The organism is Pseudomonas sp. R9.37, assembly GCF_963878885.1.
In the GTDB taxonomy this organism is placed as follows: Bacteria; Pseudomonadota; Gammaproteobacteria; order Pseudomonadales; family Pseudomonadaceae; genus Aquipseudomonas.
This window is the reverse complement of record NZ_CAWNZA010000005.1, coordinates 1-57,671: the sequence shown is the minus strand read 5'-3', so window position 1 is coordinate 57,671 and position 57,671 is coordinate 1. Positions and strand designations below refer to the sequence as shown.

47 protein-coding genes and 3 pseudogenes (1 of these 50 running past the window's edge) are annotated in these 57,671 nt (G+C 58.6%); 24 read left to right on the top strand and 26 right to left on the bottom strand.

The features are described from left to right. Together AACU78_RS04185 and AACU78_RS04180 are read left to right on the top strand one after the other, a co-directional pair. Nucleotides 1-854 carry the 3' portion of a serine/threonine-protein kinase gene (locus AACU78_RS04185; protein ID WP_106579964.1) on the top strand. 583 nt of this gene lie to the left of the window's left edge, so 854 of the gene's 1,437 nt are visible here — the last part of the coding sequence; the start codon falls outside the window, past its left edge; its stop codon occupies nucleotides 852-854. Beyond that, a complete protein-coding gene (locus tag AACU78_RS04180; RefSeq protein ID WP_106579963.1) occupies nucleotides 851-1,666 on the top strand; it encodes a PP2C family protein-serine/threonine phosphatase in 816 nt (271 codons plus the stop codon). Before AACU78_RS04185 ends, AACU78_RS04180 begins: the two co-directional genes overlap by 4 nt. Before the next feature lie 6 nt (nucleotides 1,667-1,672). Here AACU78_RS04180 and AACU78_RS04175 read toward each other — a convergent pair whose 3' ends face one another. After that, complete coding sequence (locus tag AACU78_RS04175; RefSeq protein WP_106579962.1) at nucleotides 1,673-2,068, bottom strand: carboxymuconolactone decarboxylase family protein; 396 nt, start codon at nucleotides 2,066-2,068, stop codon at nucleotides 1,673-1,675. Nucleotides 2,069-2,261: 193 nt separating this feature from the next. Here AACU78_RS04175 and dkgB point away from each other — a divergent pair, with 193 nt between their 5' ends. Then, nucleotides 2,262-3,080 carry a 2,5-didehydrogluconate reductase DkgB gene (dkgB, locus tag AACU78_RS04170; RefSeq protein ID WP_106579961.1) on the top strand — a complete coding sequence of 273 codons (819 nt, stop codon included), beginning with the start codon at nucleotides 2,262-2,264 and terminating at the stop codon, nucleotides 3,078-3,080. On the opposite strand, the gene AACU78_RS04165 is transcribed toward dkgB, so the two are convergent. From AACU78_RS04165 to AACU78_RS04140, 6 genes and pseudogenes are all read right to left on the bottom strand, one after another. Beyond that, nucleotides 3,077-3,499 carry a chemotaxis protein CheY gene (locus AACU78_RS04165; RefSeq protein ID WP_106579960.1) on the bottom strand — a complete coding sequence of 141 codons (423 nt, stop codon included), beginning with the start codon at nucleotides 3,497-3,499 and terminating at the stop codon, nucleotides 3,077-3,079. The genes dkgB and AACU78_RS04165 overlap by 4 nt on opposite strands. Nucleotides 3,500-3,623: 124 nt before the next feature. Beyond that, the gene (locus tag AACU78_RS04160) at nucleotides 3,624-7,253 is read right to left on the bottom strand and encodes a transporter substrate-binding domain-containing protein (RefSeq protein ID WP_106579959.1); all 3,630 of its coding nucleotides are present in this window, start codon (nucleotides 7,251-7,253) and stop codon (nucleotides 3,624-3,626) included. A gap of 6 nt (nucleotides 7,254-7,259) precedes the next feature. Beyond that, nucleotides 7,260-7,886, bottom strand: a complete 627-nt coding sequence (locus tag AACU78_RS04155; RefSeq protein ID WP_106579958.1) for a response regulator transcription factor — start codon at nucleotides 7,884-7,886, stop codon at nucleotides 7,260-7,262. A 301-nt stretch (nucleotides 7,887-8,187) separates the two neighbouring features. Continuing rightward, a complete protein-coding gene (locus AACU78_RS04150; RefSeq protein WP_106579957.1) occupies nucleotides 8,188-8,904 on the bottom strand; it encodes an MgtC/SapB family protein in 717 nt (238 codons plus the stop codon). An 811-nt stretch (nucleotides 8,905-9,715) separates the two neighbouring features. Beyond that, nucleotides 9,716-10,318 (bottom strand): GNAT family N-acetyltransferase, encoded by a 603-nt coding sequence (locus AACU78_RS04145; protein WP_106579955.1) that lies wholly within the window; start codon nucleotides 10,316-10,318, stop codon nucleotides 9,716-9,718. Nucleotides 10,319-10,330: 12 nt separating this feature from the next. Beyond that, a pseudogene (locus tag AACU78_RS04140) lies at nucleotides 10,331-10,498 on the bottom strand (FKBP-type peptidyl-prolyl cis-trans isomerase); the annotation flags it as partial. Nucleotides 10,499-11,137: 639 nt separating this feature from the next. Here AACU78_RS04140 and AACU78_RS04135 point away from each other — a divergent pair. Further along, nucleotides 11,138-12,220, top strand: a complete 1,083-nt coding sequence (locus tag AACU78_RS04135) for a DUF6575 domain-containing protein (RefSeq protein WP_146151466.1) — start codon at nucleotides 11,138-11,140, stop codon at nucleotides 12,218-12,220. A gap of 142 nt (nucleotides 12,221-12,362) precedes the next feature. After that, nucleotides 12,363-13,043: a hypothetical protein gene (locus AACU78_RS04130; protein WP_146151465.1), complete on the top strand. Its 681-nt coding sequence runs from the start codon at nucleotides 12,363-12,365 to the stop codon at nucleotides 13,041-13,043. Between the two features lie 408 nt (nucleotides 13,044-13,451). On the opposite strand, the gene AACU78_RS04125 is transcribed toward AACU78_RS04130, so the two are convergent. The 12 genes and pseudogenes from AACU78_RS04125 to AACU78_RS04070 all read right to left on the bottom strand — a co-directional run bounded on the left by AACU78_RS04125 (nucleotide 13,452) and on the right by AACU78_RS04070 (nucleotide 29,357). After that, a complete protein-coding gene (locus AACU78_RS04125; protein WP_106579954.1) occupies nucleotides 13,452-14,078 on the bottom strand; it encodes a recombinase family protein in 627 nt (208 codons plus the stop codon). 1,508 nt (nucleotides 14,079-15,586) lie between these two features. Then, entirely contained in the window at nucleotides 15,587-16,063 is a 477-nt protein-coding gene (locus tag AACU78_RS04120; protein WP_106579953.1) for a hypothetical protein, read from the bottom strand. Then, nucleotides 16,053-16,316 (bottom strand): hypothetical protein, encoded by a 264-nt coding sequence (locus tag AACU78_RS04115; protein WP_106579952.1) that lies wholly within the window; start codon nucleotides 16,314-16,316, stop codon nucleotides 16,053-16,055. Before AACU78_RS04115 ends, AACU78_RS04120 begins: the two co-directional genes overlap by 11 nt. Further along, nucleotides 16,316-16,498, bottom strand: a complete 183-nt coding sequence (locus AACU78_RS04110; protein WP_106579951.1) for a hypothetical protein — start codon at nucleotides 16,496-16,498, stop codon at nucleotides 16,316-16,318. Before AACU78_RS04110 ends, AACU78_RS04115 begins: the two co-directional genes overlap by 1 nt. 662 nt (nucleotides 16,499-17,160) lie before the next feature. Continuing rightward, a complete protein-coding gene (locus AACU78_RS04105; RefSeq protein WP_146151464.1) occupies nucleotides 17,161-17,412 on the bottom strand; it encodes a hypothetical protein in 252 nt (83 codons plus the stop codon). A gap of 281 nt (nucleotides 17,413-17,693) precedes the next feature. Further along, entirely contained in the window at nucleotides 17,694-19,427 is a 1,734-nt protein-coding gene (locus AACU78_RS04100) for a recombinase family protein (protein WP_106579950.1), read from the bottom strand. A gap of 60 nt (nucleotides 19,428-19,487) precedes the next feature. Next, a pseudogene (locus tag AACU78_RS04095) lies at nucleotides 19,488-19,679 on the bottom strand (FKBP-type peptidyl-prolyl cis-trans isomerase); the annotation flags it as partial. Nucleotides 19,680-19,798: 119 nt separating this feature from the next. Then, entirely contained in the window at nucleotides 19,799-25,498 is a 5,700-nt protein-coding gene (locus AACU78_RS04090; protein WP_106579949.1) for a membrane-targeted effector domain-containing toxin, read from the bottom strand. A 146-nt stretch (nucleotides 25,499-25,644) separates the two neighbouring features. Continuing rightward, complete coding sequence (locus AACU78_RS04085) at nucleotides 25,645-26,265, bottom strand: transglycosylase SLT domain-containing protein (protein ID WP_106579948.1); 621 nt, start codon at nucleotides 26,263-26,265, stop codon at nucleotides 25,645-25,647. A gap of 135 nt (nucleotides 26,266-26,400) precedes the next feature. After that, nucleotides 26,401-27,285: a PhzF family phenazine biosynthesis protein gene (locus AACU78_RS04080; protein ID WP_106579947.1), complete on the bottom strand. Its 885-nt coding sequence runs from the start codon at nucleotides 27,283-27,285 to the stop codon at nucleotides 26,401-26,403. A 220-nt stretch (nucleotides 27,286-27,505) separates the two neighbouring features. Beyond that, nucleotides 27,506-28,306, bottom strand: a complete 801-nt coding sequence (locus AACU78_RS04075; RefSeq protein ID WP_106579946.1) for an AraC family transcriptional regulator — start codon at nucleotides 28,304-28,306, stop codon at nucleotides 27,506-27,508. Between the two features lie 82 nt (nucleotides 28,307-28,388). Next, complete coding sequence (locus tag AACU78_RS04070) at nucleotides 28,389-29,357, bottom strand: hypothetical protein (protein ID WP_106579945.1); 969 nt, start codon at nucleotides 29,355-29,357, stop codon at nucleotides 28,389-28,391. A gap of 172 nt (nucleotides 29,358-29,529) precedes the next feature. Between AACU78_RS04070 and AACU78_RS04065 the strand changes: the two genes are divergently transcribed. From AACU78_RS04065 to AACU78_RS04055, 3 genes are all read left to right on the top strand, one after another. Then, on the top strand, nucleotides 29,530-31,026 hold the full coding sequence (locus tag AACU78_RS04065; RefSeq protein WP_106579944.1) for a PAS domain S-box protein: 1,497 nt from the start codon (nucleotides 29,530-29,532) through the stop codon (nucleotides 31,024-31,026). Between the two features lie 131 nt (nucleotides 31,027-31,157). Further along, nucleotides 31,158-31,409, top strand: a complete 252-nt coding sequence (locus tag AACU78_RS04060; protein ID WP_106579943.1) for a CsbD family protein — start codon at nucleotides 31,158-31,160, stop codon at nucleotides 31,407-31,409. Nucleotides 31,410-31,423: 14 nt separating this feature from the next. Next, nucleotides 31,424-31,696 carry a DUF1652 domain-containing protein gene (locus AACU78_RS04055; protein ID WP_106579942.1) on the top strand — a complete coding sequence of 91 codons (273 nt, stop codon included), beginning with the start codon at nucleotides 31,424-31,426 and terminating at the stop codon, nucleotides 31,694-31,696. On the opposite strand, the gene AACU78_RS04050 is transcribed toward AACU78_RS04055, so the two are convergent. From AACU78_RS04050 to AACU78_RS04040, 3 genes are all read right to left on the bottom strand, one after another. Beyond that, nucleotides 31,659-32,852 carry an MFS transporter gene (locus AACU78_RS04050; protein ID WP_106579941.1) on the bottom strand — a complete coding sequence of 398 codons (1,194 nt, stop codon included), beginning with the start codon at nucleotides 32,850-32,852 and terminating at the stop codon, nucleotides 31,659-31,661. The genes AACU78_RS04055 and AACU78_RS04050 overlap by 38 nt on opposite strands. A gap of 78 nt (nucleotides 32,853-32,930) precedes the next feature. After that, complete coding sequence (locus AACU78_RS04045) at nucleotides 32,931-33,239, bottom strand: RcnB family protein (protein ID WP_106579940.1); 309 nt, start codon at nucleotides 33,237-33,239, stop codon at nucleotides 32,931-32,933. A 90-nt stretch (nucleotides 33,240-33,329) separates the two neighbouring features. Next, a complete protein-coding gene (locus AACU78_RS04040; protein WP_256587047.1) occupies nucleotides 33,330-33,674 on the bottom strand; it encodes a nuclear transport factor 2 family protein in 345 nt (114 codons plus the stop codon). 61 nt (nucleotides 33,675-33,735) lie between these two features. On the opposite strand from AACU78_RS04040, the gene AACU78_RS04035 reads away from it, so the two are divergent. The 4 genes from AACU78_RS04035 to AACU78_RS04020 all read left to right on the top strand — a co-directional run bounded on the left by AACU78_RS04035 (nucleotide 33,736) and on the right by AACU78_RS04020 (nucleotide 38,784). After that, nucleotides 33,736-34,293: a helix-turn-helix domain-containing protein gene (locus AACU78_RS04035; protein ID WP_106580015.1), complete on the top strand. Its 558-nt coding sequence runs from the start codon at nucleotides 33,736-33,738 to the stop codon at nucleotides 34,291-34,293. A 29-nt stretch (nucleotides 34,294-34,322) separates the two neighbouring features. Next, nucleotides 34,323-35,651 carry a glutamine synthetase family protein gene (locus AACU78_RS04030; protein WP_106579938.1) on the top strand — a complete coding sequence of 443 codons (1,329 nt, stop codon included), beginning with the start codon at nucleotides 34,323-34,325 and terminating at the stop codon, nucleotides 35,649-35,651. A gap of 16 nt (nucleotides 35,652-35,667) precedes the next feature. Continuing rightward, complete coding sequence (locus tag AACU78_RS04025; protein WP_106579937.1) at nucleotides 35,668-36,768, top strand: DNA alkylation repair protein; 1,101 nt, start codon at nucleotides 35,668-35,670, stop codon at nucleotides 36,766-36,768. Between the two features lie 156 nt (nucleotides 36,769-36,924). Beyond that, nucleotides 36,925-38,784 (top strand): DUF3857 domain-containing transglutaminase family protein, encoded by a 1,860-nt coding sequence (locus tag AACU78_RS04020; protein WP_106580014.1) that lies wholly within the window; start codon nucleotides 36,925-36,927, stop codon nucleotides 38,782-38,784. 184 nt (nucleotides 38,785-38,968) lie between these two features. On the opposite strand, the gene AACU78_RS04015 is transcribed toward AACU78_RS04020, so the two are convergent. Beyond that, nucleotides 38,969-39,862, bottom strand: a complete 894-nt coding sequence (locus tag AACU78_RS04015) for a LysR family transcriptional regulator (RefSeq protein ID WP_106579936.1) — start codon at nucleotides 39,860-39,862, stop codon at nucleotides 38,969-38,971. Nucleotides 39,863-40,017: 155 nt separating this feature from the next. On the opposite strand from AACU78_RS04015, the gene AACU78_RS04010 reads away from it, so the two are divergent. From AACU78_RS04010 to AACU78_RS03985, 6 genes and pseudogenes are all read left to right on the top strand, one after another. Further along, a complete protein-coding gene (locus AACU78_RS04010; protein ID WP_106579935.1) occupies nucleotides 40,018-41,664 on the top strand; it encodes a GMC family oxidoreductase in 1,647 nt (548 codons plus the stop codon). 102 nt (nucleotides 41,665-41,766) lie between these two features. Further along, nucleotides 41,767-43,389 (top strand): annotated as a pseudogene (locus tag AACU78_RS04005) (MFS transporter). 225 nt (nucleotides 43,390-43,614) lie between these two features. Further along, complete coding sequence (locus tag AACU78_RS04000; RefSeq protein ID WP_106579934.1) at nucleotides 43,615-45,564, top strand: DNA topoisomerase III; 1,950 nt, start codon at nucleotides 43,615-43,617, stop codon at nucleotides 45,562-45,564. A 132-nt stretch (nucleotides 45,565-45,696) separates the two neighbouring features. Next, a complete protein-coding gene (locus AACU78_RS03995; RefSeq protein WP_106579933.1) occupies nucleotides 45,697-46,137 on the top strand; it encodes a CBS domain-containing protein in 441 nt (146 codons plus the stop codon). An 8-nt stretch (nucleotides 46,138-46,145) separates the two neighbouring features. Continuing rightward, nucleotides 46,146-46,994 (top strand): NAD-dependent protein deacetylase, encoded by an 849-nt coding sequence (locus tag AACU78_RS03990; RefSeq protein ID WP_106579932.1) that lies wholly within the window; start codon nucleotides 46,146-46,148, stop codon nucleotides 46,992-46,994. A 618-nt stretch (nucleotides 46,995-47,612) separates the two neighbouring features. Beyond that, nucleotides 47,613-47,942, top strand: coding sequence for a hypothetical protein (locus AACU78_RS03985; RefSeq protein ID WP_106579931.1), 330 nt, complete (start codon nucleotides 47,613-47,615; stop codon nucleotides 47,940-47,942). Nucleotides 47,943-48,065: 123 nt separating this feature from the next. Here AACU78_RS03985 and AACU78_RS03980 read toward each other — a convergent pair whose 3' ends face one another. Further along, nucleotides 48,066-48,968, bottom strand: coding sequence for a LysR family transcriptional regulator (locus AACU78_RS03980; RefSeq protein WP_106579930.1), 903 nt, complete (start codon nucleotides 48,966-48,968; stop codon nucleotides 48,066-48,068). 188 nt (nucleotides 48,969-49,156) lie between these two features. Between AACU78_RS03980 and AACU78_RS03975 the strand changes: the two genes are divergently transcribed. From AACU78_RS03975 to AACU78_RS03965, 3 genes are read left to right on the top strand one after another with little or no spacing between them, the layout of a single operon-like run. Next, nucleotides 49,157-49,855: a CoA transferase subunit A gene (locus AACU78_RS03975; RefSeq protein ID WP_010211319.1), complete on the top strand. Its 699-nt coding sequence runs from the start codon at nucleotides 49,157-49,159 to the stop codon at nucleotides 49,853-49,855. A 31-nt stretch (nucleotides 49,856-49,886) separates the two neighbouring features. Then, complete coding sequence (locus tag AACU78_RS03970; protein ID WP_017135011.1) at nucleotides 49,887-50,546, top strand: CoA transferase subunit B; 660 nt, start codon at nucleotides 49,887-49,889, stop codon at nucleotides 50,544-50,546. A gap of 11 nt (nucleotides 50,547-50,557) precedes the next feature. Further along, nucleotides 50,558-51,739, top strand: coding sequence for an acetyl-CoA C-acetyltransferase (locus AACU78_RS03965; protein ID WP_106579929.1), 1,182 nt, complete (start codon nucleotides 50,558-50,560; stop codon nucleotides 51,737-51,739). A gap of 192 nt (nucleotides 51,740-51,931) precedes the next feature. Here the strand turns inward: AACU78_RS03965 and AACU78_RS03960 are convergent, their stop codons facing one another. Next, nucleotides 51,932-52,348, bottom strand: coding sequence for a PaaI family thioesterase (locus AACU78_RS03960; protein WP_106579928.1), 417 nt, complete (start codon nucleotides 52,346-52,348; stop codon nucleotides 51,932-51,934). Between the two features lie 156 nt (nucleotides 52,349-52,504). Between AACU78_RS03960 and AACU78_RS03955 the strand changes: the two genes are divergently transcribed. Then, entirely contained in the window at nucleotides 52,505-53,380 is an 876-nt protein-coding gene (locus AACU78_RS03955; RefSeq protein ID WP_106579927.1) for a DUF4349 domain-containing protein, read from the top strand. Nucleotides 53,381-53,482: 102 nt separating this feature from the next. Here the strand turns inward: AACU78_RS03955 and AACU78_RS03950 are convergent, their stop codons facing one another. Then, nucleotides 53,483-54,568: a DUF1615 domain-containing protein gene (locus AACU78_RS03950; protein ID WP_106579926.1), complete on the bottom strand. Its 1,086-nt coding sequence runs from the start codon at nucleotides 54,566-54,568 to the stop codon at nucleotides 53,483-53,485. A 146-nt stretch (nucleotides 54,569-54,714) separates the two neighbouring features. Here AACU78_RS03950 and AACU78_RS03945 point away from each other — a divergent pair, with 146 nt between their 5' ends. After that, on the top strand, nucleotides 54,715-55,329 hold the full coding sequence (locus tag AACU78_RS03945; RefSeq protein WP_106579925.1) for a LysE family translocator: 615 nt from the start codon (nucleotides 54,715-54,717) through the stop codon (nucleotides 55,327-55,329). 184 nt (nucleotides 55,330-55,513) lie between these two features. Then, a partial coding sequence (locus AACU78_RS03940) for an RHS repeat domain-containing protein (protein ID WP_146151463.1) occupies nucleotides 55,514-57,671 on the top strand: 2,158 nt, incomplete at its 3' end.

Below are 57,671 nucleotides of genomic sequence, written 5' to 3'. Positions count from 1 at the left end.
CCGGCATTGTGCTGTACCAATTGCTCACCGGCGAGCGCCCGTTCTCGGGCTCGGCGACCATGGTCATGCAGCAAATTCTCAACCAGACCCCGGTGGCGCCATCGAGCCTGAACCTGGCGCTGGACCCGGCCCTGGACAGCGTGATCGTGCGCGCGCTGGCCAAACGCCCCGCCGCACGCTACTCCTCGGCGCAGGCTTTTCTTGACGACCTGGAAGCCTTGCCGGGCACCACCACCGGCACCTGGATCAACGCCGAGATCGACGACGATCGCACCGTGCTGATGCGGCCGAACCCGCCGCTGAGCAGTGGCGTCAACCACCTGCCCAGCGCCACGGTCGCCATGACGCAAGCCGTGGAGACGCTCACCCCGTGGAAGCTCGCGGTGATGCCTGAACTGGAGTCGCTGCTGTCCCATCAGATCGGGCCACTGGCGCGTTTTCTGGTGCGTAAGAGCCTGAATGGCGCGGACGATTTCGACGCGATTTGCGCGGCGCTGCTGCCGCACATTCCGTCCGAGCGCGGCCGTGAGCAATTCACCCGCGCCAGCCAGTCATTGTTCTTGCGGCTCAACCCACCGACAGCCGTCGAGCCCGTCAGCGAACCCACCGCTGTCGAGTTGCCCGCAACCGTCAACAGCGTCACCGAGGCAATGCCGGACCCTATTGACCCGGCCCTCTCACACATGGCGGAGAAACGCCTGGCCGTGCTGATCGGCCCCATTGCTCGCATCGTGGTCAGCCGCGCCCTGCGCGCCACCTCACTGCGCCAGCCGTTCCTGCAACAGCTGGCCGAGCACATCGAGAGCGAGGCCCAGCGCCTGGCGTTCCTCAACAGCTTCGAGCCCCTTCCATGACCGATTCCCCACTCAGCGCCTGCGGGCCTCATTGTCTGGCCTCTGCGGTTGCTTATGGGGTCAGTGATGTCGGTTCGGTGCGCCAGCGTAATGAAGACAACTTCCTGATTGAGCCGGCCATGGGGCTGCTGGCCGTGGCTGACGGCATGGGCGGTCACGAAGCGGGGGCGTTGGCCAGCGCCGAGGCACTCACCCGTTTGCGCCAGGCGCTCAAGGCTCACAGTGTCGAGGTGGTCAATGACGGCGCCGACCCGGACGCCACCTGGTCGGACCCGGACATGCAAGCCGCCAGCCTGCTGCACAACGCCATTGATCAGGTGAACCACTGCGTCTACCAGCAAAACGTGGCCCGTCACATGAGCGAAGGCAGCGGCATGGGCACCACCCTCACCGGCGTGTGGCGCCCACAGGGTGAAGGGCCGCTGCTGATATTTCACGTGGGCGACAGCCGCCTGTACCGCTACCGCGACGGCGAGTTGAGCCTGCTGACCCGCGATCAGACCTGGTACCAGCAAGCCCTCGAAGCCGGCAAGGTCGACCGGCTGCCCGCGCGTAATCTGTTGCTGCAAGCCGTTGGCCCCGCACCACGGGTGGAGCCGCAAGTGCGTGTGCAACCCGTGCAACCGGGTGATCTGATGATGCTGTGCAGCGACGGCTTGCACGGCTGCGTGCCCCACCAGGAAATGCTTCAGGTCCTCGCCATGGCCCGTCGCGACACGCTGGAAACCGCGTGCCAACGCCTGATCGACCTCACCCGCGAATACGCCGGGCGGGATAACGTGACGGTATTGCTGGCGTGGTTCGACCGCTGAGCGATGTCACGGCCACTTGAATACCTCATCGACCGGCACGCGATAACCGGTGGCCAGGCGGTTGGTTTGATTGGCCATGCCAACCACCGCCTGCAACTCGCCGAACATCGCGTCCGTCATACCGGCCTTGCGCGCGGCGGCCGTGTGGGAGGCGATGCAATAGGGGCAATTGTTGGTCACGCTGACAGCCACGTAGAGCAACTCCTTGGTCAGCGGGTCCAGTGCGCCGGGAGCCATGATTTCCTTGAGGCTTTCCCAGGTGCGGCGCAGGGTCGGCGGGTGGGCGGCCAGGCATTTCCAGAAGTTATTCACCTGGTCAACCTTGCGTGTCTGCATGATGTCGTCATACACCGCGCGCACCTCGGGGCTGGCGTCGGCGTATTCGGTCAAGTGTTGGGTCATGGCATGTTCCGGGCTGACAATGGGTGTTCTGGAATACCGTGCGGCGCCCACCTGTGGCAAGTGAAGCCGCATTTTTTATCGCGGCGACACTCGTGACTTCTGGTAAAGAGTCCTTTTCGGGATCGGCGGTTTTTCCAAAGGAACGTCGGGTGGATACTCGACTCCATTGTTCACCCCCCTTCAGGAGTTACAGATGTCTATCCCTACGCAAAACGTTCCCGCCTTCGGCCTTGGCACCTTCCGCCTGCAAGGCCAAGTGGTAATCGACTCTGTGAGCACGGGCCTGGAACTGGGCTACCGCGTCATCGATACCGCGCAGATCTACGAGAACGAAGCGGATGTCGGCCAAGCCATTGCCGACAGCGGCGTGCCACGTGATGAACTGTTCATCACCAGCAAGATCTGGATCGCCAATTTCGCCGAAGGCCAGTTGATTCCCAGCCTGCGTGAAAGCCTGCGCAAACTGAAGACCGACTACCTGGACCTGACCCTGATCCACTGGCCGTCGCCGGAAGACCAGGTGCCTGTCGCCCAATTCATGGGCCAGTTGCTGGAAGCCAAGCGCCTGGGCCTGACGCGCCAGATCGGTATTTCCAACTTCACCATCGACCTGATGAAGCAGGCGATTGCTGCGGTGGGCGCCGAAAACATCGCCACCAACCAGGTCGAACTGCACCCCTACCTGCAAAACCAGAAGGTGGTGGATTTCGCCACCGCCCACGGTATCCAGATTACGTCGTACATGACCCTGGCCTACGGCGAAGTGCTCAAAGACCCGGTAATCCAGCAGATCGCCGAACACCACCAAGCCACTGCGGCGCAAGTGACCCTCGCGTGGGCCATGCAATTGGGCTATGCGGTGATTCCGTCGTCAACCAAGCGTGCCAATCTGGACAGCAACCTCAAGGCTCTGCAATTGACCTTGAGCGCCGCCGACATGGCGCAGATCGCCGGCCTGGAGCGCGGCCATCGCCTGACCAGCCCTAAAGGCATCGCCCCGAAGTGGGACTAAACCCCCGCCGCCGGCGTGCGGGATAGCTCCCGCAGCCACGGCAATACCCGCAGGCCCCGGTGGGCCTCGGGTGGGTCGATGATGTCCATGAAGTGCTCAAGGTTGACGGTGTCCGGCATGCCGGGCAGCCGGACCAGCAGCGTCGGCGGTACCCCGCCTGGAATATCCAGGTCCTGATGGTCATAGACCAGTACATGGCGCACCTGGGGCTGCGGCTCGCCGGCCTGGGCCGCCAACCCCGCATTAATGATCAGTACGTCGAATGGCTCGGCCGGGATGGCGGTAAGAACCTCAACTTCTTCAAGGGTTTGCACCGGAACAATCCGGTGGTACCCCAGTTGGTTGAGCATTTTTTCGATGTACAGCCGTTGCAGGTGCTGTTCATCGGCAATCAGGATGGTCAGTGCTTTGTTCGGCATGGCAAACCCCTGGGCAGGCTGTGCTCGTCAGTGAGCGTGGCCCATTTTCCAGACATATCCCGAAGACAAAATCAGGTATGTTCCCCCTTGATGTAGGAGTTCTCCCAAATCCACTGAACGGCCATCAACCGCGCTCAGCACCGAGCGTAAAACTGCTCAGCCGCCGATGCAGATCGTCGAGGGCTTCGCCTACCGCTTCAACCGCCATGCCCAACGCGTCGCCCTCCTGGCGTTGACACACCTCCTCGAGCGTTTCGCAGCGGGTTATCAGCGTGTGCGCCCTGACCAGCCGTGCGCCGCCCTTGGCGCGGTGGGCGAGGTCATGCAGTTCGCGAAAATTCAATTGGCGGTGCAGCACCGGCAGCAGCGCGCGGTCTGCCTCAAGGCTTTCGAGCAAGGGTATCAACAGTTCATGGAGCGCCGCGTCATCGTCCCCCGTCAGCGTGATCAGGGCGCTCAAATCAAATGCCTGCTCAACGTCTGATACCCCTGGGCTGGTCGCAAGCGCAGCCAGTGCCGAGCGCAAGTCCTCAAGACCTGCGGGTTTGAACAAGCATGTATCCATGCCTGCCTGTCGGCAGCGCTCGGTTTCCTCCGGTTGCGCGTTAGCGGTAAAGCCCAGCAGCAAGCACGGCACCAAGCCTTGCGCACGCTCCTGTGCGCGGATATCACGCGCCAAGGTGTAGCCATTCTTGAGGGGCATGTTGCAATCGGTGATCACCACATCCGGGTGCTCGGCTTGCCAGCATTCAAGCCCTTGCACACCGTCTTCGGCCAGGGTGATGCGATGCCCCAGAAAGCGCAATTGGCGCGCCAGCAGCAAGCGATTGGCCGGGTAGTCGTCGACCACCAAAATGCTCAGTACGCGGCCCGGTCGGGCCACTGGCGCCGGCCCGGCACGCTCGACTGGCGCTGCGGTGGCCCTGGCCAACGTCAACGTCATGTCCACGCGCGTGCCCTGCCCGGGCACACTGCTCAACTGCAGCGTGCCGCCCAGCATTTCACACAGGCTGCGGCTGATCACCAGCCCAAGCCCCGAGCCGCTGCGCGCTGATTGTTCGGTGTTGCTGCCCTGGAAAAACGGGTTGAACAGACGCTGCTGGTCTTCACTGCTGATGCCAATGCCGGTGTCTTCCACCCATAACACGAGGTCCAGATGGCCAGTGTCAGACCCCGATGCACTGCGCCCGCCCAGACGTACCTGGCCCTGGGCCGTGAACTTGATCGCATTGCTCAGCAGGTTGGACACCACCTGCTTGAACCGCAAGGAGTCGATCAGCACCGGATAATCAATCAGCGGGTCGAGTTCCACCTGCAACGCCAGGCCTTTGGTTCGCGCCAGCCCCTCGAACACCCGCGCCACCGAGGTGAGCAATTCATGCAGATTGGCCGGCGCCAGGGTCAGGGACAAGTGACCGGATTCGATCCGGGAAATATCCAGAATATCGCCAATCAGCTCCAGCATGCCGCGCGACGCAACCGAGGCGACCTCCAGGGCATCGCGGTCGACGCGCCCCTGTTCGGCGTTGGCGAGCGCCAGTTCAATCATGCCGATCACCGCGTTCATCGGTGTGCGAATCTCATGGCTCATGGTTGCCAGAAACGTGGTCTTGGCGCGGTTGGCGGCATCGGCGTCTTCCTTGGCCTCCTGCAACTGGCCCAACAGCCGTTGGCGTTCGCTCACATCCACCCAGCCGGCAATCATGCCCACCACGTTTTCGTCCCCATCACGGTACGGCAGCATCCAGTGGTAAATGGTCAGCACCTTGCCACTCGGCAACGTGAGTAGCCGGTCATTGATCTGCGGCTCGCCGCGCACCATCAACCGCAGGTAATCCTCATGGAAGGACCGCGACTGCGCAGAGTTGCCGCTGTCGGCTTCTATCACGGTCTTGCCGATCACCGCCTCGGCCTTGAAGCCGAACACGTCCAGGTAAGCGCTGTTGCACGCCATCAGCCGGCCCTGGCGGTCGCGCACATAAATGGGATAGGGCGTGCCGTCGATCAATACGCCCATAAAACGCATCTGGTCGCTCAACGCCCGTTCCGCCTGCGCGCGCTTGCGGATCAGGCTGCGCAGGTAAATCGCCCAGCCGGAGGTGATCAGCAGCAACAACGCCGCCAGGCCAAAGCCTTGAATGATCGCGCTGCGGTGACGCAACCAATGGTCTTCAATGATCACATCCGTGCGCCATTGGCTGACCAGCTCATCCATCTCCTGCGGAGGGATACTCAGCAACGCTTTGTCGAGTATCGAGTACAGCTCCAGCTGGCCGCGATTGACGCCGAACGTCATGCGTGCCGGCTCGGCGCCGACGGTACTGGTCACGCGCAAGCGGTCGCGGTACTGCTGGGCGATCAGGTAACGCGCATTGATCAATGAGTTGACTGCCCCTTCGGCAGCGCCGCTGGCCACCAGCGCCATGGCTTCGGTGGGGTTTCGCGCCGCCACAAAGTTAATCCCCGGGTAATCGCGGTTGATGACGTCGCGCACGGCATTGCCACTGCTGATCGCGAGACGCTTGCCGACCATGTCCTCCAGGGTCATCGTGCCAGGGTCGTCATTGCGGGTGACCAGCACCACCGGGTTGGTCAGGTAGGGTCGGGTAAAGCGCACCTGATCAGAGCCTTCGATACTGGGCGTCACCACCGCCATCATGTCGGCGCGGCCTGTACTGACCGCGTCAATCTGCTGAGGCATCGAGCCGCCGGACACGACATCGAACTTCAAGCCGGTACGCAGGCTGATCCGCGACAGTACATCGGCACTCAACCCCTCCAGTCGCCCTTGTGCGGTGAAGGACGCCAACGGCAGCATCTGCTCGGACGCCACTACCCTGACCCGCGGGTGTTTCTCCAGCCAACGCTGCTCACTGGTGCTCAAGTGCAACCGCTCGGCACCGAGCAGGCCCAGGTTGTCACCGTTCCAGCGACGCAATATTTCCATCTGTTCGTTCGCCGGGATTGCCCTCAGCGCAGTGTTGACGATGCGCAGCAAGCGCGTGTTGTCCCGGAGCACGGCAAAGGCGAAGGAATTGGATTCCAGCGTGGAAAAATCCGCCATTTGCACATTGTTCAAGTGGTTGCGGTTGATCTGGTAATTGGCAGAGATGGCGTCGCCCAGGTAGACATCGGCGCGACCGAACGCGACGGCGCCAATGGCTTCGAAAATAGACGGAAACAGCTCCACGTGGGCCTTGGGGTAAAAAGCCTCAACCACGTCGGGCGGCATGTAGTGATAGAGCATGGCGATGCGCTTGCCTGCGAGGCCGACACTCAGGGATTGGCTGTCGCCGGTGCGGGTAACCAGCACCGGCTGGTCATTGGCGTAAGAACGCGAAAGCACCAGTTGCGGGTCGCCCGCCTCAAAACCATTGGACGTCCCAAGCAGGTCAATGGCGCCTTGCTTGAGGGCTTCGAGCACCTCGTCGCGGGTGTCGTAGCGCCGCACTTCAACGCTGATATTCAGCGCCTGGGCGAGCAACCCGGCATAGTCCGCCGTGATGCCTTCGATTTCGTCGTTGTTGTTGGTCAGTTCGAAGGGCCCGTAGTCGGGCGCGGAAACGCCCATCAGCAACACACGCCGCCCCCGCAACCACTGCCAGTCGGCTTCGCCCAGCGTTACGGAGTGGCCATTGAGGCTGGAGTGCCCCAGCAGGCGCAGGTTTTGCGGCTGATCAAGGGCACTGGCCATCATCGGCAGCACGCCCATCAACAGCGCAATGATGAACCGTCGCATCGGCGCAAGGATCATGTCGAATCAGATCAGATGATTACGCTGTGCAAACTTGGCCATGTGGACCACAGACGACATGCGCAGCTTCTCCTTGAGTCGCGTTTTATAGGTGCTGATGGTCTTGTGGCTGAGTAACATCTGATTGGCAATTTCGTTATTGCCCAAGCCCAGGGCCAGCATCTGCAACACCGCCAACTCGCGATCTGACAGGGCTTGCACCAGTTCCTGTTCCGTGGACTGCAGATCGTCACGGCGCACTGAACTGCTCGGCAAGCTGGGGAAGCAACTGTAGTTTGACATCACCGCTTTGATAGCCTTTTGCAGCTCATCGAGCTCACCGGTCTTGGCCACGAATCCCATGGCCCCGGCACGCATGCAACGCGCCGAAAAAAACTCCGGAAGGTACGAAGTCAGTACCAGAATCTTGCACGGCAGCCCCAACGCCTTGACCCGGCTGATCACCTCAAGCCCCCCCAGCTTCGGGATGGCCAAATCAAGAATGATCAACGCCGGACGCCCCTCTCTGGCCTTCTGCACAGCGTCCGCACCGTTGCCCGCTTCATCGATTTCGGTGAACCCTTCCAGCGTCAGCAGGTGCCGGACGGTTTTACGGATAAACGGATGATCATCAACTATTAGCGCTTTAGTCATAAAACTCCCCTGAGAGGATAAGTACCCTTACACATGACACGGGACACAGGTACCTGTGAGAAATGACAGTGCCGACCAGCGGTGCTGCACCTACTCAGGACAATAACCAGGCTGTTCCTGGTCCCTTCGATTGAAACCGGCCGAACACGTACAGCCAAACCGATGCCGCCGGCTAGCTGCAAGCGCGCAACCTTAGCAACGAAATGACGTTTCATCGGAAGGGATAGTCCCAAGCGTATGTAGGACTTTTCCTCACGAAACATGACCAAGCCAGCGCCTGGTCATGCGTGAGGCGCGCCGGTCAATCAGTGGTACTCGGGCTCCAGAAGGCCTGCACCACCAGGGTCGATGCGGAAATACGCGCTACCAGCGCATCCAGTTCGTCGCCGTCTACCGAGGTGGCGACTAGGGTGGCCTCGATCTCCACTTCCTCACTGCCAAATGGCCGAACGTCAACGTCGCTCGCCGGGTAGTTGCAGCGCGCCAGCTCGGCTTCGAGCAACACCATCACCGCCTGTTGCTGGCTGCGCCGCGCGATGACATAGAGGATGTTGGTCACCTCTGCCGACACCACGTCCAGAGGCTGACGGTTGATGTTGTTGACGATCGGGCGCAGCAGCGTGTTGGCCGCCAACACAAACAGCGTGCCCAGCAGCGCTTCGAGGATCAGGTCGGCGCCCGCACAAGCGCCCACGGCTGCCGAGGCCCAGAGGGTGGCGGCAGTGTTGAGACCGCGCACGTTGCCTTCTTCGCGCATGATCACGCCAGCGCCCAGAAAGCCGATGCCCGAGACCACATACGCGACCACCCGAACCGCGCCTTCCGCGCCGCCCAGCCGGTTGGCCATGTCGACAAAAATCGCCGCGCCCACGGCCACCAGCACATTGGTGCGCAAACCTGCCGTGCGTTGGCGGTACTGACGCTCGAAGCCGATCAAGCCACCGAGGATAAACGCCGCGCTGAGGCTGACGACCGTATCGACCAAGGAATTGAGGTTGATGTTGTTGATTGCTTGCATAGGAAATCCTCCCTGTTTATTGCCAGCCAAACTTACAGATATAGAAACCCTTCCCCGCCTGGGTCAGCGACTGTGCAGAAACGGGATGTTCGAGATGCGGATCATGCGCACGATCAGCGTCCGGGTCGGCAGCCGGTTGAATGGGTGCCACGCGGGCACTCGCCACACCAGCTGCCTGCTTGTGCTCGACCTCATTGACACCGTACTGCACGCGCAAGGCAGTGGCATTACGGGTGCTGACACCCTCGCACGAGCGACAGGCCCGGTCCGCAGCAAGCCGGCGAAGAACGCCCTGAGCCGTATGAGATGCATGGTGTAACTCCTGCGCGAGGAAACCTTCGTGCAGGTACGACCGTCTGCGCCGCGCCGGTTTGACCGGCACAGTCAGCTTGGCCCGCCCACCGTAAAAGGCAGGCGCGTCCGTAGCAGCCTGAATGCTTTCAGGTGCTGGTCAGCGTCGATGAGAGGGATGCAGGCAGGTGCCAGGACTGGCCGCTGCCGGAATGCCGCTTCTCGCTTTTTTCAGGCGAGACAACGGCACAGGAAGAATGCGCGTTATCTTGCCAAGGATGTGCCGGTTACTGAAACCGGCCGACAACTGTCACTCGAACAAGTACCCACTGAGGGTCTCCGCTATTGATGAAAACGCGCGGAGTTTACGCCGCGTTTTCGCGTGAGTAAACCGTAGGAAAGTTTACCGATGACGAACAGGCCGCTTCTTCAGGGTGAGTTCAGGAACCATTCTTCAAGCGTCACCCCGATCAAAGATGAGAGTGAAGTGGCCCCTGCGCACCAGGCTTAGGTACACCGGTTATGACGGCGTACCCGGCCGATCGCGCCCGACCTTCTCCAGGTATTCATCCATCCGGCCACCCGCCACTGCCTTGACCTGAATCGATACCGTATTCACCTGTCGCCCCATCGTGATGCCCTCGCGGGTGCGCACCGGCACATACCCAAGCTTGGGCCAGAACCGCTCGGCCCTGGTGTTGCCGACCACCACCGTCAGCCGCAGCCATTGGGCGCCTTTGCTCGCCGCCCAGGATTCGAGATCGGCATGCAACTGTCGCGCAAGCCCGGTGCCGTGCAAACGCGTATGCACCAGCAGCAATCCGATATGCCAGACCCCGGCAGCGAGCAAGTCCGCGGCAATGTTCACCACGGCGACCAACTGATCCTGCGCATCGCGGTAACCCAGCCAGTACATCCGGCTGCAGCGCCACCCTGCCGGCAAATAACCCTGCAGTTCTTCGCGCGCTTCAGTCGGCGTGGCCGGCTCGCCATTGACCGCGATGAAATAGGCCGGCGCCTGTTCGAAAAAATGCTGCAGCTCAGCCGCATCGCTGCCCAGCAATTCAACCACCCGGATGCCCGCGACGCAGCAGCCCGGCAGCGCCTCAACATCAACGTCCATGTTCACTTTCCCTCAGTCATCGCGCGTCAGCACTTCCAGCAACTCGATTTCAAAACGCAGATTGCTGTTGGGTTTGATGTGCGCGCCCATCGAACGCTCGCCATACGCCAGGTGCGCCGGTACATACAATGTGCGTACACCGCCAACGCGCATGCCCATCAAGCCTTGGTCACAACCTTTTCGTATATAACACTACCACCACCTCACAAAATCAAGTATCACAAACGATACTCATTCGCCTTGTAACGGCAATAAAGTCCCCAGAGGTGTGGCTCTTTCATCGCGACTCGTCAGAAAATACAGTGTTTGAGCGAGCTTTCTAACGTGAGGCATTTGTGAAATGATGGCTCGATGATATTTAACGCAGATTTGGCGCGTAAAAGGGACTTTTATGTCATATACGTATGGTGCTCAGCTAACTGAGTTATGTATGAAGGGCTTCCAGTGCCCCCCCCAAGGGTCTGTTCTTATTCAAAGGGATGCTTGGAGGTGGGTCGCCGACCCGGTGAGCGCACAGTGCTTCGCTCCTGTAGGTGTTCGCAATCCGCCAAGACTGCTCAAGGCAACCGATCCAGCTGAAAAATGCTCATGCTGGGGTTTATCCATGTATTGCTCTTACGACCAGAGCGTTAGCGCATTTCAGAGTGTACAAAGGAGCTTTCCTAAAGCCCGCAAAATCTTCGGAGGGTACGCCGCGAACGTACTGATAACTCCGGCTGACGGTGCATGTACCTCGGCTGATCGCTACGGTCATTTTGACTTGCATCCATTTTCGGCAAGTGCTTTGCAGAGCAGCATATCGGCCTTGAGAGCTATACCATGAGTTTTCCTCGAATCGCTGGCCCAAAGGTGGAACCAAAAGTTCTTTCCAAACATTCTTGGAATGCCGACCTTATCGAGTTTGAAGGGCCATTACTGAGCTTGTACAAAGGTGAGTTTGGTAACGACTTACTGTATGCATGGTTGGACTGTACTGAAACCCGAAATAGGTGGTGTGTAATACCCATTGGACGAAAATCGCTTAGAGATTATCTTGAGCAAGAAAAAACTCTTCTTACGGTGTATCAGGAGTCCGAATGGCTAATTATTTTCCACACCGGATCAGCCCCTAACAGAAGAAACTCGATACAGCAAACCACTTGGCAAAACTTGCCTCAAGAATATTTACCCGACCAAGATTCATATCTTGCTCCAGCAATCGCAACTCAAGCAGCCGCAAAATTAGCCGAAGAAGTCAGTGAAGAATATTTTCTGGGACTTGATGGAGATATGTACCTCGACGACATATCAGTCATCCCGAAAGTTTACCAGCAACTGTATTCATTTCACTACGGATTAGAACACTTGGATCGCAGTGCTGTGCGGGGAGCTTTAAGTCGCTTAGCTGGCAGTTGGACTGGTGGTTTTAGTGCAGTACATCTGTTTACTGGACTCAACGCTGTGACTCCGTCGATTCATCGCGCACAAGTTACCGAACTGCGATTTAACTCGCCGGGACATATTAAACTTGATCTGCTGCCAGAACTTGCTAGACGGATTGAAATATCCGCATTGCAAATCCAAAACAACGACTCCTACGTTGCACTTGAACAATATTATGCAAGCGTGTACAGATACTTCAAAGACAATAGAATCTCTGGATTTGACGATGACCGCAACCCTGTTACTGTAAACCTCACAACAGAAGTAACCGTACGCCTAAATGAACTAATAGAATTTTTCTTTCGACTAATGCAATGGGAAGGCTACAGAACGTCTTTTGCCTACCTCAACATAGACGCCCTACACCAGCTTCGCGTCCTACTCGCCTACTATAGACGACTAAGAAAATTACGACCATACCTGATTACCGGGAGACTTTTCTTAGGTGAATCGAAGCTTATAAACCCGGACGCCACTTAATGCAACGCACAACACTCAAAGTTATATTTACGATTAACAAAAAAGGCTAAACCCGTTCAAACCCAACTGCTAGTTTGGCTTGCGAGCCGGTCGCTACCAACTTTTTGATATCTTCGCTTGAAGCTAAATTTAAAGGGTCGCCATGACACAAAAAGCCAACATGACTGTAGATGGATTCAGAAATGCCATGGACGGCGACACAGGATTCAAGTCTAAGCGAAGAGCATTAACATTTGTCTCGCTATTATTAATAGCTCTAATTGCAAGTGGCGCAGAAATCAAAGAAGCTAACACCTTCATCTTTAAGATAGAATTTACGAACCACGCGGGTCTCAAATATTTACTGGCACTCGCCGTAACGTGCTGCATGTTTAGATATTTTGCATATTCGGAAAAATATCATGCTCAGCTATATAACTTCTGGTCGACTAGATTGCTAAATGATTTCAAGGTTTTCTATTATGATCAGGAAAGTGAATCAGTTGGAGGATTGCTTGGAAGAAAGATCGACATCTATGGAGGTGATGAACCCGGATTACAATCACCAACATATATAAAGACAGGTCTACTAAAGAGAAGTATTGCGTACTCATCAACAGGAACGCATGATTATTATGGAGAACACACTTACACTGAATACATTGACCTAAATGGCTATACGGAAAGCTGGAGCAAGGCTGAGTTTCGGAAGCTGCTGCTTACTGAGATGAAATATCGACTAGAAGCCTGGATCAAATATCGAGAGACACTTGATCTAATCTCACCATACTTGCTTGGATTTAGTTCTTTAGGGATATTCCTGTACAAACATTTCTACCCATAACTTGATTTAAATGCATTATTTTCATACTTGTGACTTGCCTCCTCCCGCTTCAGATCTCCGCATTTAGATCGCGCCTCGATCACATAGAGTGATTTCATTATTTCGTTGTAGAACAAGTACTAGAGGATGAATAAGGCTCCCCCAAAACATTCAACCCCCTTGTATTTCGATTCTCGATTCCAAGCCCAATCCGCATTTGCAGCTGGCCAAATCCGGTAGGTATGGATATTGGTCTGATGGGTTTAACGCCTTAGGTTTTTTGGCAGAACACCCCCGTCAAAGAATGCAGAAATCCGGCGGGGTGTCTGAGGTGACGCATAGGACTGCGTAGGAGTGCGTATAGGAAGGTTTAACCGAGTGGGAATGCACCAGCTCACCCTGCTTTCTCGTTGCTCCTGTGAGCTTTGCTTATAACTCTGGATTGATAGATGCCTTCACCTTTTGGACTGTGGTTGTGCTGCACTCCAATAGCCCAGCAACTGAACGAATACTCTTGCCGTCACTCAGCAGTGTTGTAATGCGGTTGCGCAGTTCTGTGTCCGCCTTACGACCTTTGTAGGAGCCCTGCTGCTTCGCCTTCTCGATACCTTCAGCCTGACGACGACGACGGTCTTCATAGTCCTTACGAGCGACTACAGCCAGCATGTCGAGCAACATGCCATTGATCGCTGCAATCATTCCCTTTGTGAAGTCGTTCATACCTTCGGTTGGTTTCAATACTGCGTGACTGGTGCTCAGGTCGAGGGATACCACTATCACTTTCTTGGCTGCGATCTTAGCTTTCAGTGTTGCCCAATCATCAGGAGACAAGCGGGAGAGTCTGTCGACTTGTTCAATCAACAGCACATCGCCTTCATGACTGTCTTCCAATAGACGGAACAACTCAGGACGTTCCAGCTTCGTGCCTGATTCATTCTCTATGTAGAAGGCTGCGATCTTATGACCATTTTCAGCAGCGAACGATACAAGGGCTGCTTTGGCACGGCTGGCATCTTGCTCAGAGGTTGATGCCCGAAGGTAGGCACGGATAAACATTGAAGCCCCTGCGTGTCATTTAGGATGTATCACATACTGATGTGTCACGAGGGGTGTGTCAATAAATGTATTCACGTTCTTTCGGGGTTTGTTTTGGATACTTTATGTACAGCTATCCTGTGGTGCCTGATGTACACCCTTAATGGCACGCTGGCGACTCGTTGGGTTGTAGTTTACTCCGTGTAAGGTTCAACACGTCTGCCGTGGCGATATTGGCGAGGTTGTCGTCTGTCAGGAACATAGTCTATGAGAGGTTACAAAGATTATGGCTCAGACGCTCCTGAGTGACGCACGACGGTATTGCCGCTGATACCTAAGCGATGCCATAGGATAGGAGCTAACAACGCCCAGCGGATATCACAGGGGGTTTGTAGCTAACTTGCTGATGGGTGATCATCCAGCACTGGCTGTGACTAGCTTTCTTCTCAAAATCAACCAGATTGCATTGCTTGCGAGGAAATCAGGGAGAAAGTGAGACTTGTGCTTAACGCAAAAATGACTCAACCCTTATAAAATCAGGGCTGTAGGGAGGTGGTGTGTAAATTCGTATGTGATGGGTGTAGTTATATCCCTGATAATGCTCCTGATAGCGATCAACCATGATGGCAACCGAATGTGGTACGAATTTTTAAATGGAAAATATCATCGTCCATAAAAAAGCCCCTGACGCTGTGTGAGCAATCAGAGGCCGACAGGCTTGGTATTGGTATTGAGAAGTGACGATGGTAAACCATCAAAAGTATGATTGTTGAGAATGTTGCATTCACCGTTCAGCGGTGAGGAGAGAATGTCTGGTGTTTGGCTTCACTTTCGCTCTCTCCCCTGAATGTTCTCCAGTTGTATTACTGTGTACGTTTACACAGAGAGTGCTAAATCTGATTGACAATCAGGAATGGCTCTGTAGAAGTTTGTTAACTCTATATACAAAAACGTGTCCGCAAGCTGAACGAAGTGAAGTGCTTTTCAGTAGAGATGAGTAGCGATAGCCATCTCGCTTTTGACTTGTCTTCTGTGACAACAGGGTAGTTATTCCCTGTCGTACACGACAGAACACAATACTTCTAAATATACTTCCTATCGTATACGATAGAATAGTTATTCTTTAAAGATTATACTCTTTGTTTTTTGAGATGTCTTACATCTCTCTTTCTCTTACTATTCTTATATAACTACTATCTCGTATACGAGATAATATACATCTTCTAATATAACAAGCTCTTGATCTTTAATATAAAGCTTTTGATCTTATGCTCACTCGTTATCACTCGTTCGCTTAAGCTCTATTATACAGGTATTTTTCCAGTTGTCAAGACCTATTCCTATTTGGTGGCCATTCTCGTTTGGAAAAGTGGAACGGTCACCACCTTTCCTACAGGCACAAAAAAGCCCCGGCACGCCTTGGTAGGGCGTCGGGGCGATGTTGGGTAGGATTGCATTAGGAAACGCTCTGTAAAGCCGTTGTGGGAGCTTTTAGCAGGTATCGCTAGCAGCGTCTTTCACTGGATTATTCAGGGAATGACCAGTGCTTCGCCGTAGGCGTCATTAACCTCCTCCCTGATCGACTCAAGTAGTTTGGCCCGCTTGAGTTCTTCTTTCTGTTTTTCCTTAGCCTCAGCTGCTGCTAGCAGTTGCTCCGTAAGCAATTTCTTATACCGATCATGTTCGCTTTCAAGCCAAGCGATGTACTCAAGCTTTACTTGAGCATCAAGCGCTTGGCATTCGCCAATTTTAATGGAGTCAGGCTTATCCATACGACACCAATAGCTGCCCGAACCAAAAGAGACCGGATACTTCAGATTTAGCGTGTAACCCTTATCATGATGATCAATCACACTGGTCAAGAATTGAACTGGTATTTCCCCCCGTACGAACGCCGTGGATTCATCAGTCTGTTCATAAACAATATGTCGTGCTGCTTGCAGTCCCTTCAAAACTTTCTCGTCAAACTTAGGCGCGGCACCCTGTATGGTGATTTTAGTAGTCATTTTGCTTTTCCTTTTTCTGTCTAATATGATTTACCGCCGCTTCGATGATGGCGGTTCTGTATTGTTCATCGCTAAGCTTAGTAATGGCGCTGAATACATCACTGGTTTTTGAATCGTTCATGATGATCGCATCATTACTGTCGTCGGCCTTCTGTACAATTTGTGTGACTTGTTGCCGTGTCGTTCCTTTTGCACGCTGCCTTTCGAATGCCCTTATTAGTCCTCGACTAAAGGAATCCGGGGTGGTACTCATCACAGTTCTTCCTGAGCTTGACGCAAGGCTTGAACACCATATTCACTAACAAGTTTATCAAGCATTGCAGCTACACGGCGGTGTTCATTGTGGTCACCAGTAGCAATTGCAGATTGCTGCAACGATAAGTAATGCTTCATTTGCAGCATGGCAAGGTGCCTTTCGAGTAGTGGCGTATTCATCTGTTGTTTATCCTTTTGGCTTATTTGTATTGAAACTAGGCTGCCATAAGGGCGATTTGGCATATTAAACCCTTGATTTACATGGCTTACAGAGGCTTAAAAGTGGCAAGCTATAGGGTAGCCTAGGGCGGCAGATATTTAGGGCTGTAGGCGCCTTATAGAGGCTCAGCGATAACGAGTGGTAACAAGCTCAACCTTACTTTGTTTACCATTACTGACTTGTTCTCTAAAGCTTGGAGAGCTAGCCATAAGTTCACCAACAGACACATGTACACCTTTAGACAATGCTTTCTTGTATAGCTTGTAGAAATGATTGAGAACGATGATTGAGGCTTCGTGGAAGCTATGGTCTTTGTCTGGCTTGGGTACTGCTGAACTGGTTATCACTTTCTGAATCAGTTGCGAGGGCTTATGTATACATATGTAATTCAATTTCTATTCCTTGTCGATATGTTGATCCTTACTCTGTAGGTTGAAAGTAGTAGGATGAATGGGGTGTGAGAGGTGTTAGATGTTTGCTGACTTCGCCTTCTTCAAGTCCAGCCTACGCAGGTTGTTCGTGACGCTGGATATCATTACATTGAGACAATGGGTGTGATTGGTGTATCCAGTCCGTACCATCAGAGCTTCCAACTGTTGTACAGCTTCAACGTTGAGCTTAATTACCATGGTGAAGCCTCCATAGTTTGTACCAATTGGTCATGGGCATATTGGGCGATGGAAACACCAGCAGATTCAGCGGCAGTTTTGACTGCTTCAAAGTGCTTGACACTGAAAGCAATTTTCAAAGGTACAACTACTTCTTTGTTTGCTCTGAATTTAATTCCACGGCAGGTGGAACCACAGGTTTGAGCGTGTTTACGGTAACCAGCTAAGGACTTGTTGCATGACAGGCATAGTTTTACGACAGGCATAGTTGTACCTCCGGTGAAGGGTTGGTTATAAAGGGTTTAATCAAGTGTTGTTGTGCGGAAATAAAAAAACCGTACTGGTTTAAGAGTACGGTTCTAGAATTTAGCGGAGGGATCACTAACCATTACTGACAGACCAGAAGGATGGGCTGATTATCAATAAAGCACAGGGTACATTCGAGGGTACTGGTGTGACGTTAGTTATCTCCTCCTTATGCTATCCATTATATGGATTTTCCGCGAAAAGTCAATACCGTTGAGCGCTTGTCAACAACTATTTTAAATTATTTTTCAACGCCGGAAATTACGTGTTGCATTGCTGCATCTGCACTTTCAAAGCTCTCAACAGCCATACCCTTGACGTTCCGTTCGCCTGTCGGGCTGAGTGGTGTAGGTGATTTAACATGTTTGTATGACCGCCCCATCATATGTGTTAAGTCATCACCTGTATTGTTGTACTCACGTACATCGAGCGGTTCAGGTATAACATTTGAAATAGTGTATTCCATTTCACCATCTTGAATCCGATAACCTAATGTAGTGTTCCCTTTACGAGCAACGCCGGTATAAATCCATGGCTCATTATCGTCAGGCAGATAAAGCTTGCGTCGGGGTTGTATAGTTATTGAGTACCCTGCTTGCTTCAGCAATGCCGAAAGTTGTATGGGGTCATGGAAAGCAAGACGATCATGATCCAATGTTGATTCATAATTTTCAAGGATTGACGCAGACTTTGATGTAAAACCATCGTCCGCCCTACGACTTAGTACATCTAACTCATTGTCAATTAGTGCGCGTCGGTCGGTTGCAAGTTTATACTGTGCTTCTAACTCAACCGAATCACCCAGTGCTGACAACCTTACTAATCTTTCGATTGATTTTGTCACTTCCTCACGCTCACCTGCAAGGTAAAGCTTTCGTTTATCATTCACGCTGAGCTGAACCACCTTCATTGCTCTGTCAACCCAAGAGGGTGCAGTCTGCAAATAGATAAAGTGAACAACCTGATAAGGTATCGTTTCTTTGTTCGTACAACCGGCATCTTTGAGACGATGGTGTGTAAGACACCTCATATTGTTAGGTTTACCTTCTTTGTTATGAATGATTAGGTTTGCACCACACACACCGCACTTCACTATACCAATCAGGAAATTCTTTGAGGTACGCTCTCTGGGCTTTGTTGCTACCGCGATCTTTCTTTGTTGTGCTTGCAGGAACAATTCATTGGAAATTACAGGTGGGTACACACCACGAATGATCTGTGAGGGTTTATCTGGATCATCCTTACCATATTCCCAACTGCCTATCGCCGCGTGATTCCTTAACCATGCTTCTACAGTTGGTCCAGAACATGTTGCCAACTCTGGCACACCGCTTGTTCTAAGACGATTAGCAATTGCCGTCTTGCCAACACCAGACACATACAACTCAAATACTTGCTTGATGTAGGGTGCAATATCATCATTCAACCTTCCATCACTGTGAAGCCAGATAGGCGTATTACGCTTTACCTTCATTCCTTCTTTGGCTTTTTCAAGGCGTATCGAATAACTGGCCTTTGTACGCTCACTCAGCTGTCTTGAGTAGCCATAAGCTGCTTGTATCTTAGCTACAAGCAAGAACAAGTGACCGCTTGCTGCTGATTCATGGGTGTACGTCACCTTGTCATCAAGGGTGATGATGGATACACCGGCAGCAAGGATTGGTGTTATCACCTTGTTCAACATGTCTAGCGGATGAAGCCTGCCTGTACGGTCAATCGCTTCTACCAAGACAACATCACCCGCTTTGATATCACCAGCTTCGACAGCGGCCAATAGCTTGGCAAAGCCACCACCGTCCTTTACGTGTTCACCATGGTAGCCAGATTTTCCAAAGTCTTTGTAGGTGAGATCGGACAGGGTGTACTCAGGATGTTCTGCGAGCCATTGGGTCACCATCTGCTGCTGACGTTCGGCACTGCTGCCCGTTGTCTGACGGGCACTGCTAAAGCGAATGTAGGGAATAGCTAACGGCATACTGCCTGCTTCCTGCTGCACAAAAGGGCAGGATACAACGTAGTGTCACCTAGCACAAAGCTGGTCCCAGCCTTTGATCACGCGTCCGGTGCCGATCACACACTGAAACGGCTTGCCGCGTTCCCAGGACGAATCGAACACCGTGCCGTCTTCCAGGGTGCCGGTGTATTGGGTGGTAATCAGTGCGCCCTTGACCACGGTTTTACCGTCGCCCAGGCGGATGTCAGTGATCTGAAGGTCTTGGTTGCTCATGGGGTGCTCGTTGAATACCAGAAGGTGGGCGTTTTCCCAGAATCACCGGCGTTTGGCAAGCACCTGCGCACGGCCCAACGAAGTGCGGGCAGCAATGCCCCCTGCCCGCTCGCAGCCACTCAAGGCGCCGGGCGCAAGCCCATGTGGAGTTGCAGCGCCTCGATCAAATGGAATTGATAAAGATAGCGCTCGTGTTGGAGCGGCGCCCACCGATCAATAAAGAAGTGCCCGCGCTCATCCACCTGAATCGGCGTGGTGACGATGTCGCCGCTGCGCGACCGATGCACCAGCAGCGTCTGGTCGGGCGTCGGACGCTCAATCAAAAAATGCCCGGTGTGCGTGAGGCGTGAGCGGTCGGCGGGTTTGAACGCCTCCGGCGGCTTGCGGCCGGCCACCGCGACATCAAGGGCGAAGTCACTGCGCAACGCCACCCGCTCATGGGGGCGCAGGGGACTGTTGGCCACCTCCCATTTTCCCACCCGCAAACCGACCGGCTGGCTGGGAGCTACCTCGTTGACATGCAGGCTGATGGCGCCCTGCAACCTTGCCAGGCCAGGCACGCCCAGGAACGTGTCGGTGTGGGTGTTGCCCATCAACGCCACCCAGCGATGCGGGCCATGGGCAACTTGATCCTGAGTAATAACCTCATTGGCAAAATAGCTGAACATCGCCGTGCGCGACGTCGCTTTATCCGGCATGCCGTCGACGCAGTAACTGGCGAAGCAATCCAGCGCACGCACGCGAATCTTGTACTTGGCGGCCGTTTCGATCACCGCGGTGTAAGTGTGCGGCCCTTTATAGCCCGGCATGTGTCCCCGGTCCTGTATCCGCAGATAGTCCTTGAGCGCCTTGGACATCGGACTGCCTTGGTAGAAGGCATCAAGGTCCGCCTGATGCAGGTCCGTGAGCAGGTGCTCAACATAGAGCGTCTTGACCTTCATGGTCTTCAATTCCTTGATCAACAGCGCCTTGCTCGATTGCAGGCTGTGCGCCTCGCCGATCAATACACCGTTTGAATGGGCATAGGCGCGCTCGAAGAACTCCCGCACGGTGAGGCCCGGCGACAGCTGTGGCTGCGGCGCGCTGGCGGGCGGCACATAGGTTTCGAAGTGCGCGCCGGCCGCCGCTTCGAGACGTTCGCGAGTCCGCTGGAAGGCCGCGTAGGCCGGTCGAAGCGCCGGGTTGCCGGGGAAGTACCGCGAATCCAGCCCCTTTGGCGAGTCTTTCAGCGTGCGCAACGCTTCACGCAGCGCGCAGGGCATTTCGAACACGCTGTAACCGTGCTGCGCCGGGGGCGTCAACGCCTGCGCCTGGGGTTGGGTGTAAGCGGTCTGCAGGGTGATCCTGAAATCAGCCTTGGCCAACGCATCGTCGGGAATCGAGCCGGGTGTGTCCTTCCACACCCCGACCGGCGTACCGACGCTGACATCCTCGACACGCAGGCTCACGGCGCTGTGCAGATCGGCCAGGCCAGGGACTTGCCCGTGGGTATTCATGCGTCGGTGATCCACCAGCGCCACCCAACCGTCGTCAGGGTTGGCTGCCACGTCGGCGGCGATCACCTTGTGGGAGTAGAAGTTGCGCAGACGGTTCTCCCGAGGCGTGAGCACCGAGGTGGTGCCTCCCGCCAACGCATCGTCCAGATAGTAGGAAGTGGACGCATCCAGCGCCCTCACCTCGATGCCGTTGTCAGACGCCGCCTGCACCAGCGCCTGATAGGAATAGGCGCTGTCCTTGGGCATGCCCAACGCTTTATCGACGCTCTTGAGGTGCGTGTCGATGCTCTTCAATGCCTTGGCGGTGTGGCGTGTTTGCAGCTTGACCCGAAACACATCGGCGGGCAGGTACTCGATGTACAGACGCCGCACGCCACGCTCATGCAAGGCTTGCAGGGTGTCGATCAGGAACTGCTTGCTGGCAATCGAATCCACGCGCGCGCCGATCACCAGCCCTTTGCTTTCACTGAGCAGCTTTTGCAGGATGACGTCATGCAGGGCGTCAGGCTCAACACTCAGTACATCGGCCCGGGGCACAATCGGGGCCAAGGCATCAAAGTAAGCGTTGGCGTCACGGGTCAGGTTGTCCACTGCCGTGCCATACGGCGCGCGCAGGTGGAACAGCTGCTTGCCCATGATATCCCTGGCGACCTGTTCGCCATATGGGTCGGCGATGCGCGCGAAGGCCGCCTCCACGGCGCCAGGGGTCACCACATGCTCAAGGTCTTTCAACAGCGCCTGCGGGGTTTCGTAACGCTCCAGCGGGCTGGCGGCGACGGGCAGTTTTTCATATTTGGGCGCGCCGCCCGCAACACCGGCCCGCCTCCACTGGCCTTGAGTATTACGCTGGACCAGCCTGCCAGTGGACTGCAAATGCCCGGTTGCAGCATCCTGCCTGAGCAGCAGGAAACGCCCCAGAGCGTCGGGCGTTTTGCGGGTCCATAACGCCTGGCCTTGGAACATCACCGCTTGCAGATCATCGAGGGCCGGCGTTGGCGCCTCCAATTGTTTGATCAACGACAACGCCTGTTCCTGCGGCGCGGTATGCCGCAGCGGACGTATCGGCTTGCCCAGCGGGCTGATCAGCGCCGGGCGCAAATCGGTGAATACCGCGCCGGCGCTGTTGAGCAGGTAGCCAAGGTAGTGCCCGAAGGCTTCACCCATCTGCCCTTGGTTATACGCGTGCAGGGCGAGCATCCCATCCTTGAAAGCCAGCAGCATGCCCAGGCTCAGGCTCAGCACCGGGTAAGGCGCGGTGGCGACGGCAACGAGGGGTTCGATAACGCTCCACACCAGGTCCATGATCATGTGCGCACGGTTGACGGAGCTTGCCTCGACATCGTCTATCTGGCGCTGCAGCTTGGCGTCGTACAGCGCCTGGCGCAGGTTGAGCACCACCGTCTCGCGACTGATCGGGTCATACCGGCCAGGGCTGGGATGACTGCGATCCAGGGTTTGCGGCAGTTGTTTTCTGGCGTTCTCCAGAAACCCAAGCACCCGGGCCTGTGCCTGCGTGCCCACCCGCTCGGCGAGGTAACCGACCATGCCATCCACGTGTTTCAACACATAGTTGAACAGGCGTGCATGGCGAAAGGTGACGCCATCCGGCGCATTCGGGGTGTACAGCAGCACCGGGTCATGCCCGCGCTTGAACAGGAAGGTGTCGATCACCCATTCGCCGTCCACGAACAGCCGGTGCACCTGGTAACTTTCGCGCACCTGGGCCGAGGTATTGCCCAAGCTCTGCAGGCAGGTGTTGAGCCAATCCAGGTCAGCCTGGGAGAGGTGGCCTTGCAGGCGTGATTCGAGCGCAGCGTTACGCATCTGCAATTGGCTGATGGCCAGCGTTGCGTTACGTCGGAATACATAGCCGGGGCTGCTGGGGCTTTGCAGGGTGTTGCGCACCAGGTCGACATAGCGCTGGCCGATCCACACGCCCCGCACCGAGCGCGACACCGCTTCAGGCGTCAAGCGCCTGAGGTCGACGCCGGCCGGGCCGGTGAAGGTCGCCGAGGTTTCAAACTTGGGGTCCAGAAACCCCACGCTGTCGTGATAACCGTCGCGCAACAATCGGGTGTACGTGACGGAGTCCGGCGTCGTAAGCCCGGGAAACGCCTGCGGGTAATGGACGTGGACCGTATTGGGGTCGACGTCTTGCGCGGCACGCCCGAGCAGCGCATTCAGGCGAAGTTTGGCCTGCTCATGCACAAAGGTCGCAAAGGTCGGGAACAACGCCTGGCCGTGCGGATCGGCAGTGTAAGTGCGCAAGGCGCCCTCGGCGTCCTGCGCCAGGCCGGTGAGGGTCTGGCGCTGCGCCTGGCTGGCCGAACTGAACCACAGCGGCGTGGCAAACGTGCGGTCGTCGCCCATCGTAGCCAGCATGTGTTGCGCCATGGCCTTGAGACCGGCGGCGTAATCGGCAACGAAGGTGAACCTGACCTCGTGGTATTCCTGCGCATGCGGCTTGAGGCTCAGGCCCGTGAGAATCCGCTGCATGGACGGGCGAAAACGCAACGCCAGTGTACGGATGACATACCCCTTCATGGCGGGCTGGGTGCACCAGCCAAGCAGGTGCGCCTTGCAGCTGGCCTCGCAGTCAAATGCCTGGAACTGCGTCGCGCTGGGGGCTTCGGGCGTGCACAGCAACAAGCGCTTGACCGCACCCTTCGCGTCCGTCTGGCGCAGCAGCCACACCCCATTGAGCTGCGCCTCATGCAGCGACACGGTAGCGGCACTGAGGTTTTCGCCGGAGCCCTCGCGCAGCGCCTGGATCAATGCGTAGTCGGCCTCGCTCACATGGTTTTGCAACAATGCCGTGTAGGCCAGGGCGTTGAGCCGGTGGTCGAACATCGATTCGATCGCCTGCTTGACCACCGGGCTGGTGTGACTTTCTTTCTGCACCGCGGCAAACGCCAGACGCGGTTGCAGGCGGCCCAGCAAACTCGCCAGGTAGGCCGGCGTCAGGTCCTGATACTCAGCGTCCAGCGGCGTCTGGTCATAGGTCAACGTGGTTCTGGTGAGGAAGTCCGACCCCGGCGCATCATCGCCCTCGTGCAACCCGCGCAAGGCCAACAGGGTCAGGCTTAGCTGCTGCTCATAGTCGCCCACATCCGCCACGCTACGCCCTGTGCTGACCTGCAGCAGATCCGGGTCCAGGTCGTGGATGTCCAGTTCGTCGGCCAAGTGCTCGACCACTTGATAACGCGCCAGGGCCGGCGGCGTGGCAGCCGGGCCCAACAGGTCGAGCATCGTCGCGCGCGCCTGGTTATAGCGGGCCAGCAACTGGGCCAGAAGGGTTCGTTGCGCAGTATTGGCGCTGCGGTACCAATCCGGGGCGCTGTAGCGCAAGCAGCGGTCAAGCAGGCGCTGGGCGTGCAACGCCAGGCGCGGGCCGAGGTCGGGCAGCGTCGCCTGGATGGCCTGATCGAGGTCAGCGACCACCTCGCGTGCCGTGCGCCCCGGGTTCTCCACCAGGTCGAGCGCCCAGTCGATATCCTGCTCACGCTTGGCCGTCAACGCGTCAACCGTGTGCTCGAACAGCGGCTCCGCGTCGATCGGTTCCAGCGCCAGCGGCCAGATGCCGGCCGGGCCCAGGGACTGGTAGCGTCTGGGCAGCAACGCCATGAATTCGCTGCGCCACGCCGCGTTGTCCATGGCGTTCAGCAGGTAACGGTCGAGTTCTTCCAGCGAGTTGAAGGACTCGATCCCGCGCAGCGGGTTGAACATCAGCACGTTGCCGACCGATTCGCCGCCGGTCAGCGAATTCACGCCTGGATGATTGAGCGTGGTCAGCACAAACGCCCCGGCGAACTCAATGCGCCGCGCCTGGTAGGTAAAAGTCAGCGCATACAGCCCGGGACGAAACGCCGGGCCCAGTGAAATGTGCGTGATCTGGCGCGCCATCTGCGGGTGCAGCAGCCGGTCGTTGAGGTCACGCTGTGCCTCCTGCTCCAACGCGGTAATGCCCGCTTCGTTGCTGAGGAAACTGCGCAGCCCTTTGCCACTGATCACGCTGCGCGCTTGCACCGCGTGCACTTGAGCGTTCAACTCGCGCCGCAGACACGCCAGCAATGCCTTGCCGTCGGCATGCTGCAGGTCGGCGGTTGCCAGGGGCTGATACAACGCGCGCAGCGCGGTAGCGAGCGCCTCGAAGTGGCTTCGTAGCGTACGATGCAAACGCTGCAAATACGCCTGCTCGGCGCCGACAGGTTGCTCGGGCAACAGCGGCGCCGGGTGCTCAAACACGTGATGGCCGATCTGGTTGAGGTAACCCTTGATCTCGCTGAAAGAAGGAACGGATGTGACAGAAACGGCGGTGCTCATTGGTCGTGGCTCCATGCGATGAAAGAGGCATCAGCATGGAGAGCGGCCGGTACGCGCGGTGTTAGATAGATAGTGGCGAGCGTGCTTGTCCCCGCGCCACGGCTACATCGTTGAGCCTTCAACGAGTGGCCGGGTCGCGCCGTTGTTTACAGCCAATGCCAGAACCGGCTCCAGAACCCTCGCCCCAAATCATTCTTGCAGCCTGCATATTGCGCCGCGTACATCTGCGAGCGCGCCTGCACTTTGCTGGCCACCGGCGGCAGCCAGGCTTTGGCGGCGTAAGTGCGCTGGCGGTAACCGCCCCAGCCTTCGTGGTAGTTCAGGTACTGGCCGTAGGCGTCGTATTTGTACACGCCGTTGATGGTGTAGGTCTTGTCCATGTACCAGCCGATAAAGTCGATGGCGTCGTCGAAGTCCTGGCGACTGGCGCCGCTGCGGCCCGTACTTTTGCGGTAGTCGTTCCACACTTCATCCTTGGCCTGGGCATAGCCGGCGGCGGTAGAGACGCGGCCCCAGGGGATGATCCACAGCAAATATTTGCGCGGGGCCAGGGCGTCCTGATGGAAACCGGACTCCTGGTACATGATCGCGAACGGCACCTGGATCGGCACACCCCAGCGCTTTTGCGTGACTTTGGCGGCGTCGTACCAGTCGTCCTTTTCACGGAAGATGCCGCACAGATCATTCGGCGTGCGTGGCGGCGAGGTGCCGCACGCCGCCAGTATTGAGGTGAGGAGTAACAGTCCGACGGCTTTGCCTGCGCTCAAGGGGCACCTTTGCGTGATTCGCGTAAAAGGCCGCTATTTTACGCATTCATTCAGGCACATAGGTTATCGGCTTGGCGCTATAACCTGTGGGAGCGGGCAGCACCTGGCCCAAGGCAGTGATGCAGCCCCGAAGGCTCATGAATGCGCCTCGGCAAATTCCACCGGCCCACCCAGCCAGCACCCTTGAACCTGCCCCGCCGCATCCCGGCGAAACCGCAGGGAAATCTGCGACGGCCGCCCCATCGCCCTGCCCTGGCGAATATGCACCGGGCGCTCATCGGCGCTGACCAGCTGATTTTCCAGCAGGCCAAACGCCAGCGCGGCGGCGGCGATGCCGGTAGCAGCGTCTTCGGGGTAGCCAGAAGACTTGGGAAATTGCCGTGCATCGAACTGTCGGCCTTCAAGGTCGGACGCCGCGTAGGGGTACAGGCCGGTGGAGCCGATGCGCTCGCACAGTTGCTCAATACGGCGATAGTCGGGCTTGAGGCTGTCCAGCACCGCCACGCTTTTGAGCGCGATCAGGGTTTTCACACGGCTGGTGCAGGCGTTCTGAATCGGCAACGGCGCCAGTTCGTTGGCGGTGATGCCCAGCACCGAGAGAATGTCGGCTTCGACATCGGCATCGCCCAGGGTGGCGACCTGGCCCTTGGGCTGACTGATTTCGACCTGAACCTGTGGCGTACCTGCGTCAATCACGCGCGCATCGACCCGCCCACTCAAGGTCCAGAGCGCCAGTTGCTGCTTGTGCAACAGGCCGAGCCGGTCCAGCAACCAGATGGCGCCAACCGTGGCGTGGCCGCACATCTGCATTTCGTGGTTGGGCACCCAGAACCGCAGGGCAAAATCGAAGTCGCTGCCCACGGGGGCGGCGAACACAAAACCACATTCATGCCCATAGGCGCGGGCGACCTGCTGCATGTCCGCATCGCTCATGCCATCTGCCAGCACCACCGTGGGCGCCGGGTTGCCGCCGCGCGGGGCAGCGCAAAATACATTGACCAGATGAACCTCGGGCGTCATTTCGCCTCTCCCTTGAGTGGGTGAAGAACACAGGATGAACCGATGACCGCCGTGTAGCGCACGGGATCGGGCCGAATCATGCGCGGGATCGGGCCATGAAAAATTGGCAATCGATTTGAAGGAACCGAATCAACTATGGCAGCGCGGTTGTTCAGTCAGACCGCGGGATGCTATCGCAGGCAAGCCAGCTCCCACAGGGGGCGAGTGTGACCCAGGCATGTCAGCCGCGCCGCCACTCATCCGGCGACCTGCCCAGCACCCGCCGGAACACGTGGGCCAGGTGCGACGGTGATTCGTAGCCGACGCTGTGGGCGATCTCCAGCACCGACATGCGCGTATACCGCAGCAGGGTTTGTGCGCGCTCCACACGCAAGCGCTGCACGAACGCCAGCACCGTCTCGCCAGTGTGCAAGGCAAACAAGCGGGTCAGGTGCCGACGCGACAGATGAAACACCGCAGCCAATTCGTCCAGCCCCGGCGCCTGCTCAAGATTGCCCTCGACATACGCTTTCACGTCACGTACCAGCATGGCGCCATGGCGCTCTGTGCAGGAGCGTTGCAGGCTTGGCTGGCTGAGGCTAATCGTCAGGCATTCGAGCAGTAACAAGTGATCGACCTGGGCCAGTGGGCGGCGGCGATCAACGAAGGGGTCGGGTTGGCTCAAGGCTTTCTTCGCCAGCAACAGAGGGTGCAGCGGCGCAGAGGTTTGCCAGATGCCCAGGGTGGGCGCACGCAGCAGGCGGTTGGCGTCCCCGGCCAGATCGCGCAGCGCGTAACACATGTAGTCAGGGTCGACGTACAACGCCAGGTGGCCCTGGCGGGCAGTGAGTGACGAGGAGGAATGGCTGCGCTGCGGCGGCACGCACACGAACTGGCGGTTGAGCACCGCGCTGCGCCCGCTGTCTTCATCCTTGAAGCGCAACACGCCATGCTCGGGCACCATCAGCATGAACGCGTCATGGGCGTGGGCCGAAGTCTCATAGGTGTCGTTGGCATTGAAGACGCTGTAGATATCACGCATCGCCAGGCACTGCACGGGAATGGAGCGCTGACACTAGCATGTTTGGGATCAGTGGAAAGCGGCGTCCCTGCCGCTGACACGGTTAAGCCAACGGTACGCGGCGTGTGGTCAACGCCGTGCGGCCGACGAAGAAGCTCAGCGCCGCACCCAACAGCAGCATGGCCAGGGTGCTCCAGGCTGCACGCGAGAGCTGTTTGGCGGCGACTTCGCCTGCTTCACGGGCCTTCTGCTCGGCCTGTTGCTTGAGCTCATCGACCTTTTGCATGGCTTGCTGATAAGCCTGCGCATAGTTGTCGACGATTTGCGTGGCTTGCTCTTTGCTCTTGCCGGTACGGGCCGCAACGATGTTGACCAGCGCGTCTTTATCCGCCGCATTCAACGCAGGTTCACCGGAGGCTTTCACGCGCTCGAACCACTGCTTGAGCTGATCACCGGCCTGGGCCGGGTTGGTCGCGGCATCCGTGGCCGTCTGCTTGCCGTCGGCGGCAGCCTGGTCGGTTTTCTGCTCGACGTTGGCCGGGTCCAGTTCAGGCTTGCCGCTTTGCTTGAGCAAGGTGTCGAGTTGGCCTTGCAGGCTGTTCCAATCCAGGTGGATGCCCTGCTCGTCCAGCTGCTGCTTGACGCTGTCGCTGATGCCTGGCGCTGCGGCGGCGATGCCACTGCCGGCAGCCGACAGGCCTTTGCCGACGACATTGCCCGCCGTGCCCACCACGCTTGACGCCAGCGCCGCCAGCAGCCAGGTGGTGAAGAGTGTGGTCAGCGTCCAGGTCAGCACACCATGCAGGCCGCCGCGATCCGGCGCGGTACGCCCCGCTACAAATGCACCGACTGCAATGGCGACCAGCGTCGACACAAACAGCCAGATCCCGGCGCCCGTGCCGAAGCCACGCAACGGGTTACCGGCTTGCATCGGGTCGACCGCGCTCGCGCCGATGGCCGTGCCCAGCACGCTGAGCACCAGGTAGGTCACCAGGGCAATTGCACTACCGGCCAGCACAGAGCTCCAGGACACGCGAAACGGTGAACGATTGGTTTCATAGACAGTGGTCATGATTAATCCTTTGAGTGATTGACCGTTTTAGTCTGGCGAGCGCAGGGACGGCCGTCCTCGCGCAAATGCACCAGGGCGTCTGGTGCATTCGCACCCCGCGCCGGGCAATTTCTCTGCACTATCCTCAAGCCCAAGTGTCGTAACTGCCATGCGCCCATACTCCGGAGAGACCATGACCCAGGACGTTCTTGCCAAAGAAACCAACCGCCGCCAATTGCAGCAGATCATCTCCGGACTGTCCGACGGCGTGATCCTGGCCGAGGTTGACCAGACCATCCTCTGGGCCAACGAAGCGGCGTTGACCATGCACGGGGTCAGCGAGATTGAGGCGCTGGGGGTCAATACTGCGCAATACGCCAAGCGGTTCGCGCTGCGCTATCGCAACAACCATCCGTTGCCGCTGGACAGCTACCCGCTCAGCCGCGTGGCAGCCGGTGAAGAGTTCAGCGATGTGGTGGTGGAAGTCACCCCCGCCGCCGACGAAAACCGTAGCTGGGTGCACCGCTTGCGCAGCCTGGTGCTGACCGACACGCAGGGTGAGCCGGAGCTGCTGGTGCTGATCCTCAGCGATGCCACCGAGTGGGCCAGCGCCGAGCAGCGCTTCGAGAAAACCTTCAACGCCAACCCGGCGCCCGCCGTGATCTGCCGCTTGAGCGACCTGCGCTATATCAAGGTCAACCAGGGGTTTCTGGAAATGACCGGCTACAGCCGCGATCAGGTCATCGGTCGCTCGGTGTATGAACTGGACGTGCTGGAACAGGCCGAGCGCAAGGACCTGGCCATCCAGCGCCTGGGTGAAGGTGCAACCATCCCGCAGATGCAGGCCGAGCTGCGCCTGCCCGAAGGCGGCAGCAAACTGGTGATCGTCGCGGGCCAGCCACTGGACATGAACGAGGAAGACTGCATGCTGTTTTCCTTTACCGATCTGGAGCCAAGGCGCAAGGCGGAAATTGCCCTGCGCCAGAGCGAGGAACGCTTTGCCAAATCGTTCCGCCTGACACCGGTGCCGACCCTGGTGTGCAGCGCCGCCAACCGGCAGGTAGTGGATATCAACGAAGCGTTCATGAACATCACGGGTTACACCAGTGAAGAGCTGATCGGCAAGACCATCGAAGACATTCACTTCATCGACAATCCCCAGGCAGGCGCGCAGCTGTTTGCGACGCTGGAAAAAGCCGGCAACCTCGACGGCCTGGACCTCAAGGTGCGCAAAAAAGGCAGCGAGGTGATCGATTGCGTGGTCTCCGCCGACACGGTGCTGATCCAGGATGTGCCGTGCTATTTGCTGGTAATGATGAACATCACCGAACGCAAACGCTCGGAGCTGGAGCTGGTGGCGGCCATCGAGGAAGTGATGCAGGACGCCTCCTGGTTCAGCCAGACGCTGATCGAAAAACTGGCCAACGCCAAGAGTGTCAACAGCCCCAATTTGCCGAACGTGGCCTTCACTGACCTGACGGCCCGTGAACGCGATGTGCTGGGTTTGATCTGTGAAGGCCTGGCCGACAAGGAGATCGCCTCGCGCCTGAAACTGGCGCCCAACACTGTGCGTAACCACGTGGCCACGGTGTACTCCAAACTGGGGGTGCACAGCCGCAGTGCGGCGATTGTCTGGGCCCGTGAACGCGGGCTGTTCGCCGGGGAATTACGCGTAAAAAGCAAGAAATAAAGTGCAAATGCACTAGTAGGACCGGTGCAAATTCGCCTTATTTGCGTAGATCGAGGTGCTTAACCTTGAAGGGTGGGCACAGGGCTTTGAGTCCCGTGCCGTATTGGTTTGATCTCTTGAAGGAATGCACTATGAAAAGCGAACAAGTCAAAGGCGCCGTCGAGAAAGTTGCAGGCAAGGCCCAGGGTTTTCTTGGCGACCTGACCGGTGATGAGCATTTGCAAGCCGAAGGCGTTGCGCGCCAGGCCGCCGGGCAACTGCAGCAGACCTATGGCGATGCGCTGGATACGGTCAGTGATTTCACCCGCAACAAACCGCTGGCTACCGTCGCTGTCGTCGCCGGTGTAGGCCTGCTGGTGGGCCTGTTGCTGCGCCGTCGTTGAGGAGGCTGAGCAAGATGTTCACCCTTTCTCAACTGCGCAATTGCATCGAAGAAGGCCTGTCGCCGCTGACCTGCGAGTTCACCTTGTGCCGGGACGCGTCACTGACCCTCAAGGTGTTCGACGCCCAAACCGGCCGGGTCGACCTGGTGGTGACCGGGATCAGCACCAACCGGCTGCAGACCCCGCAGGAAGTGGAAAAAATGGTGGAAGAGCTGCGCTACGAATTGCAGAGCAACAACGTCGGCAAGCTCACGTTGGATGATTTGCCTTCAACGACGCACCCATGAAATAGAACACTCCACCACCGACGGTAAACGCCCCCAGCATGTAAAACATGTAGTGGGCCGGCAGGCTGGCCAACACCAGCCCACACAACACCGGCCCCAGCGCGGCGCCCAGGTTGGACAGGTTCTGTGCCCCGTAATACATGCCGCGCAGGTGGTCAGGGGCGATTCGGTCGATAAACATGTACTCGGCCGGAAACACGATAATCTCCCCCACGGTAAATACCGCCATCGCCAGCACCCACCACAGCACGCTGGTGGCAAGGGCAAAGCCGATCACCCCCAGCATAAACATGCCCAGGCCAGCGATCAGCCACTGGCTCAGGTGGCGGTGCGAGATGCGCCGGCCAATCACATACTGCAAGGCAATCACCAGTGCGGCGTTGGTGGTGAGCACGGCGCTGATCACGGTGTAGGTATATTGCGCGGTGGTGGTTGTCACCAGGTACTGCGACAGATACGCCGTGAACTGACCGAACACCACTGCACTGAGCACGCCACCGAAGGTGAAACACACCAGGCGATGGTCGCTCAGCAGCACACGGCCGACGGCGAGAAACGCCAGCGGTTTGTGCGTGGCATCGACGCTGGCCAGGCTGCGATCACCCCAGCGCCAGTACAGCAGGAAAAACCCCAGGCCCAGGAGCGCCGAGAGGACGAAAGGCAAGCTGATATCCACCTTGGCCACCATTGCGCCAAAAAACGGGCCGACGGCGTAGCCGATATTGGTCAGGGTGTATTTGATGGAAAACACTTCGCTGCGCGCACCTTCGGGCAGCAAGCTGGCGAAGCCGGCCTTGATGGCGATGTCGATGACCGCATAGGCCAGGTTGATCAGGATCAGGCAGCTGTAGAACAGCCAGATGCCCTGAGCCACGACGGTGCCGATAAACCCCAGCACAAACAGCGCGCTCAAGCCCAACAACAGCCTGTAGCTGTTCACGCGGTCCACCAGAAAGCCGCCATACACGCTGAGCAATGAGCCGACAATCAGCGAACTGCCGATCACCAAGCCGACCTGAGTAATGTCGAGGCCGAAGTGACGGGTGAGGTAAATCACCAGGTAGGGAAAGGTAATGGCCTTGGCCAACGTCAGCAGTAACGTGGCGGACAGCAACAGGTTAACGGTGCGCGGGTAGTTTCTGATGGTGGCAAGCATCCTGCTCTCATCCGTTTGAGGTAACGCGACCTGTGGGGGGTCGGTTACCTTAACGCAAGACCAGGCAAAAAAGACCGGTCATTTCTTGACGGGCGTGATCTCGAGAATCGTGCCGTTGGTGGTTTTGAGCAGCACGAACTTGTCACCCACGCGGGCCCATTGGCTGTCTTCTTCGGGTTGCTTGAGGCCGCGTTTCTTCCAGTCGCTGACGGCCGACTCCTTGCGCATCAGCATGTCCGGGGCGCGGTCGCCTTCTTTCAAATCGCGCGCGTTGATGCTCGAAGGCTTCACCGTTTCCTGCGGGGTATCACCGGCCTGCACGACAAAGCTGGCGGTGGACAGGCCCGCAGTAAGCAACAGGCAAGCAGCTAGGGTTTTGGACTTCATGGGTGCTCCTTCAATGAATGATGCGTACCCAGGTTCGGACCGCGAGCGCACGGAATCATTCAGCCCGCCTTCAATCCTTGTGGCGAGGGGTTACACCGGCGTGCCTTGATGGAACACCATCCGCCACTGCCCTTCTTCCTGCCGCCACACTGAACTGCGCAACGATTGCCCGACGCCTTCGCGGTAACCGCGATAAGTCACCAGCGCCACCCCGTCACTGAGTGCTTTCACCGCAAACTCCGTCATGCGGCGCGCACTGAAAGCCTCATCCTGCAACCCGGCAATCACTTGGGCCTTACTGCCCCAGACATTGCCACTGGCGCCAAATTCGACAAAGTCATCCGCCAGCAAACGTTCAAGCTGCGCGGCATCGCTGCGTGTAGTGCTCTGCTGCAGCGCCTGCTCTAACGAAAACAGATGCGCTTCAAGATCCATCAGCCTTGCCCCCATGAAATTAATCCTGTAATTTTTCATGAAATTTCTCGACATAAATTTCATGAACCAACAACAAGAACTCGCCACCCTGGCCGCGCTGATCCACGACCTGCGCAAACACAAGAAACTCACCCTGGCGCAACTTGCGCAAAAAATCGAGCGCTCGGTGGGTTTCCTGTCTCAGGTCGAACGTGGCCTGTCGCGCCCGACCGTGGCCGACTTGACCGCCATCAGCCATGCCCTCGACGTGCCCACCACGTACTTCTACAGCCTGCCCAAACCCAAGGCGGTGGATTGGGTCACACGCCCCAACGAGCGACGCACGGTGTACTACGCCAACGGCATCACCGACATCCTGGTCTCGCCCAGCATGAACGGCGCCTTTTCGATGCTCGACAGCCTGCTCGCACCCGGCGCCAACAGCGGTGAACAAACCATGAGCGACCGCGCCGAGCAGGCCGGGTTTGTGCTGGAGGGCGAGTTGACGCTGTGGGTGGAAGGCCAACCGGACTCGGTCACCCTTGGCCCTGGCGACAGCTTCCACCTGGCCAGTTTCGCCCATTGCCGTTACGCCAACCTGACTGACCTGCCCGCCCGCGTGCTGTGGGTTTACAACTAGGAGCAACACCCGTGAAAAACCAGTCTTCCATGTTGCTGGCCGAAGTACGGACCTTTCGCCAGAACCACCCCGAGGTGCGTTACGTCGACCTGATCGCCCTGGACATTCCGGGGCATTTCTACGGCAAGCGCTACCCGGTGGACATGCTGGAAAAGGTCGCCGCAGGCAGCCCGCTGAAGCTGCCGCAAAACGCCGTGCTGCTCGGCGCACAGGGCGGGCTGTTCAAGATTGGTGATTATTGCTTCCACGACGGCGATCCGGACGCCAACCGCCGTCTGGTGCCAGGCACGCTCAAGCCGGTGAGTTGGGAGTCGCAGCCGCTGGGGCAGATGCTGATCACCTCGGACGGCACCGAGGCGCCGATCGAGTTCGAACCGCGCGAAGTGCTGGCCAAGGTGCTCGAACGCCTGCAGCACAAGGGCATTCATCCGGTGGTGGCCTTCGAATTGGAGTTCTACCTGTTCGACAAAAAACTCGACAACGGCCGGCCGCAATTCGCCCGCGACCCGCTGAGCGAGGACGCCGATGACCAGCCCAACTTGCATATCGAACGGCTGTCGCGCTTCAGCGAGGTGCTCGACGACATGGCGCAAACCGCCAAGGACCAAGGCATCGATATTACGGTGATCACCGCCGAAATCGGCCCGGGCCAGTTCGAAATCAATTTCGGCCACCTCGATGACGGCCTGCGCGCCGCCGACTGGGCCGCCCTGTTCTGCCGCAGCACGCGTGGCGTGGCGCTCAAGCACGGTTACCGTGCCAGCTTCATGGCCAAGCCTTACCTGCAATTTCCCGGCAGCGGCATGCATGTGCATGTCAGCCTCTATGACGCGGCGGGCAATAACCTGCTCGCCGCGCACCAGCAGCAACCGCTGCGCCATGCCGTGGCCGGGTGCCTGGAATTGCTGCCGCACTGCATGCCGATCTTCTCGCCCAACCACAACGCCTTCCGCCGCCTGGGTGGCACGGTCAACGCCGCGACCCGCGCCAGCTGGGGCTTTGAAGACCGCGATGCGTGCGTGCGCATTCCCGAATCAGACCCGCGCAACCTGCGCATCGAGCACCGCCTGGCCAGTGCGGATGCCAACCCGTACCTGGTTCTGGCGGCGATCCTGGCAGGGCTTGAGCATGGCCTTGAAGCCAGGCAAGAACCCATCGCGCCCTTGAACGAAGACCGCCTCAGCGGCACCGACTTTCCCCTTGAGATGCTCGACGCCGTGCGCGCCATGCAACACCAGCCGGTCGTGCGCGATAAGCTGGGCGCAGAATTTGTCGACGTGTATTGCGAGAACAAACGCCAGGACCATCTGGCTTTTCAACAAGAGATCAACGCGCGGGAATACCGCTGGTTTCTCTAACACTCAGGAAGCACCGATGCCCGAGCAAAGCGCGCCAGCCCTAAAGGAAATCTTCAACGCCGAACGCCTGCAGCACATCGCCCGAGAGATGTCGGCGGTGTACCCGGCGTTCGACGCCAAGGGTTTTCTCAAGCACGCCAAGGCCGGGCTTGCCGAGTTGTCGGTGATGCAGCGCGTGGCGCGGGTCAGCGACAGCCTGCACGCCGTGATTGCGCTGGATTACGCGCAAACGCTCAAGCTGCTTTACGCCCTTGCGCCGCGCCTGAACAGCGCGTTTGTGTGCCTGTGCCTGCCGCACTACGTGGCAACTTACGGCCAGGGTGACTTCAGGCGGTCCATGGCCGCGCTCAAGTACTTCACCACTTTTGGCTCTGCCGAATTTGCCATCCGCCCTTTCTTGCTGAACGACTTCCAGCGCACCCTGGCGGTCATGCAGCAATGGTCGCTGGATGCCAACGAACACGTGCGCCGCCTGGCCAGCGAAGGCTCGCGCCCTCGCCTGCCGTGGTCTTTTCGCCTGGCCGAGGTGCAGGCCAACCCCGCGCTGTGCGCGTCGATTCTCGACAACCTCAACGCCGACAGCAGCCTGTACGTGCGCAAGTCGGTGGCCAACCACCTCAACGACATCACCAAGGACCATCCGGAATGGGTACTCGGCCTGATCGAAGGCTGGAACCTGGACAACCCGCACAGCGCCTGGATCGCCCGCCACGCCTTACGCAACCTGATCAAGCAAGGCAACACCCGCGCATTGACGATCATCGGCGCCGGGGCCAAGGCCGAGGTGAAGATTCATCACCTGGCCGTCACGCCAGCCGTGATCAACCTGGGCGAACGGATCACGCTGTCATTGAGCCTCGAATCCACCGCTGCCGCGCCCCAAAAACTGGTGGTGGATTACGCCATCGACTATGTGAAAAGCGCCGGCCACAGTGCGGCCAAGGTGTTCAAGCTCAAGGCATTCACCTTGGGCGCGGGCGAACACCACAGCATTCGGCGCGAACACTCTATTCGTGAGCTGACCACGCGCAAGCACTACGCGGGCACGCATCGGGTGCATGTGCTGGTCAACGGCGAGCAACTCGGCAGCGCGGAGTTTGAACTGCTAAAACCCTGACCCAAATCAAGCAAAAGGCTCTAGCACGGGCCTTTCAGCCAGATAGATTGTCGAACAATCCTGGTCTTTTTAGTTGCGATCCATTATCATCCGGCGCCTTCTCACTGCCCGTTGGGTAGTTGTTTCAATGTGTCACCCGAGGCGCCAATGTACCGTTTGCACCGTTTTTCGTTTCACCGCTGTTTGATTGTCATCAGCCTGGGGCTGGTTACCCATCCTGTTAACGCCGCACTCCAACCCATGGCCGAAGCGCCGCTGGCCAGTGACACCGAGCTGCATTGCCACTTCAACCGCGACGCCAGCACCGACTGCACCACCACCCAGCACTACACGATCCTCAAACCCAACGGCCGCGAAATGCTCTCGCGCATTGACTTCGATTACGCCGAAGGCGACACCTTTGAGGTGATCAGCGCGCACTCCACCCAGCCAGGTGCCAAGCCGGTGGCGCTGGACGCCACGCAAATCGACACCCGCACCGCGCCCAACCCGGACCAGGGTTTCAGCCGTGACAAGCAGACCTCCCTGGCCTTCCCGAACCTGCGCGTGGGCACACAGATTCGCTTCACCGTGCGCGAACATCGCGCGGCCAAACCGCTGGTGAGTCAGTTTCACTATGCCCTCACCTTCGACCCCAGCGCGTTCCGTCGCGACCACGTCAAGGCGCGCTTTACCGCCGAACGGCCGATCCAGTGGCGCAGTGAACTGTTCGATGGTTTCACCGTAACCCCGTCGGCCAACGGCAAGACGCTGGAGGTGGAGCAAAAAGCCCCGACCTACCTCAACTACATCAACGAATCGTCCAGCGCTGCGCTACAGCGCATTCCGCGCCTGGAAGTGGGCAGCACTGTGGATCGCCAGGCGTATTTCGGTGATTTTGCCCAGCGTTACAACCAGATACTTGCCGCCAGGCTGCCTGCGCAAGCCGCCGCCGCAGTGGCTGCAGCCGGCGGCCTGGCGCCGGCAGAACAGGTGGCCGCGCTGATGCAGTACATCAACGATCACTACCGCTACCTGGGCGATTGGCGCGCTACAGAGCGCGGCTACGTGCCGTTCAACCTGGCGGAAATCGAGCAGCACGGTTATGGCGATTGCAAGGACCTCGCGATCCTGCTGACGGCGATGCTCAAGGCCAGCGGCATCAAGGCTGAAACCGCCTGGGTCAGCCGCGGCGACGTGGCATATGCCTTGTTGATCCCCGGCACCAATGCACCGAACCATGCGATCGTGCGCGCCGAAGTGGACGGCCAGGTCTGGTGGCTCGACCCGACCAACCCGGTGTTCGCCCCCGGCCAGACCTTGCCCGACATCCAGGACCGCTGGGTGCTGGTCAACAATGCTCAGGGCCACGTGCGCGAAGAACAGATCCCGCTGGAACGCCCCGAAACCGCCCTGCGTCTGGACAAACAGGTGCACTTCGACAAACAGGGCAATGGTGCCACCCAGGCGACCATCACCTTCAGCCGCCTGCCGCTGATGCAAATGAGCGTGGATGACCGCCAACAAGGCACCACTGCCACCGACCAGAACCTCTGCGCGCACTTTGGCAACGAGATCAGCGACTGCCAGATCACCCGCCAACCCACAGCCTTTGTGGTGCACGACGGCTACGCTGTTCACGCCACCCTGAACGACCAGCGTGCCCTGGAAAAACTCGCGAATGACTACGTCTATACCGATGAGTCACTCAACGGGCGCTGGGATGGTTTCATCAACTACCGCCGTCACAATCAACAGGCCGACCTGTACCTGGGCAACCCGCAGACCTACGACTACAGCTTCACGCTGACTGGCGCGAAGATGGAAAAAGCCATCCCCGGCTGCCAGGTGCGCTCGCCCTGGTACGACCTGGACCTGGACGGTACGCGCACGGACGACGGGCTGCGTTATCACTATCGCCTGAGCCAGAAAACGCGTTGGCTGACTCACGCCGAGGTCGCGAGCGAAGCGTTTGGCAAAATGATTGACGAGGCGCGCACCTGTGCCGAACAGGTGCATCAGGTGGTAAAGCTCTGAAGGCAGCGTAAACGCAAATCCAATGTGGGCGCTGGCTTGCCTGTGATGGCATCGACTGGTCATGCCTGATCGACCGAGGTGTTTGCATCGCAGGCAAGCCAGCTCTCACACGGGGATCTCATGCCATCAGAGGGATGCCGTGTTGCAGGCAAGCGCTGCTCCCCACATATGTGATCCGGTTGCTTTAGCTGGATTCGCCAAGCAGCAACCCCTGCTCCCTTGCGCACAACTCCACCACGTAATCCCACAACACCCGCAGCCGCACCGACTTGTGCAGCTCCCGGCGTGAGCTGATCCAGTAGCTGCGCTGAATGCCCTCCGTCGGCAGCAACGCCACCAGGTCCGGATCACCCGCCGCCATAAAGCACGGCAACACAGCGATGCCCAACCCCGAGCGCGCCGCCTGGTGCTGGGCGATCACGCTGGTGCTGTGGAACACCACTTTGGGGTTGCGGCAGAAGCTGCTGAGGAATTTGAGTTCCTGGCTGAACAGCAAGTCATCCACGTAGTCGATCCACGCATGCACGGCGAGGTCTTCGCGCTTTTCAATCGGCGGGTTGCGGTCCAGATACGCGCGGCTGGCATACAGCGCGAGGCGGTAGTCGGTGAGTTTGCGCGTGACAAGTTGGTCGACGCTGGGGCGTTCGAGGTGAATGCTGATTTCCGCTTCCCGGTTCAGAATGCTGACAAAGCGCGGCACGGCCACCAGTTCGACTTCCAAGCCTGGGTAACGCTCAAACAGCCCGCCCATGCGGCTGGCAAGAAACATCACGCCCAACCCTTCAGCCACGCCGAGGCGGATCTTGCCCAGGGGCGCGGCGCAATGGGTGAGTTCGTCTTCAGCCAGCAACGCGACGTTTTCCATGGCCTCAGCGTGTTTGAGCAAGGCTTCGCCGGACGGCGTCAGCTCGTAACCCTGTGCGTGCTGCACAAACAGCGCAGTCCCCAGGCTCTTTTCGATGGCCTCGATATGCCGGGCGACGGTGGCGTGCGTGGTTTTCAGGCGCTGGGCAGCGGTGAGCAAGCGGCCGCTGCGTTGCAATTCGAGAAAGAACCGCAGGTCGTTCCAATCGAACATATCGCCTCCCTTGCGTGGGCAGTCAGTAGTTGCGCTCATGTCAGTGGTTACAGGCACTGTTTAAAAACGCACAGCAGCTGGGTAAAAACTAACATTTTTAAGACGAAAACTAACAACTAGGATGGAGCCAATAAGAAAAACAAGCGAGGCCTCAGATGCCCATTGCAGCTGCTGAATACGATTACGTGGTAGTAGGCGCCGGCCCCGCAGGCTGTCTGCTGGCCAATCGACTGTCCGCCAACCCCGCCCACCGCGTGCTGCTGCTTGAAGCCGGCGGCCGCGACAATTACCCCTGGATCCATATTCCCGTCGGCTACCTGTTCTGCATCGGTAACCCACGCACCGACTGGTGCTTCAAGACCGAAGCCCAGGAAGGCCTGCAAGGCCGTGCGTTGAGTTACCCACGCGGCAAGGTGCTGGGTGGCTGCTCGTCGATCAACGGCATGATCTACATGCGCGGTCAGGCCCAGGATTACGACGGCTGGGCGGCCGAGGGCAACCCGGGCTGGGCCTGGAAAGACGTGCTGCCACTGTTCAAACAAAGCGAAAACCACTTCGCCGGCGGTTCGCAATTTCACAGCGACGGCGGCGAGTGGCGCGTGGAGCAACAGCGCCTGCACTGGCCGATCCTGGATGCCTTTCGCGATGCAGCGGCGCAAAGCGGCATCGCGCCGATCAGCGACTTCAACACCGGCGATAACGAGGGCTGCGGCTATTTCCAGGTCAATCAGAAGGCCGGCGTGCGCTGGAATGCGGCCAAGGCGTTTCTCAAGCCGATCCGCCAGCGGACCAATCTCACCGTGCTGACCGAGGTCGAAGTGGACCGCGTGGTGCTGGAAAACGGCCGAGCCTCTCAGGTGCTCGGGCGTCAGAACGGCCAGCAGATGAGCTGGAAAGCGCGCAAGGAAATCGTGCTGTGCGCCGGTTCAGTGGGCTCGCCGGGCATCCTGCAACGCTCGGGGATCGGCCCTGCCAATGTGCTCAAACCATTGGGCATCGACGTGGTGCATGAGCTGCCCGGCGTGGGCGGCAACCTGCAGGACCATCTGCAACTGCGCCTGATCTATAAACTGGAAAACGCGCGCACCCTGAACCAGATCGCGGGCACCCTGTGGGGCAAAATGGGCATGGGCCTGCGCTACCTGTATGACCGCAGCGGCCCGCTGTCGATGGCGCCCAGCCAGCTCGGCGCGTTTGCCCGCTCCGGCCCCGAACAAACCTCGGCCAACCTTGAATACCATGTGCAGCCGCTGTCACTGGAGCGTTTTGGCGAGCCGTTGCATGCGTTCCCGGCGTTTACCGCCTCGGTCTGCGACCTGCGCCCGCAAAGTCGCGGCCGTATCGACATTCGCTCGGCCAACCCGGCCGATGCGCCGTTGATTCGGCCCAACTACCTCAGCCATCCGCAAGATTTGCGCGTGGCCGCCGACGCGATTCGCCTGACGCGCCGCATCGTCGCCGCACCCGCCTTGAACCAGTTCAAGCCGGTGGAGTACCTGCCGGGCGATTCGTTGCAAACCGAGGCGCAACTGCACGAAGCCGCCGCGCGCATCGGCACGACGATTTTCCATCCGGTGGGCACCTGCCGCATGGGCAGCGACAAAGACGCTGTAGTCGATGCTCAACTGCGCGTACATGGCGTGCCGGGTTTGCGCATCGCCGATGCCTCGGTGATGCCACGCATCACGTCGGGTAACACCTGCTCACCTACACTGATGATTGCGGAGAAAGCTGCGCAGTTGATCCTTTCGCCGAACACAAGGAATCTTGCCCCGGAAAGAGAAATGACCACACCCGCGTGACCTGCAGGCGTCCGGCTGGCCGGCGCCTACAGAGAGACAACCGGCGCCGAGGTTGGCGCCGACAGTGGAACAACAATAAATAATCACTGTGAGGGTTACCCGATGTCAGAACATGCTCAACCCCTGGGCTCGGCCGTTCGTGCGAGCACCGGCAGCGAATCAAGAAAAGTCATCTTCGCCTCGTCTCTGGGGACGGTGTTCGAGTGGTATGACTTTTTCCTCTACGGCGCTCTGGCGGCCGTGATCAGCAAACAGTTCTTTGCCGGGGTCAACGACACCACGGCGTTTATCTTTGCCTTGATGGCCTTCGCGGCAGGTTTTGTGGTGCGGCCGTTCGGCGCGCTGGTGTTTGGTCGCCTGGGTGACATGATCGGGCGCAAGTACACCTTTCTCGTCACCATCATCCTGATGGGCGTGGCGACGTTTTGTGTCGGGCTGCTGCCGACCTACGCCAGCATTGGCATTGCCGCGCCGGTCATCCTGATCGTGCTGCGCATGTTGCAGGGCCTGGCGTTGGGCGGTGAGTACGGCGGCGCAGCCACATATGTGGCCGAGCACGCGCCGGCGGGCAAACGCGGCCTGCACACCAGCTGGATTCAATCCACCGCCACCCTCGGCCTGCTGCTGTCGCTGCTGGTGGTGCTGGCTTGCCGTTACTTCACCGGCGACCAGTTCGAAGTCTGGGGCTGGCGGATTCCGTTCCTGTTTTCCATCGTGCTGCTGGGCATTTCCACCTGGATCCGCATGAGCCTGCACGAGTCGCCGGCGTTTCTGAAAATGAAAGAGGAAGGCAAGGCCAGCAAGTCGCCGATCCGCGAGTCGTTCGGCAAATAGGAAAACCTCAAGGTGGTGCTGATCGCGCTGTTCAGCATCAACGGTGGGCAAGCGGTGACGTTCTACGCGGCGCAGTTCTATGTGCTGTTCTTCCTCACCCAATTCCTGAAAATGGACCCGGCGCTGGCCAACATGCTGCTGATTATCAGCGTGGTGATCGGCGCGCCGTTTTTTATCCTGTTTGGCTGGCTGTCGGACAAAATCGGACGCAAACCGGTGCTGATGCTCGGTCTGCTGCTGGCGACCGCCCTGTACTTCCCGATCTTCAAGGGCCTGGCGCATTACACCAACCCGGCGATGGACCAGGCCAGCCATCAGGCGCCGATTACCGTGCTGGCCGACCCGGCCACGTGCACCTTCCAGTTCGACCCGGTGGGCAAGGCGCGCTTTGACAGCCCGTGCGACAAGGTCAAGACCTTCCTGGTCAAGCAAGGCCTGCCGTACAGCAGTTCTGCGGCGCCGGCCGGCAGCCCGGTGCAGGTAAGCGTGGGTGACGTGCGCATCGACGGTTACGACGAAGCGGCCCTGCGCGGTGCGGTGACACTCGCCGGCTACCCGACTTCGGCGGATGTGGCACAGGTCAACAAGGTCATGGTGGTGGTGCTGATTGTGGTGCTGATCCTGATCGCCGCCATGTGCTACGGCCCACTGGCAGCGTTGATGGTGGAACTGTTCCCGACGCGTATCCGCTACACCTCGATGTCGCTGCCCTATCACATCGGTAACGGCTGGTTTGGCGGTTTCCTGCCGACTGTGTCATTTGCCCTGGTGGTGTACACCGGCGACATTTTCTATGGCCTGTGGTACCCGGTGGTGGTCACCGGCGTAAGTCTGATTGTGGGGTTGTTCTGCCTTAAGGAAACCCGAAATGTGGACATCAATAACAACTGATCTTCAAGACGCCTGAGACCCCTTGTGGGAGCGGGCTTGCCCGCAAAGGCGGTGTGCCAGTCGACACATTTCGTTGACTGATCCACCGCTTTTGCGAGCAAGCCCGCTCCCACTTTTGTTTTGTGGCACTCACACACTTTGCTGTACATCCATACAGATAATGGTTGCTCAAATCCCTATGACTCAGCATCCTGCAAGGCATCAACCCGATCTGATGTGATAACCATGCGGCTGTACCTCTGTGAAAAACCCTCCCAGGCCAAGGATATCGCGGCCGTGCTCGGCGCCAGCCGGCGCGGCGACGGTTGCTGGCTGGGCAATGGGGTCACAGTCACCTGGTGCATCGGCCACCTGCTGGAAACCGCCCCGCCCGATGCCTACGACGCCAAATACAAGCGCTGGGTGCTGGCCGATCTGCCGATCGTCCCGGAAAAATGGAAGATGCAGGTCAAGCCCAAGACCGCCAGCCAGTACAAGGCGGTCAAGCGTTTGCTGGGAGAAGCCCAGGACCTAGTGATCGCCACCGACGCCGACCGTGAGGGCGAGATGATTGCCCGGGAGTTGGTCGAGCATTGCCGTTATCGCGGCCCGATCCAGCGGCTATGGCTGTCGGCGCTGGATGACGCCTCCATTCGCAAAGCCCTGGCCGCGCTCAAGCCGGGCGCCGAAACCTTCAGCCTGTATCACTCGGCGCTGGGTCGCTCGCGCGCCGACTGGCTGATCGGCATGAACATGAGCCGTCTGTTTACTTTGCTTGGGCGCCAATCCGGCTATCAAGGCGTGTTGCCGGTGGGCCGGGTGCAAACGCCAACCCTGCGCCTGGTGGTGGACCGCGACCGCAGCATCGCCGACTTTGTGCCGGTGGCTTATTGGGCCATCGATGTCGATCTGCGCCATGAGCGCATGACCTTCACCGCCCAATGGCGCGCCACGGATGATGCGTGTGACGACCAGGGCCGCTGCCTCAACCCGCAGGTGGCCCGCGACGCTGCCGATGCCATGCGCAACGCCGCCACTGCGCGGCTGGTGAAGTTGCGCACCGAGCGCATGCGCGAGGTGGCGCCCCTGCCCTTCGATCTTGGCACCCTGCAGGAAATCTGCTCCAAAAAGCTGGGGCTCGGTGCCCAGGAAACCCTGGATATCGCCCAGTCACTCTACGAAACCCACAAGGTCATCACCTACCCGCGCAGTGATTGCGGCTACCTGCCGTTGAGCCAGCACAGCGACGCGCCGAAAATTTTAGCTGCGCTGGGGCGCGCGGACCCGGCAGTGAATGAACTGATGCCGCATATCGATCCCCAGCGTCGTTCACGGGCCTGGAACGACGCCAAGGTCAGCGCGCACCACGGCATCATTCCCACCGGGGCCGGTAAGGATGTGGGGCAGCTCACCGGTAAATACCGTGCGGTCTACACCCTGATCCGCGCACGTTACCTGGCCCAGTTCCTGCCTAATCATGAATACGATCGCACCCAGGCGGATTTCGACTGCGCAGGCCAATCGCTGCGCGCGGTCGGCAAGGTGGTCATCGAGCCGGGCTGGAAACGCGCGCTGCCCGAAGCGCTGGCCCCGGCAAAGGGGCGCGAGGCACCCGCGCCGCAAGCCTTGCCGGCGCTGGTGCAGGGCCAGGACTACGCGGTGGCCAAGGTCAATCTCAAAGACCTGTGGACCCAACCGCCCAAACCATTCACCGAAGGCGACCTGATCAAGGCGATGAAAAACGTCGCCAAGCTGGTGGAAGACCCGCTGCTCAAGCAAAAACTCAAGGACACCACCGGCATCGGCACCGAGGCCACCCGCGCCGGAATTATCCAGGGGCTGTTGGACCGTGGTTACCTGATCAAAAACGGTAAGTCACTCTCGGCCACTGCGGCCGCATTCAGCCTGATCGACGCCGTACCTCGAGCCATTGCCGACCCAGGCACCACTGCGATCTGGGAACAGGCGCTGGACATGGTGCAAAGCGGTGAAATGAGCCTGGAAGAATTCGTCGCCAAGCAGGCGGCGTGGATGAGCAAGCAAGTGGCGCGCTGCAATGGTATGCGCATGACCATCACCGGCCCAGCCAGCCCGGCAGGTCGAGGCGCCACGCCATGGAAAAAGAAACGCAAGACGGCGCCACGCAAGACAACGGCAGGTACCAAGCGGGGGAAAAAGCCGACAAATGCCGGCTGAAAGACGAAAAAATCCAGCGAATGACGTTTTTCGACGGGTTTAACGCCGCTTTGGACCTTGCAGCCCCGTAGCCCGTCTAGGATTCTGTAAGGGACCTGCTGACTTCCTAACAACAACACCGGAGTGGCCGCCATGAAAACCGTCGCACAAGTGCTCAAAGCCAAGGACCAGAAGAATCAGGAGGTCCACACCATCAAGTCGCACCAGACGGTGATGGAGGCATTGATCCAGATGGCTGCCAAAAACGTCGGGGCCTTGCCGGTTGTGGACGAAGGCAAAGTCGTGGGAGTGATCAGTGAGCGCGATTACGCGCGCAAGTTGATCCTCAAGGGGCGTTCTTCCGCGACCACTGCTGTGAGTGAAATCATGAGTTCGCCAGTGATTACCGTCGATACTCACCAGAGCGTCGAAAAGTGCATGAACATCATGACGGACGGTCACCTGCGCCACCTGCCCGTGGTCGAAGATGGCAAGCTGATCGGCCTGTTGTCCATCGGTGACCTGGTCAAGGAAGCCATTGCCGAGCAGGCTGACTTGATCAAACAACTGGAGCAGTACATCCGCGGCGAATAGGGGACCCCATGCTCGACACGCTGGAACATCAAGAAGACCACCTCGATACCCTGCACCGGGCGATGGCTGAGCGGCGCTTTGTGGTGCTGACCGGTGCGGGCATCAGCACGTCGTCGGGCATTCCTGATTATCGTGACAGCGAAGGGGTGCGTCGGGGCAAGGCGCCGATGATGTACCAGGAATTCCTGGCCACGCCGCAAGCGCGGCGCCGCTACTGGGCGCGGGCAATGCTGGGTTGGCCACGGGTGCGCGTGGCGCAGCCGAACAAGGCTCACCTGGCGCTGGCCACGCTGCAACAACGCGAGCGTATCAGCGGGCTGATTACGCAGAACGTCGATACCTTGCATGACCAGGCCGGTAGCCAGGATGTGATCGAGCTGCATGGAAGTCTGCATCGAGTGCTGTGCCTGGATTGCCAACAGCGCAGCGAGCGCGATGTGATCCAGCGGGTGATGGAAGATCAGAACCCCTACCTGGCCGGCGTCGATGCCGTGCAAGCGCCCGATGGCGATACGCTGCTCGATCCTGCCTTTGAAGAACGCTTCCAAGTTCCCCACTGCCCGCACTGCAATGGCCAACGGTTGAAGCCCGACGTAGTGTTTTTCGGTGAGAACGTCGCCCAGGCCACAGCGGCCAAAGCAATGGCGGCGGTGCAGCAGGCTGAAGGGCTGCTGGTGGTGGGCTCATCGCTGATGGCCTATTCGGCATTTCGCCTGTGCAAGGCGACGGTGGAGCAAGGCAAGCCGGTGATTGCCATCAACCTGGGCAAGACACGCGGGGATGAGCTGTTGCAGATGAAGATCGAGGCGTCCTGTGAGCGGTTGTTGCCGTTGCTCGTCAAGCGATTGAGCCAGTAACACCGCCACAAACCAACAATGAACAGGGCTGTATGTGGGAGCGGGCTTGCTCGCGAAGGCGGTGCGTCAGTCAAAAGCATTCCGGCTGACCCACTGCTTTCGCGAGCAAGCCCGCTCCCACAGGTTTCCATACTGAATTGATGACCTCGCCCCCTTCGACCAACCGCACAAAAAATGACGCCCAAGTCACGTTTTTCCGCATTCCCCCGCCCCCACAACGATTTATGTAGTGCTCAAAATAAATCACTACATAATCGTTGACGTAACCTTTTTACCCTTGCATTATCGAGACGTCTCCCGGATCGGGAGCGTTGGTAACACGTGTTTTGAACAAGCTCGTCTGACCGCCGAGCTGTTTTTTCCGGATGTGCTCTGCCCACAAGGCAGATTGATGAAACTGACCGGCCCGCAAGGATCGGTACAAGAAGCTAAAACGCTGCTTGTCTTCGCGATGAAACCATTGCGTAGCCGTTCATCAGCAAGACTACATGCATCAGGTTCAAGACCCTGCCCGTATTCGGCAGACAGTCACTGACGCCCGGCTTTCAAGCCGGAGACAACTAAGCAGTTTTAACGGAATCAACTGATAGATCGCCAACTGGTCAAGGGGCTTACATTATGAATCTGAACAACCAACCAACTATCGATGAATTGGCTGAGATGTTCGCAGCGCAGAAAGACACACTCGACGACCATATTCTGTGGGTCGAAAAATCGGGTCAAGTCCATATCGACTGCGTGGCGCCCCATACCCTTGAGGAAGAGTTCGATAAAAACAACCGCAACCTGGCGGCGCGCCTGAAAATGTATCGCCGCGGCCAGGGTTATGTTGGCAAGAAAGCGGCTGCCGATCAAAACTTTATCGAGCAGGTATTCGACACACTTAACAATGCCTGGGCATCTTTCAAAGACAGCTCGAACGTTAAAGTAATCGACCGCTATTACTAAGTAATATTCGACAACTAGTGGGCGCTGGCTCGTCGGCGATGGCGGCTTAATATTCAACACTGAGGTTGAGTTTTAAATAGCCATCGTCGACGAGCCAGCGCCCACATTTGTTTTGCGTCGTGATCAAAACGATGGGAATCGACCTTTGGCGGCCTCATCGCGAAAAATATCGAACAAGACCTGCGCAGCTGCCGACAATTCATGGCCCGGCTTGGTCAACACACCAATCGGTCGCTCGATCACCGGATCGCTCAACGTGATGCAATAGGCGCCCGCCTCTTCCATCTGTTTCGCGCACAACGCGGGTACGGCGCTGACGCCAAGTCCATTGGCAACCATCTTGCCCACCGTCGCCAATTGATGGCTCTCCAGCGCCACCGGCAATTTCATCTGCAACGCGCCCAGGTGCTCCTCAAGCATCACCCTTACCGTGGAAGGCCGCTGCAGGGTAATGAACGGCTGCTCCAGCAAGGTTTGCCAGTCGATTTCGCTTCGCTGGGCCAACGGTGAATCTCCCGGCACTACCGCAATAAACCGGTCGAGATACAACGGGGTGAACGCCAGAGACGAACCCTCGGACGGCTCGAACGCCACGCCCAGTTCCACCTGACGGTCACGCACCATCTCCAGCACCTGCTCGTTGATCAGGTCATGCACCGTCACGTTCACTTGCGGGTAACGGGCGCGGAATATCTTCAGGATCGGTGGCAGCAAGTTGCCTGCAAACGACGGCATCGCCGCCACGGTGACCCGGCCACGCTGGAGGGTGAAACGCTGGCGCAGCTCGTCTTCGGCGTTGTCCCAATCGGCGATCAAGCGACGCGCCAGAGGCAACAACGACTCACCTTCAGGCGTCAGCGCGACATTGCGCGTATTGCGGCTGAACAAGCGCCCGCCTAACCCCTCCTCCAGCCCTTTGATGGTCAGGCTCAGCGCCGATTGAGAGAGGTGCAGGCGTTCGCAAGCAGCGGCGAAACTCAGGCTCTGGGCCACGGCGAGAAAGGCACGCATCTGTTTAACGGTCATACGAAGCTCCACGCTGCCAGTCGGATGCTGCAAGTGAGGTTGCCGCATGTCTATGCTTGAAGCTTGCGGCTTAAAACCGATTATGCTGTTTTTCAAACCAATCAACCTTAAAAAACAACTTAACAAATCAATCCGTCGGCGCAACACTCGTGTCATTGGCTGGCCCACACACAATAAAAGAGGTGCATATGGCAGGTTTCGATAAACGCGTGGCGTCCTATGAAGAAGCACTGGCAGGCCTGGAAGACGGGATGACCGTGCTCTCCGGTGGCTTTGGCCTGTGCGGCATTCCGGAAAACCTCATTGCCGAGATCAAGCGCAAAGGCACCCGCGACTTGACGGTGGTTTCCAACAACTGCGGCGTCGATGGGTTTGGCCTCGGCGTGCTGCTGGAAGAAAAACAGATCAGCAAAGTGATCGCGTCCTACGTCGGTGAAAACGCCCTGTTCGAGAAGCAACTGCTCAGCGGCGAAATCGAAGTGGTATTGACGCCCCAAGGCACCCTGGCAGAAAAAATGCGCGCAGGCGGTGCTGGCATCCCGGCCTTCTTCACGGCCACAGGCGTCGGCACCCCCGTCGCCGAAGGCAAGGAAACCCGCGAATTCAATGGCCGCCCCTACCTGATGGAAGAGTCCATCACCGGTGACTTCGCCATCGTCAAGGGCTGGAAAGCCGACCATTTCGGCAACGTCATCTATCGCCACACCGCCCAGAACTTCAACCCGCTGGCTGCCACCGCCGGCAAGATCACCGTGGTCGAAGTTGAAGAAATTGTCGAACCGGGCGAGCTGGACCCGGCGCAGATCCACACTCCAGGCATCTACGTCGACCGGATCATCTGCGGCACCTTCGAGAAGCGCATCGAACAGCGCACTGTCCGCAAATAATCCGCCAGCCCAAATAATAAGGAGACAAACAATGGCCCTTACCCGCGAACAAATGGCTCAACGCGTCGCACGTGAAATGCAGGACGGTTTCTACGTCAACCTCGGCATCGGCATTCCGACCCTGGTGGCCAACTACATTCCCGAAGGCATGGAAGTGATGCTGCAGTCGGAAAACGGCCTGCTCGGCATGGGCCCGTTTCCTACCGAAGAAACCATCGATGCCGACATGATCAACGCCGGCAAGCAGACCGTGACTGCGCGCATTGGCGCCTCGATCTTCTCCTCCGCCGAGTCCTTCGCGATGATTCGCGGGGGCCACGTCGACCTCACCGTGCTCGGCGCGTTTGAAGTGGACGTACAAGGCAACATCGCCTCGTGGATGATTCCCGGCAAACTGGTCAAGGGCATGGGCGGCGCCATGGACCTGGTGGCCGGTGCAGAAAACATCATCGTGATCATGACCCATGCGTCCAAGGACGGTGAGTCCAAGTTGCTCAGCCAGTGCAGCCTGCCGCTGACCGGCGCCAAGTGCATCAAGCGTGTATTGACGGACCTGGCTTACCTTGAGATCGAAAATGGCGCTTTTGTCCTCAAGGAACGCGCACCTGGCGTCAGCGTTGAAGAGATTGTGAGCAAGACCGCCGGTAAACTGATCGTCCCGGACCACGTTCCAGAAATGCACTTCCAGTGAGGACAGATTCCATGCAAGACGTCGTGATTGTTGCTGCCACCCGCACCGCCGTGGGCAGCTTTCAAGGTTCGCTGGCCAGTATCCCGGCACCGGAACTGGGCGCGGCCGTGATCCGTCGCCTGCTGGAGCAGACCGGCCTGGACCCGGCTCAAGTGGATGAAGTCATCCTCGGCCAGGTACTCACCGCAGGCAGCGGCCAGAACCCTGCGCGCCAGGCCTCGATACTCGCCGGTCTGCCCCACGCCGTGCCGGCCCTGACCCTGAACAAAGTCTGCGGCTCGGGCCTCAAAGCCCTGCACTTGGGCGCCCAGGCCATCCGTTGCGGCGACGCCGACGTGATCATCGCCGGCGGCATGGAGAACATGAGCCTGGCGCCGTACGTATTGCCCGCTGCACGCACCGGACTGCGTATGGGCCATGCCAAAATGCTCGACAGCATGATCACCGACGGCCTGTGGGATGCGTTCAACGACTACCACATGGGCATTACCGCCGAGAACCTGGTAGACAAGTACGGCATCAGCCGTGAAGCCCAGGATGCTTTCGCCGCTGCCTCCCAGCAAAAAGCCGCTGCGGCTATTGAAGCCGGTCGGTTTGTTGATGAGATCACCCCGGTCCTGATCCCCCAGCGCAAAGGCGACCCAGTGGCCTTCGCGGTCGATGAACAACCACGCGCCGGCACCACCGCCGAATCCCTGGCCAAGCTCAAACCCGCATTCAAGAAAGACGGCAGTGTCACCGCCGGCAACGCTTCCAGCCTGAACGACGGCGCCGCTGCAGTGTTATTGATGAGCGCCGATAAGGCCAAAGCCCTCGGCCTGCCTGTACTGGCGCGTATCGCCAGCTACGCCAACGCCGGCGTCGACCCCGCGATCATGGGCATCGGCCCGGTGTCGGCCACTCGCCGCTGCCTGGACAAGGCCGGCTGGAGTCTGGGCGACCTGGACCTGATCGAAGCCAACGAAGCCTTTGCCGCGCAATCTTTGGCGGTGGGCAAAGAGCTGGAGTGGGACGCTGAGAAGGTCAATGTCAATGGCGGTGCCATCGCCATCGGCCACCCGATCGGCGCCTCGGGTTGCCGCGTGCTGGTGACATTGCTGCATGAAATGATCAAGCGCGACGCCAAGAAAGGCCTGGCGACGCTGTGCATCGGTGGCGGTCAAGGTGTAGCCCTCGCCCTCGAACGCAGCTGATCCAAAGAGCAACAGGAGCAAAGGCTCGGTTCCACGAAAACCGGGCCTTTTCTTTTTTAAGCCGTTCCCATGAAAAACCACCGTCCAACTGTGGGAGCTGGCCTGCCTGCGATAGCGGGTCGACCGTTGGCAAATGTGCTGGCTGACCCTGCGCTTTCGCAGGCAAGCCAGCGCCCACAATGATCTCTATTGTTAGTCCGTGCGTGGCACCGCAAACACGGCAGTCGCTCGCGCCACGACATTCTCCCCCACCTGCAAGCTCACCGTGGCAAACGCCATCTGCCGCCCGCGTTTGTGATGCTCCAACCGCACCACAATCCAGTCGCCCACCTGCACCGGCCCCAGGTAATCCAACGTCATGCTCGCGGTAATCAACGGCAACGGCGGCTCACTGGAAAACGCCATCGCATAACCCATACCGACATCCGCCAGGGTCGCCAACACCCCGCCATGCACCGTGCCGCGCCCATTCGCGTGGCGGTTATCGGAGCGCAGGCCTATTTCCAGATCCAGGCCTTCGCCCCGGCAATAAGCTGGGCCCAGCAAGTCGAGCAGCGGGCTACTGCGCGGCAGCGAAACAAACCCTTCGGGCACGGCGTAGGCAATCATGGCAAATTCATCCTTGGCGTAAGGTCTGAGGTGTACGCCCCGCCCTCTGCGGAGGCCATCATCATCAGTCACGCAAATCCTGCGCGATGCTTTGCGTAAATCCGCCAGACCCGCTTTAATCGCGGGCAATTTCCCCTGCACATCCAAGGAACAGCAATGCGCCACCTGGACGGCACAACACAACCGCTTCTTTTGATCTTGCTGGCCGCACTGGCCTTGGCCGGCTGTTCGCCCAAGGAGCACTCCCGTGCGACTGTCATCAATGGCGAACAAGGCCGAGCCGGCGCGCAATTGGCTTATGAGCACGAGCTGACCCTGGCGCTGCCCGGCGCCCTGCTTGCACCGCGCATGCAGGCCACCCGCGAGGCCTGTGAGTCGGCACGCTTTGGCGCCTGCAATATTCTGGGCATCACCGAAGATGGCAACGGTGGCGAGATCATCCTGCGCATTGCCCCCACCGGCGTGGAGCCGATGGTCGCGCTGGCCGCAGAAGGTGGAACACTCGGCCAGCGCATCACCACCGCCGAAGACCTGGCTGACGCGGTCGCCGATGTGCTCCGTCGCCAGGATCGCCTGCAAGCCCAGCAACAGCGACTTGATGAGCTGGCCAAGCGCAAGGAGATCAGCGTCAGCGACCTGATCGCTTTAACCAAGGAGCAGGCGGGCGTTGAAAACGAACTGCAGGCACTCGCCCAGGTCGCCGCCGGCCAACAACGCCGCCTTGATACTAACCGCGTGACCCTGAATTTCCGTTCCTCCGATGGCGCGAACCAGCAGTCACGCTTCAGCCGGATCTTCAGCAACCTGGGCGACAACCTGGTGGACGGCACGGCAGATGCACTGGAACGCGCCAGCTATGTACTGCCGTTCGTGATCCTGGCGTTTCCGGTGATGTGGTTGTGGGTCTGGTTATGGCGCCGGTTTGTGGTGGCTGGCAGGCGTACTGCTGCAAACGAGCTTTCTGTGGCGAGCGGGCTTGCCCCGCATTCGGCTGCCAAGCAGCCCCAGAACCAGGCACCGAGTGATGACTGACACACTGCGTTCGGCTTGACAGGGGGCTGCTTCGCAGCCCAACGCGGGGCAAGCCCGCTCGCCACAATAAGCCGCTCGCCACGACACGCCCGCCAGCGATAATCAGCGCTTCATGCAGCGCTGATACCGATCGTCCACGCGCTTGGCGAACCATGCGGTGGTCAGGTTGCGAGTGATCTTCGGGCTCTTCAACACGATGCCCGGCAGTATCGCCCGTGGCATTGGCTTGCCGGCCGCTTTATCAGCCAGCGCGTACACGCGTTTGTAGAGGGTGGTCTCCTCAAAGTCCAATTGCTCACCCTTCTCCAACTGGCTGCGGATGGTCGGATTGCGCATGTCCAACTTGGCCCCCAGGGAGCGCACCGCCAACTCAGTGGTGCCCGGCAACAATGAGCCATAGCGAATCAAGTCGCCATCCAACGCCAGCTCGGTGCCAGCAATGCGGCTGACGGCAGCCTGGAACGCAGCGTTGCGGCTGGCGTACCAACCGGCGTTGAAGTCAGCAAAGCGGTACAGCGGCTGGTCATAACTGACCGGGTAGCCCAGCAAGTGGGCGATGCCGAAATACATGCCGCCGCGCCGCGTGAAGACTTCACGGCGAATCGTGCCGTCCACCGTGTAGGGATAACCCCGCGCCTGTTTCTGTGCAAAGTCGATGCTGACTTGCATCGGGCCTGCGGTATGCACCGGGTTGAAACCGCCAAATAAGGTATTACCCAGAGGCACCACGCTGATGAAATCGTCGAAGATTGCGCTCAGGTCCTTCTCCGTGCGTGCAGCACTCAAACGCTCGGCGTAGGACTTACCGGTAGGCGAGCGCAGTTGCAGTGCGCTGCGCACCACAAAGGCCGGCACATGGACCTTGCCGGCACGGCGCAGGATTTCATCCTGGGCGATCTTGCCCATGTTTGGTACCGGCGGGTCGACCTGGTAAGTGGACTCTTGCTCGGTGACTGCCAGCACAGCACAGATATTTTCGGTGCTGGGGTAGATTTTCTGAGTGTCGAAGGCGGTGTAGATGTCTTGTGCCCAGCCACCACGGTCCGGCACCGTCGCCGGCAGCAGGCGCACGATCTGCGCTTTCACCTCGGCCTCGCTACGCTCCGGCTGTTGCGGACTGCGTGAAGTGGAGCAACCGGCCAGCACCAGCAACGTGGTGAGGCACAGGATCAGGCGGCTTGAATACATGGGGCTTCCTTGGGTAACGACGGGCCGGGCATTGCGGATATCGACAGGTAAGTCTAACCGGGGTTCGCCGACCTGCCGCACTCGCCAATCCCAAACTAACGTGACAGGATCTGTCATCGACCATTCCTACAAGGAGTTTGAATGCCATGCTCAGTGTGAACTTCCTCGTCACCTGCCTGATCGTCGTGCTGATCCCCGGCACCGGTGTGATCTTTACCGTCTCCACCGGCCTCACCGCCGGCAAGCGCGCCAGCGTATTTGCTGCGCTGGGTTGTACCGCAGGCATCCTGCCCCACTTGCTGGCATCGGTGCTCGGCCTCTCTGCCCTGCTGCACACCAGCGCGTTGGCGTTTGAAGTGCTCAGGTACGCGGGCGTTGCCTACTTGCTCTACCTGGCCTATGCCACCTGGCGTAATCGCTCGGCCTTCGCGATGAATGACGCACCGACTGCAACCACAGCGCGCGGCCTGATTATCCGTGGTTTCCTGTTGAACATCCTCAACCCCAAGCTGACGATTTTCTTCCTGGCCTTCCTGCCCCAGTTCGTTACCCCAGGCAGCATCTCACCCGCCGTGCAAATGCTGGTACTGAGCGCAGTATTCATGGCGATGACGTTTGCGGTTTTCGTCATCTATGGCTTGTTGGCCAATGGCTTTCGCCGCGCCGTGATCGAATCGCCGCGCGTGCAGAACTGGTTGCGCCGCAGTTTTGCGGCAGCCTTTGCAGGGTTGGGTTTGAACCTGGCATTTGCGCAGCGCTGACAAGGACTACCGAAACGTCCCACGCAACACCCGGATAACCTCTACAGATACCACCTGAAAACCTCGGCAAAGTCCTTCGCCTGATCACACAGCGCGAGGGATTGCAGATGGTTTTTTGTGTTGGAACACGTATTGACGGGGCTGTCGCTTGAACCCGGCTATTGGCCGGCTGGCCCTGAGGCCCATGGACGTCAAAGCGCCGGATGTTGAAGGCGTCTTACGTGATTTCCGGGGCTGCCTGAACACCTTTGACGACTGGGCTTTAAGCTTCTGGAGCTTTTCGAAGCTGGATGTCGAGCAGGTGTTCAAGGTTGGCGATGAAGTGACGCTGGTCGCGCCCATAGCCCCCTCCATTTTTCCCAGCAGCACCGTCGCCACCTGCCAGGCCAACGGCACGTTGACCCTGGTGCACATGTTCCAAAGCACGCAGTTTGTGCCCATCGGCGATACGCCGGTGATACTGCAACGCGTCGACCCCAACGGTGGCCCACTGGGTGAGCCGATCCACAAGACCATCGGCCCCAGCGGCATTCTCGAAATCACCGAGTGTGATCGCAACCAGCAGTACCGAATCAATTTCTATCCCAACGTTTCCAAGGATCACGTCAAGGCGCTGTATGCGTCTTATCAGTCGGTGATCGCGGAACTGGAAGCGCGCCTGCGCGACGAATGGAACAGCACGCTTGAGGCACGTTGGAAAGACTTTACGGACGCTATCCCGCAAGACCAGCGCAGGATGGTGGAAACGGCGTTTCTAAGTGGCATGGGCAAAGCGCTTTACAACCTGTGGGACAACATAACTCAACTGGTTGATTTACTGGCGGACATCAAGCCCAACAGCGAGAAGTTGCTGCACTACATCTCCCAAACTGAACTTGATGAGCTGCTGAAGCTCGGCAACGACGCGATCGCCGACGGCCTGCTGGTGCTCAGCGATGAGCCATTGTTGTTCATTTACGTGTCGGCAATGGTCAGCTGGATGCGCATGCTGCCGCCGAAAGAAATGCATGAATTGATGGGGGAAATCACTGGCGAGGTGTTGATCAACCTGCTGCTGATTTGGGCAACAGCAGGCGTGGGTGTGGCGTTGCGCCTGGGTACGAAGGTGCTGGGGCATATCAAGTCTGAGCGGACGTCGGAGTTGTTGGAGTTGCTGGCTAATAAGCTGGTGATGCCCCGGTTGGAGCCGCATGCCAAAGTGGTTAAGCCGTTGCTGGGACGGAGTGCCGCAATCCCAATCAAGACGGTGCCGGTTGCACCGTTGAAGGCTGGGGATCAGTTGGTTTCCAACCCAGTGCCGGCGGTTCGTAGCAAGAAACAGCAGACCGCTTTGGTGCGCCAGGAACACGTCGATGATGTGCCTGTCGCTGCGAAAAATCCCCAGGGAGATGCCGCGGCGCCTGCCGACAAAACCGCCACCAATGGCTGCCCGGTGTCGATGGTCACCGGGGAGGAATTGCTGACGCTTACCGATGGTGCGCTGGACGGAATTTTGCCGTTTGAGTGGACGCGGTTGTATCGCACCAGTGCGGCGGAGGTGGATTGCGGGTTGGGGTTTGGCTGGAGTCATGCGCTGGCACAAAGGCTGGTGGTGACGGGTGACTCGGTGGTTTGGACGGATCATGAGAATCGGTCGACTGCCCTGCCCTTACCGACTGTGGCTCGACCGGCGATCACCAACAGCTTGGCTGAAGCGGCGATCTATTTGGGTGCCCTGCCCGATGAGTTGGTGCTGGCCCAGGCATCAAGGTTTTACCACTTTCGCGATGGTGCACTGACGGCGATCAGCGATGCGTATGACAACCGGCTGCGGATTTCTCGTGATCGCGTGGGACGGATTGAGCGGCTGGATAACGGCGCGGGTCGGTCGCTGTTTTTGCGCTATGAACTCGGTCGCATTGTGGCGGTTGACTATCAGGTTCATCGCGCCAAAGGGCATGAGCCGTATGTGTGGGTCACTGAGCAAAACATCGTTTCCTACGCCTATGACGACGCTGGCCGATTGGTTTCGGCGACCAATGCTGTAGGTGAAAGCGAGGTTTATCGGTACGACGAACAGCACGTCATTCTTGAGCGGCAATTGGCCGGTGGGACGAGTTTCTTTTGGGCGTGGGAACGGGCTGGCAAGGCGGCGCGCTGTGTTCGGCACTGGGCCAGTTTTTCGCAGATGGACACGTGCTATGTCTGGGATGACAACGGCAAGGTTACGGTTCACAACGCTGATGGCAGTCAGGAAGTGTATGTCCATGACCAGCGCGCGCGGCTGGTGCAGCGGGTTGATCCGGATGGCGCTGAGCACTTCAAATCCTACGACGACAAGGGCCGGCTGACGGTTGAGCAGG

Bases quoted from the DNA above. Each gene is read 5' to 3' on its own strand.
- AACU78_RS03970 (WP_017135011.1), top strand. From the start codon at position 49,887: ATGGCCCTTACCCGCGAACAAATGGCTCAACGCGTCGCACGTGAAATG.
- AACU78_RS04055 (WP_106579942.1), top strand. From the start codon at position 31,424: ATGTTCACCCTTTCTCAACTGCGCAATTGCATCGAAGAAGGCCTGTCG.
- AACU78_RS04080 (WP_106579947.1), bottom strand. From the start codon at position 27,285: ATGACGCCCGAGGTTCATCTGGTCAATGTATTTTGCGCTGCCCCGCGC.
- AACU78_RS04040 (WP_256587047.1), bottom strand. From the start codon at position 33,674: ATGGATCTTGAAGCGCATCTGTTTTCGTTAGAGCAGGCGCTGCAGCAG.
- AACU78_RS04010 (WP_106579935.1), top strand. From the start codon at position 40,018: ATGCCCATTGCAGCTGCTGAATACGATTACGTGGTAGTAGGCGCCGGC.
- AACU78_RS03950 (WP_106579926.1), bottom strand. From the start codon at position 54,568: ATGTATTCAAGCCGCCTGATCCTGTGCCTCACCACGTTGCTGGTGCTG.
- AACU78_RS04025 (WP_106579937.1), top strand. From the start codon at position 35,668: ATGCCCGAGCAAAGCGCGCCAGCCCTAAAGGAAATCTTCAACGCCGAA.
- AACU78_RS04155 (WP_106579958.1), bottom strand. From the start codon at position 7,886: ATGACTAAAGCGCTAATAGTTGATGATCATCCGTTTATCCGTAAAACC.
- AACU78_RS04090 (WP_106579949.1), bottom strand. From the start codon at position 25,498: ATGAGCACCGCCGTTTCTGTCACATCCGTTCCTTCTTTCAGCGAGATC.
- AACU78_RS04070 (WP_106579945.1), bottom strand. From the start codon at position 29,357: ATGACCACTGTCTATGAAACCAATCGTTCACCGTTTCGCGTGTCCTGG.
- AACU78_RS04175 (WP_106579962.1), bottom strand. From the start codon at position 2,068: ATGACCCAACACTTGACCGAATACGCCGACGCCAGCCCCGAGGTGCGC.
- AACU78_RS04060 (WP_106579943.1), top strand. From the start codon at position 31,158: ATGAAAAGCGAACAAGTCAAAGGCGCCGTCGAGAAAGTTGCAGGCAAG.
- AACU78_RS03975 (WP_010211319.1), top strand. From the start codon at position 49,157: ATGGCAGGTTTCGATAAACGCGTGGCGTCCTATGAAGAAGCACTGGCA.
- AACU78_RS04130 (WP_146151465.1), top strand. From the start codon at position 12,363: ATGACACAAAAAGCCAACATGACTGTAGATGGATTCAGAAATGCCATG.
- AACU78_RS04160 (WP_106579959.1), bottom strand. From the start codon at position 7,253: ATGATCCTTGCGCCGATGCGACGGTTCATCATTGCGCTGTTGATGGGC.
- AACU78_RS03995 (WP_106579933.1), top strand. From the start codon at position 45,697: ATGAAAACCGTCGCACAAGTGCTCAAAGCCAAGGACCAGAAGAATCAG.
- AACU78_RS03985 (WP_106579931.1), top strand. From the start codon at position 47,613: ATGAATCTGAACAACCAACCAACTATCGATGAATTGGCTGAGATGTTC.
- AACU78_RS04050 (WP_106579941.1), bottom strand. From the start codon at position 32,852: ATGCTTGCCACCATCAGAAACTACCCGCGCACCGTTAACCTGTTGCTG.
- AACU78_RS04110 (WP_106579951.1), bottom strand. From the start codon at position 16,498: ATGAATACGCCACTACTCGAAAGGCACCTTGCCATGCTGCAAATGAAG.
- AACU78_RS04075 (WP_106579946.1), bottom strand. From the start codon at position 28,306: ATGCGTGATATCTACAGCGTCTTCAATGCCAACGACACCTATGAGACT.
- AACU78_RS04180 (WP_106579963.1), top strand. From the start codon at position 851: ATGACCGATTCCCCACTCAGCGCCTGCGGGCCTCATTGTCTGGCCTCT.
- AACU78_RS04165 (WP_106579960.1), bottom strand. From the start codon at position 3,499: ATGCCGAACAAAGCACTGACCATCCTGATTGCCGATGAACAGCACCTG.
- AACU78_RS03960 (WP_106579928.1), bottom strand. From the start codon at position 52,348: ATGATTGCCTACGCCGTGCCCGAAGGGTTTGTTTCGCTGCCGCGCAGT.
- AACU78_RS04035 (WP_106580015.1), top strand. From the start codon at position 33,736: ATGAACCAACAACAAGAACTCGCCACCCTGGCCGCGCTGATCCACGAC.
- AACU78_RS03945 (WP_106579925.1), top strand. From the start codon at position 54,715: ATGCTCAGTGTGAACTTCCTCGTCACCTGCCTGATCGTCGTGCTGATC.
- AACU78_RS04015 (WP_106579936.1), bottom strand. From the start codon at position 39,862: ATGTTCGATTGGAACGACCTGCGGTTCTTTCTCGAATTGCAACGCAGC.
- dkgB (WP_106579961.1), top strand. From the start codon at position 2,262: ATGTCTATCCCTACGCAAAACGTTCCCGCCTTCGGCCTTGGCACCTTC.
- AACU78_RS03990 (WP_106579932.1), top strand. From the start codon at position 46,146: ATGCTCGACACGCTGGAACATCAAGAAGACCACCTCGATACCCTGCAC.
- AACU78_RS04100 (WP_106579950.1), bottom strand. From the start codon at position 19,427: ATGCCGTTAGCTATTCCCTACATTCGCTTTAGCAGTGCCCGTCAGACA.
- AACU78_RS03955 (WP_106579927.1), top strand. From the start codon at position 52,505: ATGCGCCACCTGGACGGCACAACACAACCGCTTCTTTTGATCTTGCTG.
- AACU78_RS04105 (WP_146151464.1), bottom strand. From the start codon at position 17,412: ATGCCTGTCGTAAAACTATGCCTGTCATGCAACAAGTCCTTAGCTGGT.
- AACU78_RS04125 (WP_106579954.1), bottom strand. From the start codon at position 14,078: ATGTTTATCCGTGCCTACCTTCGGGCATCAACCTCTGAGCAAGATGCC.
- AACU78_RS03965 (WP_106579929.1), top strand. From the start codon at position 50,558: ATGCAAGACGTCGTGATTGTTGCTGCCACCCGCACCGCCGTGGGCAGC.
- AACU78_RS04065 (WP_106579944.1), top strand. From the start codon at position 29,530: ATGACCCAGGACGTTCTTGCCAAAGAAACCAACCGCCGCCAATTGCAG.
- AACU78_RS04045 (WP_106579940.1), bottom strand. From the start codon at position 33,239: ATGAAGTCCAAAACCCTAGCTGCTTGCCTGTTGCTTACTGCGGGCCTG.
- AACU78_RS04145 (WP_106579955.1), bottom strand. From the start codon at position 10,318: ATGGACGTTGATGTTGAGGCGCTGCCGGGCTGCTGCGTCGCGGGCATC.
- AACU78_RS04030 (WP_106579938.1), top strand. From the start codon at position 34,323: ATGTTGCTGGCCGAAGTACGGACCTTTCGCCAGAACCACCCCGAGGTG.
- AACU78_RS04000 (WP_106579934.1), top strand. From the start codon at position 43,615: ATGCGGCTGTACCTCTGTGAAAAACCCTCCCAGGCCAAGGATATCGCG.
- AACU78_RS04120 (WP_106579953.1), bottom strand. From the start codon at position 16,063: ATGACTACTAAAATCACCATACAGGGTGCCGCGCCTAAGTTTGACGAG.
- AACU78_RS04135 (WP_146151466.1), top strand. From the start codon at position 11,138: ATGAGTTTTCCTCGAATCGCTGGCCCAAAGGTGGAACCAAAAGTTCTT.
- AACU78_RS04150 (WP_106579957.1), bottom strand. From the start codon at position 8,904: ATGCAAGCAATCAACAACATCAACCTCAATTCCTTGGTCGATACGGTC.
- AACU78_RS03980 (WP_106579930.1), bottom strand. From the start codon at position 48,968: ATGACCGTTAAACAGATGCGTGCCTTTCTCGCCGTGGCCCAGAGCCTG.
- AACU78_RS04115 (WP_106579952.1), bottom strand. From the start codon at position 16,316: ATGAGTACCACCCCGGATTCCTTTAGTCGAGGACTAATAAGGGCATTC.